Raw genomic sequence first — 56,635 nt, forward strand, 5'->3', positions numbered from 1 at the left:
GTCGCGATGCGGAGCAGCGCTCCTACAGCTGCTTTTTCCTGCCATAACAGGCGACTACCACCCTGTTGGAGTATCTTTAGATCACGACTGGAGGCCGCAGGCCTCCCGGCGGTGTTGCCAATGCCGGCGACCATCGCCAACGCCGTGGCCTCCGCCAAGGCGCCTGGCGGCGCCAGTCGCGATGCGGAGCGGCGCTCCTACAGCTGCTTTTTCCTGCCATAACAGGCGACTACCACCCTGTAGGAGAATCTTTAGATCACGACTGGAGGCCGCAGGCCTCCCGGCGGGGTTGCCAACGTTCGCGGCCATCACCGGCGTTTCAGCCTCCGCCAAGGCGCCTGGCGGCGCCAGTCGCGATGCGGAGCAGCGCTCCTACAGCTGCTTTTTCCTGCCATAACAGGCGACTACCACCCTGTTGGAGTATCTTTAGATCACGACTGGAGGCCGCAGGCCTCCCGGCGGTGTTGCCAACGTTCGCGGCCATCACCGGCGTTTCAGCCTCCGCCAAGGCGCCTATCGGCGCCAATCGCGATGGGAACCAGCGCTCCAACAATGATTCTTTCTACCGACAGTGCCACGTCGTTGTTGGAGTATCTTCAGATCACGACTGGAGGCCGCAGGCCTCCCGGCGGTGTTGCCCGTGCCAGCGACCATCGCCAACGCTGTGGCCTCCGCCAAGGCGCCTGGCGGCGCCAGTCGCGATGCGGAGCAGCGCTCCAACAATGATTCTTTCTACCGACGGTGCCACGCCATTTTGTAGGAGCATCTTCAGCTCACGACTGGAGGCCGCAGGCCTCCCGGCGGGGTTGCCAATGCCGGCGACCATCGCCAACGCCGTGGCCTCCGCCAAGGCGCCTGGCGGCGCCTGGCGGCGCCAGTCGCGATGCGGAGCAGCGCTCCTACAGCTGCTTTTTCCTGCCATAACAGGCGACTACCACCCTGTTGGAGTATCTTCAGATCACGACTGGAGGCCGCAGGCCTCCCGGCGGGGTTGCCAACGCCAACGATCACCGCCAACGCGCCGGCCTCCACCAGGCGCCTGCTGAGTCTTATGCGTCATCAGGAATGGATGAGGGCTCCGATAGACAAGCCTGATGGCAAGAGCGTATCAGCCCCGCTTGAACATCTCGTCGCCGACCTGATCGATATAGCGCTGGGCCTTGCTGACCATCAACTGATCACAGGCCTCGCGCCCGGGAACCATGTCGGAGCGCTCGAAGCGATGCTCAAGCATATCGCCGTCAGCGCCCGGCTTGCGGATCCAGCCGCTGACGCGGAACTGGCCACCCTGGTCGGCCGGCTCGGAAATGATCTGGTAGCCCTTGTACTCGACGGCCTCGGCAGCCGGTGCGTTTTTCGGGGTGTCATCACCGGAACCGAACAGGCCGGAGAACAGTTTCTTCAGCATGGGTCTCTCCTGCGCTCGCGAAGCATAGCCCCCCTCCTGCACGGAGGGAGACTCGCCAGGGATCAGTCCTGCTGGCGCCCCTTGCCGGCAGCAATACGCAGGCGCAGGGCGTTGAGCTTGATGAAGCCCTCGGCATCCTTCTGATCGTAGGCGCCGGCATCGTCCTCGAAGGTGGCGATGGATTCGTCGAACAGCGATTGCTCCGACTTGCGCCCGACCACGCTGGCGCTGCCCTTGTAGAGCTTGATGCGGACCACGCCGGAGACGTTCTTCTGGGTCTCGTCGATGGCGGCCTGGAGCATGCGCCGTTCCGGGCTCCACCAGTAGCCGTTGTAGATCACCTTGGCATACTTGGGCATCAGCTCATCCTTGAGGTGAGCTTCTTCGCGATCCAGGGTGATCGACTCAATGGCACGGTGGCCCTTGAGCATGATGGTGCCACCCGGCGTCTCGTAGCAGCCACGGGACTTCATGCCCACGTAGCGGTTCTCGACGATATCGAGACGGCCGATGCCGTTGGCGCCACCCAGTTTGTTGAGTGTCTCGAGCACTTCGTGGGGCTTCATCGCCTTGCCGTCGAGAGCGACGATGTCGCCCTTCTCGTAAGTCAGCTCGACGTAGGTGGGTGTATCCGGCGCAGCCTCGGGCGAAACGCTCCAGCGCCACATGTCCTCCTCGGCCTCGGCCCAGGGGTCCTCGAGGATGCCACCCTCATAGGAGATATGCAGCAGGTTGGCATCCATGGAGTAGGGCGACTTCTTTTTGCTCTTGGAGAAGTCGACCGGGATGTCGTGCTGCTCGCAGTAATTCATCAGTTTTTCACGGGACGTGAGATCCCACTCGCGCCAGGGAGCGATGACCTTGACACCGGGCTTGAGCGCGTAGGCGCCCAGCTCGAAACGCACCTGGTCGTTACCCTTGCCGGTGGCGCCATGGGAGATGGCGTCGGCGCCGGTCTCGTTGGCGATCTCGATCAGACGCCGGGCGATCAGTGGGCGAGCGATAGAGGTGCCCAGCAGGTACTCACCCTCGTAGATAGTGTTGGCTCGGAACATCGGGTAGACGTAGTCACGCACGAACTCCTCGCGCAGGTCCTCGATGTAGATCTCCTTGACGCCCAGGGCCTCAGCCTTGGTGCGTGCCGGCTCGACTTCCTCGCCCTGACCGATGTCGGCGGTAAAGGTCACGACCTCGCAGCTGTAGGTTTCCTGCAACCACTTGACGATGACGGATGTATCCAGGCCGCCGGAGTAGGCGAGCACGACCTTCTTGACATCGGACATTCGGGGCTCCTTTCTGGTAAGCGTCATAAGCAGTCAAGTATAGCGTGACAGCCGCCTGACGAATACCGGCGGCGGGACGTGCGGACGTCAAACTGCTAGACTTTCGCGGATTCGGTGGGGGGGTCTGGCCCCCGACTTCTCCCGAGCCAACCAATAAGGAACACGATGCTCACGATAAGGAGTGGTGCATGAGTGAAGCGATCGCCCGCGAACTGATGGCCCAGCGATTCCGGAGCTTCCTGCCCGTCGTCGTGGATATGGAAACCGGTGGCTTCAATGCCGAACGTGACGCAATCCTCGAGATCGCCGCGGTGACACTGACCATGGACCCGGAGGGCAACCTGATTCCAGATGCCACCTATGCGTATCACGTGCAACCCTTTACCGGCGCCAACGTGGAGCAGTCGGCACTCGATTTTACCGGCATCAAGCTCGATGATCCGCTGCGCCAGCGTATCGCGCTCAGTGAACCCGAAGCCTTGGGAGAAATCTTCAGGTCGGTGCGCAAGTCGATCAAGTCACTTGGCTGCACTCGAGCCGTTCTAGTGGGTCACAATGCCGCCTTCGATCACGGGTTTCTCAATTCTGCCGTCGCACGCTGCGGCATCAAGCGAAACCCGTTCCACCCCTTCTCGAGCTTCGATACCGCGACCCTGTCGGGTCTCGTCTACGGGCAAACGGTACTCGCCAGAGCATGTCGCGCCGCGGGCATCGCCTTCGATAACCAAGAAGCCCACTCGGCACGCTACGACACCGAGCGTACCGCCGAACTATTCTGCGCCATCGTCAATCGCTACAAGGATCTCGGCGGCTGGGCCCTGGCACAGCGGGAGCAGGGGCTAGAGGAGTTTTAGTTGCCCCAGTTCCCGCGTCGGGTAATCGAATGCAGAAGATCAGGCGTTATCGCCCTGCTCCTCCTGCGCGTTGGCACGTGCCGCCGCGGCCTTGATCAGGGTCTCCAACTCGCCGTTCTGGTGCATTTCACCGACGATGTCGCAACCGCCGACCAGTTCACCTTCGACCCACAACTGGGGGAAAGTCGGCCAACTGGCGTATTTCGGCAGTTCGCTGCGGATATCCGGATTGTCGAGGATATTGACGAAGGCAAAACGCTCGCCACAGGCCATCAGGGCCTGGACGGTCTGGGCAGAGAAGCCACACTGCGGCAACTGGGGGGTGCCCTTCATGTAGATCAGGATAGGGTTTTCGCTGATCTGGCGCTGTATGTTCTCGAGAGTGGTGCTCATGTGCACTCCTGTTGGGTCAATGGGACTGACGGCGCCGACGAATACCCGACAACGACGCTCAGCTTTTACTCATGGTCGTCATTCTACTGATGACGAGCGCATTGCGCATCCCCTGCGGGCTGGATAGGATGGGGGTTTTTTCGCGCGGAGAGATCGCCATGGCGACACGCCATTTCCTGACCCTGCTGGACCTGAGCCCGGAAGAGCTCCACTACCTGATCCAACGCGCCATCACGATCAAGAACCGCCTGCGTGCCCAGGGGCCGAGCTATTCGCCCTTCACCAACCACACAATGGCGATGATTTTCGAGAAGTCATCGACGCGCACTCGCGTCTCCTTCGAGACTGCCATGGCTCAGTTCGGCGGACATGCGCTGTTTCTCTCTCCGCGCGATACCCAGCTTGGCCGGGGCGAGCCGATCGAGGATACCGCAAGGGTTCTGGCCGAGATGGTCGACATCGTCATGATTCGCACTTTTTCGCATGCCGGCCTCGAGACATATGCCGCCGCCAGTTCGATACCAGTGATCAATGCGCTCTCCGACGACTACCATCCATGCCAGCTGCTTGCCGACGTAATGACCTGGACCGAACTACGCGGCAGTGTCAAGGGGCGCACCGCCGTTTGGGTCGGTGATGGCAACAATATGTGCCACTCCTGGATAAACGCCGCACGGCAATTCGATTTTCAGCTGCGCATCTGCTGCCCCGAGGGCTATGAACCACGCCAGGACATTCTCGATGCCGCCGGCGATCGCGTCATGATTCTCCACGACCCGCAGCAGGCCGTAACCGGTGCCGACCTCGTCACCACTGACGTCTGGGCCTCCATGGGTCAGGAAGAGGAACAGGCCAAGCGCGAAGCGGCTTTCGCCGGTTATCAAGTCAGCGAGGCCCTGCTCGACCGCGCCAGGCCCGACGCGCTTTTCCTTCACTGCCTGCCGGCACACCGGGGTGAGGAGATCAGCAAGACACTGCTCGATGATGCCCGCAGCGTGGTGTGGCAGGAAGCCGGCAACCGCCTGCATGCCCAGAAGGCCTTGATCGAGTTCCTGCTGCTCGGACAAGTGGATTACTGAGCGACTACCACCGCCGGGACTCACCTCTCGGTGGTGCAGGGCGACTCCTTCAGCATCTCAGCCAATTGGCACAGTGGCAGGGGACGACTGAACAGGTAGCCCTGGAAAGCGTGACAACCCTGCCGGACCAGCCAGTCACGGTGCGCCTGGGTCTCCACACCTTCTGCAATGACGTCCAGACCCAGATTACGCCCCAGGTCAATGATGGAAGCACAAATTACCGTATTCGCCCTATCCTCGAACAGCGTCTGCACGAAAGACTTGTCGATCTTCAACTGATCGAGGGGCAAGCGGTTGAGATAACTGAGCGAAGAGTAACCCGTACCGAAGTCGTCGAGTGAAAAGCGCACGCCCAGCGCCTTGATGCGCTGCATGGCGTCACGCACAGCATCCGGTTTCTCCATGAAGAGATTTTCGGTCAGCTCAAGCTTGAGCCGCTCGGGGCAGGCACCGGTTGCCGCGAGTATCGCTTCAAGCCGCGAGACGAAATCCGGCTGCTGGAACTGCAGCGGGCTGATATTGACGGCCATGCTCAAGCCGACCTTCCCCGGCTCGTCAGCCCACGCGGCAAGCTGATAACAGGCCGTCTCCAGCACCCAATCACCAATCGAAACGATAAGATCGCTTTCCTCGGCGATGGGAATGAATTCGCACGGTGAAACCATACCGAATTCCGGGTGATGCCAACGCAGTAGTGCCTCGACGCCTGTCACCCTACCTTGCTGTTCGACCTGGATCTGATAGTAGAGCTGCAACTCTTCACGCCGTTGCGCCTGGCGCAATTCGTTTTCCATCATCGCACACCGAGCTGCCACCGCCTGCATGGTGGGATCGAAAAAGCGCCAGGTGTTGCGACCCGCCTGCTTGGCCTGATACATCGCCATTTCGGCCTGCTGCAGGCACTCTTCGGCATTTTCGGCACCGTCCAACAGCAAGGTTATGCCGATACTACCTGACAGCTGATGTCGGCGCCCATTCAGCGTAAAGGGTTCGGCAAGCAAGGTGAGAAGCTTGGTGGCCAGCCGTTCCACACGCTGGGAGGTGGCCTCGATCGAACTTCCCAGCCCTTCGGCCAGAATCACGAATTCATCACCTCCCAGCCGCGCCACCAAGTCCGATTCACTACTGACTTCGCCGATGCGGCTGGCCATGAGTCTTAGCAATTCATCGCCCGCCTGGTGGCCGAGACTATCGTTGATGTGTTTGAAACCATCCAGGTCAATGAACAGCAGGGCGTCACGCTGTTGTTGGCTCGCGCTGACTGTCATGTTGCAGCTCACTCGGTCGAGCAGCATGCGTCGGTTGGGCAGACCAGTCAGTGGGTCGAAGAATGCCAGGCGATGAACTTCCTGCTCGGCTGCACGATGCAACGAGATGTCGCTCAACGTCGCCACGTAGTGACTGGGCTGGCCAGAGTCGTTTTTGACGGCACTGATGGTGACCCACTGAGGATAGGTTTCGCCATTCTTGCGGCGATTCCAAACTTCGCCATGCCAGCTACCGTTCTTATGGATGCTGTCCCACATCTGGCGGTAGAAATCGGCGTCGTGGCGTCCCGAATTGAGGATGCGCGGATTCTCGCCCAGCACCTCATCGGCGCTGTAACCAGTGATGCGTTCGAAGGTGGCATTCACCTTGCGGATGGCACCGCTGGCGTCGGTAATGAACATGCCCATGTGCGTATCGAAGACCAGTGCTGCGATATCAAGCTCCGCCTGGAGTGACTCATTGAGCCGCTGCAAAACCTGCCTCTTCTGGCGCAGCTCTCGGAGGGTATGGGCCAAGAGCAGCCCCAATAGCCCAGCGATCATCCATCCGAGCATAAGTAGTAGAGCCTCCTCTCGCTTGGCCTAGCCCTTGTGCAGCAAAAGTTCAACGCGGCGGTTGGCGGCGCGACCCTCGGCGGTTTCATTGCTTTTCAGCGGGCGCGTCTCGGCGTATCCCACTGCACGCAACCTCTCGGTCGACACATCCAGTTCGGAAAGGTAACGCAACACGGCAATGGCTCGCGCAGAAGAGAGCTCCCAGTTGGAAGGGAATTGGGCCGTGGCGATGGGAATACTGTCGGTGTGCCCTTCCACCGAGACATCCCCCTCGAAGTTTCCGAGGATATCACGCAGGCGACTCAACACCTCGCGACCCTGTCCGGTAAGGGAGGCCTGGCCGCTGTCGAACAGAAGGTTGTCATCGATACGCAGGGTGATGCCTTGCTGTCCCTGGTCCACACTCACCCCTTCGATGTCGAGCCCGGAGAAGCGCGGCTGTAAACCATCGTGACGCGGCCGGAGCCCCGACGAAGCCACCATATTGGCCGCAGCCACTGCCTGGGGCGAGATAAACGACGCGGATTCCCCGCCATGACGAGCACCTTGGGAAGCCAGGCCGTTGCCGGACAGCGAGAGCAGCAGCACGAACAGCGTGATAAGCAGCGTGAGTACATCGAGATAGCTCATCAGCCAGCTATCGCCGTCGCCATCAACCGCCATGGGGGTAAGCATGTCTCGCAAATTCCGATCAAGCATTCTGCCCCTTCCCTTCTGACGACCCCTTGCCCGCCGCAGGCGTGCGCTGTTTCACGTTATCGCGAATCTCGTCATGGTAGTTGGCGACGAAGGAGTTGAGGGTTTCCTCGATGAAGGAAGGCAAACGCCGCTTGGTGATCAGCGAGATTCCTTCGAGCACCATGTTCATGGCGATGAGACGCTCCTCGGTGCGTCGCTCGAGCTTCACCGCAATGGGCTTGAAGATGAGGTTGGCCAGCAGGATGCCGTAGAAGGTCGTCAGCAGCGCTACTGCCATGCGCGGTCCGATAACGTGAAGGTCACCGGCTTCCATGACTTCCAGCATGTTGACTAGCCCCACCAGCGTACCGATCATGCCGAAGGCCGGTGCATAAGTGGCCATGGTGCGAAATATCTGCGCCTCGGCATGCTCACGGGCCTTGAGGCGAGCGATGCGCCAGCGCAGGAGGTCGAAGATCTCGTCCTCCTTGGTATTGGCGATCACCAGCTGTATGCCGGTGCGCAGGAAAGGATTGCGTGCCGTCTCCAGGGCCTCCTCGACGGCCCGGACATCGCCCTTGAGCCACAGCCGCGAGATATCGACCAGTTCCTTGATATCGTCTCGGGTATAGGTATTTTCGCGGCGAAACACCAGCCCGACCAGGCGTACGACCCTGAGGACCTCTTTCAGCGGATAGCTGATGAACGTGGCCGCCATGGTGCCAGCCAATACGATGGCAAGCCCAGGCAAATTCATGAAGCTCTGCGGCGACTCGGCCGTAAAAAACAGCACGCTGACCAGCAGAATGATACTGGCGAACATGCCGATGATCGTTGAAGGGTTCATGCAGGCTCCTGGTAGGGGCATCGAGTCTAGGACATCAATCGGCAGACAGTGTCAAAACTTGAGGTACACCTGACAAGAAGCCGACAAGGAGGAATCCTGGACTTCCTATGCCAACCCCAACCTGGCGCGTCTAGCCAACGTCCTGAAGTCTGGCCTTTACGCCTTGTTACAGGCAATCTAGCGAGATACCAGGAGTCTCGATCAGGCGAATACGCGCAACGCATCGAATCATGAATATTTTCTGAGTGCGGTGTCGCTCAGCAGGGAGCCCAGCAGCATGCCAGAGCAAGCCAATTTGTATCCTTGTACCATCGCCCTTCATCCGATTCACGACGCGGACCACGCCCATGTGGCGGACCGCCTGGTCTATCGGTCAAGCGGCGTGTCCGAAACCGACGACATCATGGTCGCCACTGCCAGGGCACTGACTAGCGCAGTCTACGAGCTCGGCGATTGCGGCCTGCTCGGCGAACGTACGTTATTCATCGACCTGCCGATGGTGTGGCTCGACCATCCCGAACTCCTTCCCACGCCGGCCTCCCGACTGGCCATCGGCATCGCCGACATGCCGGAGGTCGACGACGGGTTGCTGGCTCGCCTGGACGACATCCGAGAGCGTGGCTATCGCATCATCCTCCCCGCCAACCTGCTCAAGTCGCATCTCGAGGCAATACTACCCAGAACCGACATCATCCGGATGACCGCACCCGATGAACTCGATGCCGAAATCCTCGAACGGCTACCCGCCCACGATATCAAGCTGCTGGTGGAGAATATCGAGCAGCGAGAAGAACTCGAGCGCTATCGCGAGATCGGCTGCAGCTACTATAACGGGCGCTACCTGGCAAACCCCAGCTTCATCGCCTCCCCACTGCGGGGACGACACGGCAATCGAGCCGCCCAGATACGCCTGATTCGCGCACTTTACGAAGACGACAGCGACGTTGATCGTCTCCAGGAACTTGTGGTGCAGATCCCCCACCTGCATGTGGCCGTGCTGCGCCGCGCGAATTCGGTCTATTACAACCGTAGCGGCAGCGAAATCGACCTGCGCCGGGCGATGCAGGTGCTCGGCCTGATCGAATTGCGCCGCCTGATCCTCACCCTCACGCTGGGGAGCCTGCAGCCGTCGTCCAGAATCATACTGCGCATGGCCCTAATCCGCGCCTTCATGTGCCGTAATCTGTCGGTTCCCTTCGCCGGCCTGGACACCGAGGATGCTTTCACCACCGGATTGTTCTCGATGATGGATGCCCTACTCGAGGAAGACCGCGACACCCTGTTCGCGAAGTTGCCCCTCAACCCACTCATTATTCGTGCCGTGAAGGATCGCTCCGGCCCCCTTGGTGCCGTGCTGACGCTCTGCGAGAATCATGAGCGTCAGATCGAGGACTCGATCAACGGTATGCCCGCGGACCGGCTGCAACGCTGCTACATGTCGGCCCTGGCCAGTGCCCGCGCCCTGATGAACAATCTTTGAGACGATGCCTTGAGGATCAACTGACAGGCTATTCTTGCTGTTCGGTCAGCCGGCTGCGAAGCCGGCTGACCGCCTGACTGTGGAGCTGACAGACCCGGGACTCGGTCACCCCCATCACCACACCGATCTCCTTGAGGTTCAGCTCTTCCTGGTAGTAGAGCGCCATCAACAGTTTTTCCCGTTCCGGCAATGCCTCGATTCCCTCTACAAGCTGCTGCCGCTTCTGCTCATCGATCAGTTGCTTGTAAGGTATGTCAGCAGCGGCGTCTGCGACGCCGGGCTCAATGCCCTCCACGAGTAGTGCCTCGAACGGCAGCAAATGGCCGCTGTTGGTATCGTTCAGCAACTGGCGATACGTCACCAGGTCCATGTCCAGTTCGGCAGCTATTTCCGTCTCCTCGGCTGGCCGGCCAAGGTGCTGTTCGAGCCGTCTGACGGTCTCATCGACCGCCCGGGCATTGCGCCGTACGCTGCGCGGCAGCCAGTCACGGCTACGCAGTTCATCGAGCATGGCGCCACGTATGCGCTGACTGGCAAAGGTGGCAAAACTGGCACCCTGCGAGGAGTCGAAACGTCCCATGGCTTCGAGAAGTCCGACCGTACCGGCCTGAATCAAGTCGTCCAGCTCGATGCTTGCCGGAAGACGCACCTGCAGGGAGAGCGCCAGACGTCGCACCAGCGGATAATGTTCCGCCAGCATGTCCCCCTGGTCGATCTTGCCTCGTGCTGTGTACATACTCATGCTCTCGTGGCTGCCAGCCCAATTCAAAGGGTTCTGATTCGCTCGACGGGTCTCGTTGGATTCAAGGTCGATCCATGATGGTTCACGATGACCTGAAGCCCCCGCAGTGTCATGGCACGCTGCTGGCGATCCTGCAGGGCAAACTGGAAGTAAAGCACCGAGTCCGCCGCTATGCCGGTCAATGCCTCGGTATAGCCGCGCGGCCCTGACAGAGCCACACAGCCCCCGGTGTGGCATAGCCAGGCATTAACCTCGCTCCCTGCCGGGGGCTGGAATTGCCAGCTGACCCGCCCCATCACTTGCCCCTGCGCCAGTTCTGCCGTGGGCGGCATCATGTCTGCAGACTGAACCGGGCGGTCCGGCATGACCACTTGCACCGGCGGCGCAGTGGCCACCCAACTGCCGGATGCCTGTGCCAGAGTGGCAAGGAGAGCAACCCCCAGTCCTGTCAGCAAGCTCTTCCACGATAGGAGTCGCCTCATCTCGCCAACACCAGTAGTTCGATTCCCAGGTAGCTCGCCGCAGCATGGCGAAGGTTGCTCAGTAGCCCCTGTCGCCCCACGCTCGGCGGATGCACCAGGACCAACCGCTGCGGCCCTCCCCGCTCGGCCACCTGCTTGAGCACCCGATAGGCACGACGGAAAGCCTCCGGATCGGCATCCACCCATAGCGCCCATCGCGCCTGTTCGCTTGCCAGTACCGGCAGGTGCGGACTGCCGACAGGCAGTGCTACTACACGCCAGGCATGGGGGTTGCCGACCCACCCGCGACCCTGGTCGGCCCAGTATTCGAAGAGCTCGGTCACCCTGCCGGTGTGGCGTGATCCGTTGCCGGGAAGTCCCAAAACCATCAATGTTGTCTCATCTGATGGACGGCGTGCTGGACGCACCTCCATCGCCGCACTGCCAACGGAAGGCCGTTCCGGACGGCCAGGGGCAGATTGAGCAACAGACGACGGCATTCCGTCCATCGTCACCAGCATCTCGGCGACATGATCAGGGCACGTCTCCTGGGGCGGCCTTGGGGCTGTAGTCGCCCATTTGCGCAGCCCGGCAGCCTGATCCATACCCATCTAGCCCGCCTCCCTTTCACCAAGACCCAGATGCCGAATGGCATCACGTACCATGAACAATTGAACCAGCGATTCCAGCAGTGCCACGTCGCGGCGACGCTGCCGTCCTCCGGCCAGACCCAGCATCTCGGCTCGCAGATCCATGGCCGCCTCGTCGTCGGCCAGGTCCAGATGCGCCGCTACCGTAGCCAATCCGCTTGCCATCAAAAGGCGCATGTCGGGCCGTACCTCGCCCAGTTCCGCAGGCGCCAGTCGCTGCCAGGCTCGCCGGGTCAGCTGAGGTAGAGCATCTCCCTGCAGTTGCGCCAGCAGCAACGCTTGCAGGTCGTGCCCCAGCCGTGCCGGCGATATCCAGTAGCGCTTCGCCTGGACGCGACCGCTTTCCGCATCCCGTACCTCGCCAAGCCAGGCTCGCGCCGAAATCGTCTGGGTCACGCTTTTGCCGGCCTTCAGGGTCACCGTCACCGGCAGGCTTGAGAGGATCATGCGCCCTGGCGCCCCACGGAAGCGACAGCTCACGTCCCCCAACGGCTCGGCCGACTCGCCCAGCGCCGACAACGGCTGACGTTCGCCGACATGTTCGACACGCTGGCTGCCACGCACCTGGCTGCACCAGGTCAGAGCCTGTTGCTCGAGCCAGCCTGCGGCCTCGCCATCGGGCAGGCCGGTGAACAGGTGCACGCTAACCGAGTGACGGTGAAGCGCCTCTTCCAACCGCGCTTGCTGCCCAGGGACCTGACGGTGCTGCAGCAGCGGTAATGCCAACCAGACACCCTCCGGGTCGAGGGCGACGTCCGGCATCGACCAATGCTCACCCTTGACGCGACGGCGCTCGCCCCACAGCATGCCGATCGCCTGTCCATCAGTCGGGTAGGTTGCCAGGAGCGCTTCCAACCGCCGCTGCTGAACGGACTCCGGCAAGCCAAGCAGGTCCCACACCGCCTCCAGTTGCCCGAACCCGGCCAACCGTTGTCGCAGGTTCTGCAGCGTGCTGGAGAGCCTGCGCCCCTGCCCCAGCAGGCTCTGGGAGCGAGACGCTGATTCCGTTGCCCCCTGGCGAGCCGTCGATGCCGGCAAAGCGACTCGGGACTCCAGCGCCTGTTCGACCAGGGCCGGCACGTCGGCCACCGACATATCCTCCGGTACACGCTGCCCATGGGAGACGAACAGCAGGCGCAGGCCATGGCGCATGACAATATCCAGTACCGGCGCCAGGCGGCCGGCCTCATCCTGCTTGGTGATGATGCAGTCGCCGAGTTCGGCGCCCGCCGCCTGGGCCGCCTGGCGATAACGCATGACAACCTCTTCCAGTGTCTCGGGCTGGCTGGCGGCATTGAGCAGCAGTACCAGCTTCACCGGAGCGTCACCGCCACGCAGATGAGCCACCTGTTCGATGACCCGATGGTCACGCTGGCTCATGCCTACCGTATCGATGATCACCCAGGACTTGCCGCGCATGCGTGCAAGCAGATCGGAGACCGGCTGATCGGCATTCAGCGCATACATGGGGACATCGAGCAGGCGTGAATAGATACGCAATTGTTCATGGGCACCGATACGAAAACTGTCGGTGGTCACCAAGGCAACCGGGCGAGTACCATGGCGCATCACATAGCGCGCGGTCAGCTTGGCCGTGGTGGTGGTCTTGCCGATTCCCGTCGGACCGACCAAGGCTACGATGCCGGCACGATCCAGGAACGCGGCCTCGTCGTCGAGCCCCTCCAGACGCTTCACCAATTGGCGATGCAACCAGCTCATGGCGCGATCATCCACGCCATGACCGGCCAGCTCTTCCGGCAATGCCGAAACCACCTCGCCGGCCAGCTCCCAACCGAACCCCGCTTCCCGCAATATCTGCAACAGCTGTTCGCGAAGGCCGGTGGCCACTTCCTGCGGCCCCTGCTCGCGGGACAGCAGTGCACGCATGTCGCGCATCTCATCGAGCAGCTTTGTGCTCATGGCCTCGAAGGCACTAGCGGCAGCCGGCTGCGCAGCGGAAGCCGGTGACGCCGCAGCCGGTGCGCGCTCACGGCTTTCGGGAGCATCGCTACCTCCGGGAGCTGCCGACTCGGCCATGGCCAGAATTTCGACGCCATCGTCGACCCGCCGGTTGGCCAGAATGAGGGCCTCGTCGCCTAACGCCTCGCGTACCTGGCGCATGGCATCGCGGCTGTTGACGGCTGTAAAACGCATGACACTCATCGCTTATCGACCTCCCAGCAGCGTCGTGACGCGCAGTGTCCTATCATCGGGAATCTCCGCCTGTGACATGACCACGAGATGACGCAACCTGCGGCGCAGGAAACGGGAGAGTAACGGGCGCAGGCTGTGTTGAACCACCATGACGGGTGGCTCTCCGCTCGCTTCATGCTGGGTCAATGCCTGTTCAGCCTGACTCATCAATGTCTCGGCCAGTCCCGGCTCCAGGGCGCCGTTGCCGTTCATTGCCTGCATCAGTACCTGCTCCAGCTGTGCCTCCAGACCAATCACATTGAGTGTATCCTGGCCAGGGAACCACTGCTGGGTGATCGACCTGCCCAGGGCGATTCGCACCAGGGCTGTCAGTTCATTGGCATCCTGCTGCTGGGGGGCATACTCCGCCAGCGTATCGAGTATGGTACGCATGTCGCGAATCGATACATCCTCTTCCAGCAGGTTTTGCAGGATGCGCTGCAGCGTAGTCAGGTTGATCGCCTTGGGCACCACATCCTCGACCAGGGACTTCTGCTCCTCGCCCAGCTTGTCGAGCAGCTTCTGAACTTCCTGGCGTCCCAGCATCTCGGCAGCGTGACGATGCAGGACGTGATTGAGATGCGTCGCCACCACGGTGCCCGCATCCACTACCGTATACCCATAGACCTGAGCATGCTCACGTTGACTGGAGTCGATCCAGACCGCGGGCAAGCCGAATGCCGGATCCTCAGTGGGTGTCCCTTGCAGTTGTCCTGTCACCTGACCGGGGTCGATGGCCAGCCACTGCCCCGGGAACGCCTCGGCACGGCCTATCTCGGCACCTTTGAGGGTGATCAAATAGGTGTTGGCACCCAGCTCCAGGTTGTCGCGGATATGCACCACCGCCGGCAGGAATCCAACCTCCTGTGCAAACTTCTTGCGCACACTCTTGATGCGACCCAACAGTTCACCCGCCTGACGTTGATCGACCAGCGGGATCAACCTGTGCCCCACTTCGAGCCCCAGGGTATCGACGAGTTGCACGTCGTCCCAGCTTGCCTCAGGGGCCTCAGGCGGCGGTGGCGGCTCGGCACTGATCTCCTGCTCGACCAGGCGCTGCTCCGCCTGACGGGTCAGCATCCAGGCCAGGCCGGCCAACAGGCCGGTAAAGAGCAGGAAGACCATGTTGGGCATGCCCGGGACCATGCCCAGCAGGCCCATCACCACGGCGGCCAGAATCAGCACCTGGGGATTGACGAACAGCTGGCTGATCATCTGCTGGCCCACGTCCTCCTCGGTGTTGACCCGGGAGACGGTAACGCCGGCAGCAGTGGAAATCACCAGCGCAGGAATCTGTGCCACCAAGCCGTCACCGATGGTCATCAGCGTATAGGTCCTGGCCGCATCGCCGAAGCCCATGTCGTGCTGAAGCATGCCGATCAGCAGCCCGCCGATGATGTTGACCACCATGATCACCAGGCCGGCCATGGCGTCGCCGCGCACGAACTTGCTGGCACCATCCATGGAGCCGTAGAAGTCCGCCTCCTGAGCGACCTCGCCACGCCGCTTGCGAGCATCCTCTTCGCCGATCAGCCCCGCGTTGAGGTCGGCATCGATGGCCATCTGCTTGCCCGGCATCGCGTCGAGCATGAAGCGGGCACCCACCTCGGCGATACGGCCGGCGCCCTTGGTAATGACCATGAAGTTGATGATCACCAGAATCAGGAATACCACCAGGCCGACGGCGAAGTTGCCCCCTACCAGGAAAGTGCCGAAGGCCTCGATCACCTTGCCGGCCGAATCGCCACCCTGGTGTCCCTCCATCAGGATGACGCGGGTAGAGGCCACGTTGAGCGATAGTCGCAGTAGGGTGGTGAACAGCAGCACCGCCGGAAAGGCGGCAAAATCCAGCGGCTTCTGGGTAAACATGCTGACCAGCAGAACCATGATCGCCAGCGCAATATTGAAGGTGAACAGCATGTCCAGCGCAAAGGGCGGCAGCGGCAGGATCATCATGGCCAGGATCATGAGGATCAGGATCGGGCCGGCCAGCAGTTTCATGCGGACGTCGCCCATCCAGTCGCGACGTCCGATGAAATGGCTAAGCGACTTCATCGGCGCCACCCAGTGGGTGCATTGTGCTGTAGTGCATTTCGATCTGCCTCGTCGGCGTCACCGGGCACGGCCAGCGCAGGTGGAATGGGCAGATCCTCGGGCGTTGGCGGCACGTCCCCTCCCTCGTGTGACACATGCTTGAGACGGAAGGCCCAGGCCAGCACCTCCGCCACGGCGGTATACAGGTCCAGCGGAATTTCCCGGTCGAGATCCACGTGATGATACAGGGCTCGCGCCAGCGGTGGCGCCGCGAGCAGCGGCACCCCGGCTTCCTGCCCCACTTCCCGGATACGTGCAGCCACCATGTCGGCCCCCTTGGCCACCACTCGCGGGGCACCCATCTGCTTCTCGTCATACTGCAACGCCACCGCATAGTGTGTGGGGTTGGTGATGATGACGTCCGCCTCGGGCACCTTGCTCATCATCCGACCTCGTGCCATCGCCTGCTGCTGGGAGCGAATTCGCGCCTTGACGTGAGGGTCGCCCTCGCTCTCCTTGTGCTCACGCTTGACCTCTTCCTTGGACATGCGCAGCTTCTTGGCATGGCTCCACAACTGATAGGGCACGTCGATCAGGATGACCACCAGCAGCGTCAATACCATCAAGCCGCACGCCTGTGCGGCCATCATCAGGGCACGTGCCAGGGCCTGGGTCGTGGGCTGGTCCAGCAGCGAGAGGTACTCGCCGCGATTGAAATATAGGTATGCCATGCCTACTCCGCCGATCAGCGTCGACTTGGCGATAGCCTTGAATAGCTCGACCAGGGCCTGCACGCCGAACATCCGTTTCAAGCCCTTGAACAGGTTCAGCTTCGATAGTTGAGGCTTGAGCGACTTGGCCGAGATCAACCAACCTCCCAGCATGGCCGGTGCCACCAGGGCAACCAGCATCAGCAACAGGAACAGCGGCAGCATGGTCCACAGCGTACGCTGCCCAAGGTTCAACACATTGACCAGCATGGGTCCCGTCTCGAAGGCCTGCTGCCGCTCGAAGAGGAAAGCCTGCTCCATCACCAGCCCCAACTGGTCATAGAGCATGGCACCCATGGACCACATCCCAATTACGCCGGCAAGCAGCAGCATGAACGTGGTCAGTTCGCGGGATCGGGCAACCTGCCCCTCCTCACGCGACTTCTCGAGTCGTCGAGGCGTGGCCTCTTCCGTCTTTTCCTGATCACTGCTCTGGTCGGCCATGGCATCCGGACATTCGTGTGCACGCTGACCATTGTGGGGGGTTCAGGGGAGAGGTAATACGCCAAAAAGCGCCGATGATCGTAGCCTTATCGACCATGACCCTCGGCGCAAAAGCGTAATCGGTAGCAATGTAGGCGGGAGGAGGCGCCAGGCTCCTAAAACCCCAGTTGGTCAAGCAGGTCGTCGACCTGGTCCTGATCGGTGACGATATCGGCCGCGGGCTTGATCTGAGGACCGTTCAGCAGGCTTTGCTCACGCTTGCGATCCGATTCCCATTGATCATTGGCCTTCTGCCGCATGGTTTCCCGGTCCATGTTCTCGGGAACGGCGTCGATGAGCACCTGAACAAGTTGATGCTCGATCTCGCGAATCACATCCATCATCTTCTTGATGACCTGGCCCGTCAGGTCCTGGAAATCCTGGGCCATCATGATCTCGAGCAGCTCTTTCTGGGTCGCCTGGGTCTTGTCCGGCACATCGGCCAGGTAGGAACGGGTCTCGTTGACCAGCTCACGCGCCTCGTCGAGTTCCTTGGGTTCGGCGAACCATGCTGCCCAGCGCTTGTCCAGCGACTCGGCACCATCGCTGAGCGAGTCCTGCAATGGCTGCGCCCTGTCGATGGCGTTCAACGACCGCTCGGCGGCCTGTTCGGTCATGGTCGCCACATAACTGAGGCGGTCCCGGGCATCGGGTATGGCTTCCGCAGCCTTCTCGATCTCCTTGTCCAAGCCCAGTTCACGCATGCTCTCTCTCAGCATGCGCGTCAGTTGGCCGATACGCTGCACAAGTTCATCACCGGCAGCACTGGACGGCGGCACCCCACCGGGCTGCTCGTTTGCGCTCATGTTGTCGTCTCCTTCGCCAGGGGCCAGCCCCAAGCAATCACTTGCCCATTTTCTCGAATATCTTGTTGAGTTTTTCTTCCAGGGTTGCGGCCGTGAACGGCTTGACCACATAGCCACTGGCACCTGCCTGGGCAGCAGCGATGATGTTTTCCTTCCTGGCTTCGGCGGTGACCATCAAGACAGGCAGCGTCTTGAGACCGTCATCGGCACGAATCTGCTTGAGCATCTCCAGGCCGTCGAGATTGGGCATGTTCCAGTCCGAGACCACGAACTCGAATTCCCCGGATCGGAGCTTGGTCAATGCATCCTGGCCGTCCTCGGCCTCCTCGACATTGGTATACCCCAGTTCCTTGAGCAGGCTCCGAACGATCCGGCGCATGGTCGGGAAGTCATCGACCACCAGAAAGCTCATGTTCTTGTCAGCCATCAGGATTCCTCGTAAATATCATGCACTAGTTGACTGACGGCAACCCTTTCCACCGTCGTACTTCAGAACTCTTCCCACTCGCCCTCGGACACCGGCTCGTTGCGACTCTTGCGTTGTGGCTTGGGGTCCACTTCGGCAACTTGGCGCTGCGCAGGCTGGGCCAGTGCCTGCACTCGGGTGCGGGTCACCATGTCGGCACGGCTCTGGTGTGTATCGGCGGTGGCGTTTCCCGTTGTTTGCTGCGAGACGTTCAGCGCGTCACCGGCACCGGCCAGACGGAACACCGCTACGGCCTGCTCCAGCCGGTTGGCTTGCTCTTCCAGCGAGGAGGCCGCTACCGTGGCCTGTTGCACCAGCGAAGCGTTCTGCTGGGTGACCTGGTCCATCTGGCCAACAGCCTGACTGACCTGCTCTATGCCGTCGCTCTGCTCCTGGGACGCCGCGGAAATCTCATCCATGATATCGGTGACGCGACGAACCGCTGCCACCACTTCATCCATGGTCTCACCGGCCTGTTTAGCCAGGGTCGATCCCTCTTTCACCTGGGTCACGGAGCCCTCGATCAGCGATTTGATCTCCTTGGCTGCGGTGGCGCTGCGGCTGGCCAGGTTGCGAACCTCGCCGGCCACCACCGCGAAGCCACGCCCGTGCTCGCCAGCACGCGCCGCTTCCACCGAAGCGTTGAGCGCCAGAATATTGGTCTGGAAGGCGATGCCGTCGATCATGCCGGTGATGTCGCTGATCTTCTGCGAGCTCGTGGATATGTCGCCCATGGTCTTGACCACCCTCTCGACCACCTCGCCGCCGCGCTCAGCCTTGGCTGACGTGTCAAGCGCCAGTCCGCTGGCCTGACGTGCGTTGTCGGCGTTTTGGCGCACGGTAGCCGTCAACTCCTCCATGCTCGAGGCCGTTTCCTCCAGCGACGCCGCCTGCTGCTCGGTACGCGAGGAGAGATCGGCATTGCCGCCGGCGATCTCCTTGGTACCGACATGGATCGATTCGCTGCTGGTGCGCACGTCACCAACGATGCGTATCAGGTTGGCCTGCATATCGCGCATGGCAGCGAACAGCTTGCTGATCTCGTTGCTCCCCTCCGCCCGGATCGGTTGCGTGAGATCCGCCTTGGCAATGCGGTGCAGGGTTTCGACGGCAGCATCCAGCGGCCGAAAGAGCTGCCAGCGCAATCCCACATAAGTGGCCGCCACCGCCACGGCAACGCCCAGCAGCAGCAAGATGCCCACCCACGCCAAGCGCTGCGCCTGCGTGTTGAAGTCAGCCATCAAACGATCAGCGTGGTCGAAGCCATATTCCACGAAGCGCGTGAGACTCTCGTCGAGCGCGGCGTTGGCACCCATCATTTCACCGCGCAGGCGATTGGCGCCGGACATATCAGCAGAAGCCAGCACCGCACGCAATTCCTGAGCTAGATCCATGACGGCATCGAAATCGTCATCCAGGGTCTGGGCTAGTGCTTCTTCCTGGCCAGTCTTGGGGGTATCCACAAAGCGATGGAAGTACTCATCGGCCAGCTGCAATTGGTCACTGGCAGCCTCCAGGTGGCGTTCGGCCATAGTGCCCCGTTCCATCAGAAGCATGTTGGCGGCGATCTCGAGATCGACTCGGGCGCGGTTGAGCAGCGCATCGGCGCGGCTGATCTCGTTGAGCTGTGCGGCACTGATCTGATCCAGCGTGTTCAGGGCGCGGCTGGCATTGCGCTCGGCCATCACCCCCATGCTGCCGATCACCAGGACAGTGGCCATAAAGCAGGCCAGCACCGCGACAAGAGCCGTGTGGATGCGGATATTGCGGAGTGTACGTCGCATGCAAAATCTCCTGCGTATTACGAAAAAAAGCTTGACCAGAATCAGACGCGCTGGCTGCGGCCAGAGGCTGCCACCAGTGCCATCAGACGTTCGGGGATGTCGTCGAGGGCCATGACTTCATCGACACCGCCCAGGGCGATCGCCTCTCGCGGCATGCCGAAGACCACACAACTCGCCTCATCCTGGGCCAGCGTGGGCGAACCGGCCCGACGCATCTCCAGCAGCCCCACGGCACCATCCTTGCCCATGCCGGTGAGAATCACCCCGATGGCGTTTCGCCCGGCCTGTGTGGAGGCGGAATGGAAAAGTACATCTACCGAGGGGCGGTGGCGATTGACCGGCGGCCCATCGTCGAGCCGGGCCACGTAGTTGGCGCCACTGCGCACCAGTTTCAGGTGGGCATCGCCCGGGGCAATGTAGGCATGCCCCGGCAGCACACGCTCACCATCCGTGGCTTCCTTGACCGATATCTGGCACAAGCGATCGAGCCGCTCGGCAAAGGAGCGGGTGAAGCCACCCGGCATGTGCTGGGTGATCAGGATCGCCGGGCTATTGGCCGGCAGCGGCTCGAGCACGGAGCGGATCGCCTCCGTACCGCCGGTGGAGGCACCGATGATGATCAGCTTTTCGCTCGAGACCAGCGGTGCCTTCAAGGTCGCCCGCGGCACTGCCTGGCTCTGCCGTGCCTGACGTGGACGCGACTTGGCCGCGGCCCGAATCTTTTCGGCGATGTCGTTGGCATAATCCATCATGCCATTGCGTATACCCAGTGCCGGCTTGGCCACGAAATCGACCGCACCCAGCTCCAGTGCCCGAAGCGTGACCTCGGACCCTGCCTGTGTCAGCGACGACACCATCAACACCGGCATGGGCCTCAGGCGCATCAACCGCTCGAGGAAGTCGAGACCGTCCATACGCGGCATTTCGACATCGAGCGTCAGCACATCGGGGTTATGTCGCTTGATGAGATCACGCGCTACCAATGGGTCCGGCGCTACGGCCACGACTTCCATATCCGGCTGGGAGTTGATGATCTCGCTCAGCAGGTCGCGAATCAGCGCCGAGTCATCGACACACAGCACCCGTATCGTGGCTGCACTCAAGACAGACCTCCTTGATGGAAAGGGCCGCTCGACGCGACCCAAGACGAATGACATATAGCTCTAGCATCGGCCTGGAGGGCCAAAACTTTAGCGCCAAATCGACAAGAGATGGCAGGCGGATAGCGGCAAGCATGCTCAGCGCTGATTTGCCAATGTGTAGACAGTCTGCCCCCTTAGTCGAAACACCTTGCTAATGTAGGAAAAATTTTCGGAGTGGCCGGCAAACAGCAACCCGTTGGGCTTGAGCAGCGGGGCAAAGTGCTCGAGAATCCGCGCCTGCGTTTCCTTGTCGAAGTAGATCATCACGTTGCGACAGAAGATCGCATCGAAGGGACCCTTGATCGGCCACTGCGGTGCCAGCAGGTTCATCGACTTGTACTCCACAAGCGACGAGACTTCGGGCCGAATCCTGGCGAATCCCTCGTGTTGCCCCTTGCCCTTCTGGAAGAAACGCTTCACGCGAGCCTCATCGAGCTTGCGCACCTGCTCGAGGGGATAGACCCCCGCCCGGGCGCGCGCCAGGGCTTCGGTATCGATGTCGGTTGCCACCACCCGTGCATCGGCCGCCTTCGAGCCCAGGCTCTCGATCAGCGTCATGGCCAGCGAATAGGGCTCCTCACCAGATGACGCCGCAGCGCTCCAGACTCTCACCGGCCCGCTGACCTGGCGGACGTGCTCGGCCAGCAGCGGAAAATGGTGCATCTCACGAAAGAAAGCCGTGAGATTGGTGGTCAACGCGTTGGTGAACGCCTCCCACTCCCGCGCATCGGGCTGGCGAGCCAGCCTTGCCAGATAATCGCTGAAGCGGGTCAAGCCGTGGAGACGCAGGCGCTTGGCCAATCGACTGTAGACCATCTCGCGCTTGTGCTCGGCCAACACGATGCCCGCACGCTGGTAGATCAGCTTGCGAATCTGGTCGAAATCCTCGTCGGTCAGGATCAGATCACGCTCCAACTGACCCAGTCCGGACCACTGGCCCGAATCGGCACCGGCACCTGAGTCTGTTGTCATCAAAACGTTTCCCACTCTTCATCCACGGATGACACTGGCTTGTCTTGCTTCGCCGGTGTCGGCTTCACCGGCCGGGGATCCTGCTGCGCAGACGGCATGGCGGGCCTGAGACTGGGCTCGCGGGCGGCCGTCTGCGCCGACTTCTTGGGCTCGACCTGCTCAGGACCCGCCCCACGCAAACGGAACACCCGAATGGCCTGGGCCAACTGCTCCGCCTGTTGTTGCAGGTCGCTGGCCGCGCGCGCACTCTGCTGCACACGCTCGGCATTCTGTTGGGTGACCTGGTCCATTTCGGTGATGGCCTGGTTGATCTGGCCGATGCCGCTGCTCTGCTCCTCGGAGGCGGCAGTAATCTCGCCCATGATGCCCTTGACCCGCTGCGAAGCCGCCACCACGTCCACCATGGCGCTCTCGGCTTTCTGCACCAGAGCCGCACCCTCCTTGATCTCGCTGGATGAACCGTCGATCAGTTGGCGAATCTCTTTGGCGGCGTCCGAACTGCGCCCCGCCAGGTTGCGCACCTCGCCGGCCACCACGGCAAAGCCGCGACCCTGCTCACCGGCCCGGGCCGCCTCCACCGAGGCATTCAGGGCGAGGATATTGGTCTGAAAGGCGATACCGTCGATGACGTTGATGATGTCGGTCATCTTGTTGGAGCTGGCGGTGATGCGCTCCATGGTAGCGACCACTTCATGCATCCGCTTACCGGTCTCGTCGACCTGGGCGGCATTCTCGGTGGCCAGGCCGCTGGCCTGGCGGGCATTGTCGGTATTCTGCACTACCGTGGCGGTCATCTCCTCCATGCTGGAAGCGGTCTGCTGCAGTGAGGCGGCCTGTTGTTCGGTACGCGAGGAAAGATCATCGTTACCCTTGGCGATCTCCTGAGCCGAGGGCGTGACCACCTGGATACCGCTACTCAGATCACCAACGATGCCGAGCAAGCTCTTGCGCATGTTGTTCAGGGCGTCCAGCAATCGGCCGACCTCGTCCCGGCGTCGTGCCGGCGCTTTCGCCGTGAGATTGCCAGCCGTAACCTGCAGAGCGAACGATGTCGCCTCGCGTAGTGGCCGAGTCACCGAGCGCAGTGTCCACACCCCAAGCAGCATCAGCAGTGCCAGCCCCACGATCATCAGCGCCCCCTGGGCCAGCAGCATCTGCTGCTGAACTGACTGTGCATCGTTGACCGCTGCCCGGGCCAACCGCCGCTCGCCCGCCACCAGAGTGTCAATCGTGGATGCGACCTCGTCGGCGCTTGCCAGCAATGCCTCTAAGCCATTGTTGAGGGCAAACAGCGCTTCGTAGGCCTCTTCACCACCTAGCGACTCGGCCATTACCAGCAACTGTTGCTGAATGAAGGTGTCGAGTTGCTCCCCGAAGGCCCGGGCCTCGGCAACTCGATTGCCCTCACGCGAGGCGTAATCGGACCACAAGGCGCGCAGCCGCTCAGCCGAATCGAAAAGTGCCGCGGACTGCGCATGTCGCTCCCCCACGATGCTCATGCTGGCCCGAGAAGCGAGTTGGCGGGGCAACTCGGTGGCAAGCCGCCTGATTCGCTGTAGATCCTCAACATTATCGAGCCCATTGTCATTGAGCTGGGCCATGCGCGCCCCCGACTCCTGCAGGCCAAGCCGCCCCATGCCGATACTGACCACCAGCAGCATCAGCGACACGGCGACCATGAGGATGATGCGCGCCTGCATGGTGCGGCTGCTGTCCTTCATCCGCGACAAGGCACCTACCAGACCGCGCCGGCACAGCTGGCCGCGGTCCAACCGCCACTTTCCACCCCGACCTTCACGTATCTCGGCATAGGCCTGCTCAGCCACTTCGATTGCTTCGCGACCGGCCTTGACCCGCACCGATGCATAGCCCACCACCTCGCCTTGATCGAGGATGGGTGTTACCCGGGCATTGACCCAGTAATGGTCGCCGTTCTTGCGGCGGTTCTTGACCAACCCCTGCCAGCTCTCTCCCGCCTTTAACGTCTCCCAAAGATTGGCGAAGGCCGCCTGGGGCATGTCGGGATGACGCACAATGTTATGCGCGGCCCCGAGCAGTTCCTCCTGGGTGAAGCCACATATCGCCACAAATACCTGATTGGCATAAGTGATCCGTCCCTTGAGGTCAGTACGTGAGATCAGGACGTCACTATCCTGGACCGGATACTCCTGCTGGGTTACGGGCTGGTTGTCACGCATGATGATATTCTCTTGACCGTTCAGGTTCATCGGGGCGGCGGCACGATGATGCCGCCCCACCGGAAAGGGAACTTCAACCTCAGAACGAGGCCCACTCCTCTTCACCTTGCCGCGACGCGTTCGATGTTGACGGCTTGTGCCGGTCTCCCGGCATGGGGTCGCGTGGTGCCGGGGCCCCAAGTGCCTTGCGGGCAACCGACTTCAATGCGTCTGCGTCGTCTGCTTGCTGTCCTGCCAGGCGGAAGTGGACCACCGCCTGGCGCAGGCTGGCGGCCTCGGCTTCGAGCTGCGTGGCCGCGGTGGCGGCCTGCTGCACCAGGGTGGCATTCTGCTGGGTCACCTGGTCCATCTGGGTGACGGCCTGGTTAACCTGCCCGATCCCGTTGCTCTGTTCCTGAGAGGCCGAGGCGATCTCGTCCATGATGTCGCTGACGCGCTGTACCGCAGCGACAATTTCGGTCATGGTCTGGCCCGCCGTATCGACCCGCCGGGTGCCGACATCCACCCGTTTCAGCGACGCCTCGATGAGTTGGCGGATCTCGCCGGCGGCGTTGCCGCTGCGTCCCGCCAGGTTGCGCACCTCTTGCGCCACCACGGCGAAGCCACGCCCGTGCTCACCTGCGCGCGCCGCCTCCACCGAGGCATTGAGTGCCAAAATATTGGTCTGGAAGGCGATATTGTCGATCACCTCGATGATGTCCGACATCTTGTGCGAACTTTCATTGATATCGTGCATGGTGGTCACCACCTCGCCCACCACGGTGCCCCCCTGCTTGGCCGTACGTGTCGCCTCGGCGGCCAGCTGGCTGGCCTGACGAGCGTTGTCGGCATTGTGCTCGACGGTCGAAGCCAGCTCTTCCATGCTCGACGCGGTCTCGGCGAGCGAGGCGGCCTGCTGCTCGGTGCGTGAAGAAAGATCGCTGTTGCCCTGGGCAATTTCCTGGGCACCGTGATAGATACCCTCGCTGCTGCTACGCACCGTGTCTACCGTGCCGGAAAACCCTTCCTGCACGTCTGCCAGAGCATTGTAAAGTCGGCCTATTTCGTTGTTGCCGCGCCGCTCCACGCTCTGGGTGAGGTCACCCTCGACGAGCCGTTCGAAGTAACCCACCAATCGATCCAGCGGCTGCAGAACGTTGACAGTGATGCCCCAGACCACACCGCCTGCGGTCATGAGCGTGCCTAACAATACGGCCCAGATGACGAAACGCATCCAACCGGCGGTGAACTCGAAGGTGCGCAACTGCAGCGCCCCGTCGGCACCGGCATGGGGAGCGATCTCGGCCACCGCATTCACCGCCCGCCCGAGGGCGGACAGTCCCAGGGCACTGAGTATCACTACTGCTCCGATGAAGAAAAACAGCACCAACCCCCAACTCAGACGCATGGTCATGTTTTCAAATCGCTTCACGACACTTCCTCGCTTCTAGCCAGGCGTCAGCCTGCCCGGTTGTGAATAATAAGACTTAGCGTGTGGCCAACTGCCCTTGGTGTCCTACTCCGTGGTCTGCTCGACCAGGGCCATTTCGTCACTGGTGAGTAACTTGTCGATGTCGACAATCACCAGCATGCGATCATCGAGACTACCCAACCCGCTGAGGAAATCCGACGACAGGGTGACGCCGAACTCGGGTGCCGGCTTGATCTGGTCGGGCGTGAGCATCATCACATCGGAAACGCCATCCACCACGATACCCACCACTCGGTCTTCGACGTTGACCACGATCACCACGGTCTGTCCGCCATACTCAACCTTGTCGAGATGAAACTTGATGCGCAGGTCGACGATGGGCACGATAACCCCACGCAGGTTGGTCACGCCCTTGATGAAGTCGGGCGCATTGGCAATCCGCGTGACATTCTCGTAGCCGCGGATCTCCTGCACCTTGAGGATATCGACCGCGTACTCCTCCTCGCCAAGCGAGAACACCAGGAATTCACGGTTGTGGGCTTCAGCGGCAGTCAGGGCCGCCTCATTCGTCGAGTTCATGAGGAAGTCTCCAGCTCTTTGTCGGATAAGGCTTCAAGAGATTGGTAGGTACGTTCGGAACGGCGCACCTCCTTCTTGGCACGGCTGAGGCGATGCAGGCCGGTGATATCCAGGATCAAGGCCACGCTGCCATCGCCCAGGATGGTGGCCGCCGATACACCCGGCACCTTGCGATAGTTGGTTTCCAGGTTCTTGACGACCACCTGCTGCTGGCCGACCAGGTCGTCAACCAGCAAGGCGTAGCGACGCCCTTCGCCCTGAACGATGACCGCAATGGACTCGGCCAGCTTGGTCTTGGCGCCGGGCACATCCAGGGCTTCATGGACCGCCACCACCGGCAGATACTCGTCGCGCACCTTGAGCACGACGTCATCCCCCGCCATGGCATACAGGTCATCCTTGGCCGGCTGCAGCGATTCGAGTACCGCCGTGAGTGGAAGGATAAACATCTCATTGCCCACCTTGATGGACATGCCATCAAGGATCGCCAGCGTCAACGGCAACACGATACGAATCCGCGTCCCTTCGCCGGGCTTCGACATGATCTCGACATGGCCGCCCATACCCTGGATGTTGCGCTTGACCACGTCCATGCCGACACCACGGCCGGAAACGTCGGTGACCACCTTGGCGGTGGAGAAGCCCGGTGCGAATATCAGTTGCCAGACATCGTCGTCACTCATGGTGTCGGAGACGGGCAAACCGTTCTCACGCGCCTTGGCCAGCAGCCGGTCGCGGTTCAGACCCGCGCCGTCATCGACCACCTCGATGAGGATATTTCCGCCCTGATGCTGTGCTGAAAGGGTAAGACGCCCGACACGGGGCTTGCCGGCGGCCACGCGTTCCTCCGGCATCTCGATGCCATGGTCGAGGCTGTTGCGCACCAGGTGTGTCAGCGGGTCGATGATTCGTTCGGTCAGACTTTTATCCAGTTCAGTGGACTCGCCCTCGGTGACCAGCTCGATCTCCTTGCCAAGCTTGCCAGCAGTTTCACGGACCACCCGCGGGAAACGACTGAACACGAAATCCATGGGGATCATGCGGATCGACATTACCGACTCCTGCAGGTCCCGGGCATTGCGTTGCAGCAGACTCATGCCGTTGAGCAGGGCGCTGTCGGCAACGGCATCCATATCGCTCACTGTCTGGTCGAGCATCGACTGGGTGATGATCAGCTCGCCCACCAGATTGATTATCTGGTCGACCTTGTCGACGGAAACGCGAATGGAAGCACTCTCTGGCCCCTTGGCCTTGGGCTTGGCGCCGACAGGCTTTGCCACCGACTTCTCGACTGGCTTCTCGTGCGGTTCGGGTGTTTCTACAGCCTTGGCGATAGACGCAGGCGCAGCCGTCGCTGCTGCTGCCTTGTCTACCGCTGCAGGGGCCCCAGCCTCACCTGCCATGCTGATCTGCAGCTGATCGGCGTCGATGATGAAGCACATCACTGCCTCGATATCATCATTGCTTTCGCTGGAGGCAAGCAACACCTCATAGCGCTGTTCGTCGCCCTGGTGCGAGATCACCTCACCCAACTGTCCCAGCTCTTCAACCAACAGTTGGCGATCCTTCTCACCCACGTTCAACAACGTCACGATGCGCTGCCCGTCATCGGCGTTCATATCCGCTTCAGGCGCACTGGCCGGGGCGGGCTCGGGTGCGGGCTTGGCTTTCGCCGTCTGTTGCACGGAACCACCACCGCCCAGGTCTTGCCCGATCTCATCGAGGGCCAGTTGCTGGAGGGTCTGGCAAATACGTTCAAAGGCTTCCTGATCGGGCTCGTCGCCATTGCGGTAGGCGTCTAGCTGATCGCTGAGCATGTCCTTGGTTTCCAGAAAAATATCGACGATATCCCGGCGCAGGGCGAGCTCCCCCTTGCGGGTATGATCGAGCAGGTTCTCGAACAGGTGGGTCGTTTTCTGCAACGCATCGAAACCGAAGGTCCCCGCCCCGCCCTTGATTGAATGAGCGGCCCGGAAGATAGCGTTGAGCTCCTCGGTATCCGGCTCGTCCACGTCAAGCTCCAGGAGGTAGCGTTCCATGTCGGCCAACAGCTCTTCGGCTTCCTCGAAAAAAGTGTCATAGAAATCCGTGATATCCATGCGCGTCCCCACCTGATGTCAGAATATGTTCCTAGCTCCGTTCACTCCGGATTGAGCGAACGACGCAGGCTTTCCGTAAATTGTTCCACTGGCGCCAGTTCCACCTCGCCTTCCAACCGCGAGCTCATGGGACTGGGCACACCTGGGCCGTTGAGGGTGCTGGGCCGACGAATGTACGTAGCCACCTCGGGCAGCAGAACCAGCAGTTCGATCCGGCGATTGTCAGCGTTGAACGGATCGGTTTCCGGCAACGGTACACGGTCGGCGAAGCCGGAAACCCGCAACAACTTGTCCGAATCGAAGCCGCCGGCCACCAGTTCACGACGCGAGGCATTGGCCCGGTCGCTGGACAGCTCCCAGTTGCTGTAGCCGCGGTAGCCACCGGCAAAGGGAAGGCCGTCGGTATGCCCCCCAATGCTCAGGTGGTTGGGCAACTCGTTCAGCAGCGGCGCAATGGTGTGCAGCAGGTTTCGCATGTAAGGCTCTACACGGTCGCTGCCGATGTTGAACATCGGCCGCTGTTCGGTATCCAGCAATTGGATCCGCAGCCCTTCGGGGGTGAGATCGAAGCGCATTTGCTGGCGCAGTTCGCGAAGCTCAGGGTCCAGCTCGATCACCGCCTCGATACGACGCTGCAGGTCCATGAAGAAGCGACGCTGCTGATCGCTGGGCCGGGTCTGACTGCGGGTATCGACCCGCGCCTGCTCACCATCACTGTGTACCGGGTCGGGCCCGCCTCCCGGAATGACCCGGGTGCTGCCCGAGCGATCACCGCCACTGATGGCCGTAGTCAAGGGCGTACTGAAGTAGTCCGCCACTCCCTGACGCTCCTCTTCGCTGGCCACCGAGAGGATCCACATCACCAGGAATAGCGCCATCAAGGCCGTCATGAAGTCAGCGAGTGCAATCTTCCAACTGCCGCCATGATGACCATGGACCACTTTCTTGCGCCGAATGATGATCGGGCGCTTGTCGCCGGTAGCACTCATTCGCCGACTGCACCCGCCTTGGCGTTACGGACATACTCCTCCAGCTCAGAGAAGCCAGGGCGCTCGGCGGTATGTAGCGCCTTGCGGCCAAACTCCACGGCCAGCTGCGGCGCATAGCCATGCAGGCTGGCCAGCAGCGTGATGCGAATGCACTGCAGCATCTTCTCGGCTTCCTTGATCTGTCGCTCGATACTGCTGGCGACTGGATTGATGAAGCCGTAACCCATCAGGATGCCGAGGAAGGTACCGACCAGGGCGTGGGCGATCATCTCACCCATCTGCTCCGGTCCCGCATCGGCATAGGTCAGCGCCTTGACCACGCCCATGACCGCCGCAACGATGCCGAATGCCGGCATGGCGTCACCCACCTTGGCAATGGCATCAGCGGGAATATGCGCTTCCTGCTCGAAGGTCTCGATCTCATGGAGCATCAGCTCATCGATCTCCATGGGGTCCATGCCGCCACTGACCATCAGGCGCAGATAGTCGGTAAGGAAATCCATGATCATCGGATCTGCCAGGACCCTGGGATGCTCCTGGAACAGGGCACTCTCCTTGGGGTTGTCGATATCCCGTTCGATGCCGAGCATGCCCTCGCGGCGGATCTTGCCCAGCAGCTTGAATTGCACCGCGAGCAGTTCCATGTACATCGCTTTGTTGTACTTGCGGGTTCGCTTGAGCTTGGGAAAGATCTTGAAGGTGGCCTTGATCGCCTTACCATTGTTCGCCGCGATGAAAGCGCCCACACCCGCCCCGCCGATCATCAGCAGTTCGGTCGGCTGGTAGAGCGGACCGAGGAAACCTCCGGCGAGCACATAGCCGCCGAAGACGCAGAGTATGACGACCAGATAGCCAATCAAAATCAGCACAACCGATATCCTTAATAGGAACGCGACTCGTCGATATTCCAGTTTATCGGCCAAGCCTGCCTGGACTTAAGGCCGATGCCGCAAAAAGCATAAGAAAAAACGCGAAAAACAACGCCGCCCCGGCACAGGGCCGGGGCGGCGAAGGGGTCCGGCCAAAGCCGGATGGCGCTAGAAATCTGCCTGCCCCAGCAGCGCTCGGTCAGTTGGCGCACCGCGCAGCGGGCAACTCGACCACCTCGGAAGCCAGCTGTGCCGCCTCTCTTTCGCGACGCTTGCGCGTCTTGCCCGCGCGAGAGGGGGGCATGCAGATACCGCAGACGTAATCATGGTCCGGCGAGTGGGCATGTGCCACAAAGTTTCCGTTGCATTGGGTGCAGGCCGACAGTTGCAACAGATCGCTCTCGAAGAATCGCACCAGGGTCCAGGCACGGGTCAGGCCCAGCACCGGCTCGACCTGATCGATGCTCACCTGCTCGCTGTAGAGCCGATAGGCGGTGACGAAGGCTTGCATTCGCTCACACCGCTGATCTTCTCGCAGGCTGCGGAAAATATTATAGAACAGCGAGGCGTGCACGTTCGGCAGCCAGGTGATGAACCAGTCGGTGGAGAAAGGCAGCATCCCCTTGGGGGGCGACATGCCACGCACTTCTTTGAACAGTCGTATCAGACGCGCACGACTCAAGTCGGTCTCGGTCTCCAGCACCTGCAGGCGCGCACCCAGCTCGATCAGTTCGATGGCTAGCTGCACCTGCTGCATTTCCGTGATGAGGCTCTTCTGCTGTGTCATGCCTCTCCCCCCCGCGCAATGGATGCGGTCCCACGCCCTGCCATCAGCAGCGAAGCATGAAACTGCGACAATCCATTGTCACGGGGGTTAGCGACGACTTGACGCAACTGCTCGGCGCCATCAAGCCCGAAATGGCACAGCAATTGGTTGGTACGGGCCAACCGAGCCAGTTGGGCGGCACCCAGCGACAGCAGCAGGTGCGCGGTTTCGTCATCGAGTTTCAAGCGAAACATCGCGGCGGGCCGGTCATCGTTGAGCAGACGCTGTGCCAGCAACAGATAGGCAAGGTTGATTTCCTGAATGTCATCCAGGTGATTCGTGGTCATCATATCGGTTCCCTGCACGCGATTACGCGTGTCCTTATATTTTTTTATACGTTCTCTCACGAGCGCAGCGACTGCCGATGAAGCGCATCAGCAAAAGCCGGAACAGCACCCATAAGGACGTGCTTTTCTACGGAACCCATTGTGAGGTTTTGAAACTGCGTTGCCAACCAGCCAAAAGCACTGCACTACCACTGCCTGTGATCAAGAAAATCATCCCAAGGTTAATTTTGGTAATGAATTTGTCGTAAGGCAAATAAAGGGCGCATTAAGAGATTGACAAACGACAAGGAAAATATTTCTTGTAACACTAAATAACTTTTCTTTACATATTTTATCTTTCTTGCTGCGCGTCAGAGAGCTCATAGACCCACACCAGCAGCTCGGCTATGGCCTGGTAGAGCATCGGCGGAATCCGCTCATCGAGGTCCAGGCCCATCAGCAGCGACACAAGCTCCGGGGCATCATGCACGTAGACCCCCTGACGCTTAGCCTCGGCCAGAATACGATCGGCCATGTCACCGTAGCCTTTCGCCAGGACCCGAGGCGCATCATCGCCATCACGGTAGGCCAGGGCAATTGCCTGGCGACGTTTCTCAGGGCCCGGCTCCGTCATCGGAGACCTCCTCGTGCACTAGCCGGGTAGCGATGAGCACCTTCGTCAAGCCGGCGGCTCTCAACCGCTCCTCGAGCTTGGCGACGCCTCCCTGCAGAGTGGCCAATATGGCATCGTCGTGTACCTTCAACTCCAGCCTGACATCGCTGTCTCGCAGCCACATCGCTACGCGGATGTCACCAAGGCTAGGCACCCTGAGCTGGAGCTCGGAGTGCCAGGTTTCCGGCTGCGCATCACTGTCATCGCCACCCTCTTCCTCTTCACCGTGTCGCCTGGCGCCGGCAGGCAGCTGCACCATCAACGCCATGAAAATGCCCGACCAGACATCTCCCTCCCAGCGCAGCATCGGTGTCACCAGCATTTCCAACTGGTGTCGCACCACACCCTGGAGGCTCTCATGTACCGCCTCGCCACCTGCCGGCCGCAGCCGAGCCTGGCTATCGCCCGCCTCACGCCCGGCGATAGCCTCGGCGCCGGCGAGTTGCCCCAGAGCGGCGGCGCCACGCCCGGTGGTGGCCGTGTCGCGCAGTGGCGAAGCCGTGTTTTGCATGGCGTCACTAGCCCCTGGGACTCCCCCTGCCCCGCCAGGTAGTGCGCCGGTAGCAGCATACGTGCCGGCCTGGGCTGCCTGGCCTTGAGCAGGCCCGCTACCGGCAGCCAGCGATGGTGACAGCGTGCCGGGCACAGCGGCGAACAGGGTCCCCGGAGCTGTCGGTCCGGTGGCAGCTCGAGCATCCGGGGCCGTTGCAGCGGGAGCCGTGGACGCCGGTGAAAAGCGCAGGGTTCGCCACATCTGTGGCTCACGCTCCAACTGCTGGCGGGTGACTTCACCACGATACCAGCGCGACAGATGGGATTCGTAGAACAGCCCGCTGTCGCGCACACCGGCCTGCAGCCGGCTCGCCAGCGTCGTCGCACTCGGCGCCTCGTCCAGCGCCATCAACGGCGAAGGGCTGCTGAGCACCGATGGTGGCGCCGGATAGCGTACCAATAAATCGGCAATGGTTCGTGCAGAAGGGCTGAAGTGGGTCTGGATGGAAGCAGGCGGGCGGGCGGCATCTGCCTGGCCGGGAGGCGCCTCACCTCGCTGTTGCGGCGAGGAGGCACCGGGCAACGGTGTCGTGGCGGGGCGGCGCCCCTCCAGCCGCGAATCGCTGTGTAACGCTCGGGGGCCCTCTCCCGGGTCGACGGCGCGAACCGGCTCGTTCAGGTCACGAAGCGGCGCCGTATCGACACGCTTACCCAACACCTGATGGAGCAGCGTATCCAGTAGTGGCGTGATGCCACTCACGAGATTCCCTGGCCGAAGTCATCGGAGGCGCTAGCCACTGACGAGGCCTGCCTGCCATAGCTGCGATGCAGCTCACGCTTTCGGCGCGTGCTGCCCATCAGTTGGCCCAGCTCATCGCGGCGCATCATCAGTTGCTCGCGAATCGCCATGTCATCGGCCAGGATCGACTCAAGCAACTCGGCCTTGCGCTCCGCATCGCTGTCACTCAGCGGCGCTTCGGCATCGAGCCGCCTAAGCCGTTCCGCCAGTTGCAGATAGTCGGTTTGCCGCTTGATCAACGTCTCCCACTCGCCGCTGCGTGCCAGCTCTAGCATTACCGCCACCTGCTTTTGCAACTGAGCGTAGCCGGCGATCACCGCTTCTGGACCACCGGCATTCGTCTTCATCATGTCAGCCCTGCGCCCCGTTGTTGCCGATTTCGCGCCACGCCGAGGCGATGTCCTCAAGCAACTGCTCGGCCTGGTCGAGACTCTCCTGATCGTTATGCAGGTTCGCCGCCAGCAGCAGCCGGGCGGTATAGTCATACAACGACCCGAGGCGCTCGGCGATCTCGCCGCCCTTCTCGGTATCCAGCGCCGCCAGGAGGCCATTGTTGACGATATCCAGCGCCTTGGAGATGGCCTTGCCCTTCTCCGCGATATTACCGGCCTGCATGTGGATGCGGGCGGCGCGCACGGCCCCCTGGGCGCCGTCGAACAGCATCACGATCAACTGATGCGGGCTTGCCGACATCACGCCGCTCTCCACGCCGACCCGGGCATAGGCCCCGGCCCCGCGGCCATAGGCGGCAGCTCCTCGTATGGTACTCATGGCAGTCATTCTCCTGTCGTGGTCGACTGTCGTGATATGAGACCGGCCGGGCAAAAACACCCTGACTCCGTCAGCCGATTATTTCTTGCGCCCCAACTGAGCGTTCATCATGTCGAACTGCTGGAACAGATAGTCACTGGTCTGGTTCATGGTGGCGATCATGCTGTCCAGTTGGCCGAACTGGATCCGATAGCGGTCGATGGTTTTCTCGATGCTGCGCTCCATGCGCTCGAAGCGGTCGGCCAAACTGCTGAGGCGCGACTCAAGACCGCGCTTGGCGTTGTTCAGCAGACCTCGATCGCCGAGCATTTGATCCAGCGACTGGTTGAGCTTGCCGGCCATGCCGCCGGCCTTGTCCTGGCCGGCGAAGAAAGCTGACAGCGCCCCGGGCTGATTGGCGACGATGTCGCTCAGGCGATCCTCATCGAGCTTGAGGGTGCCGTCACGCTGCAGCTTGATACCGAGATCCGACAGCATGCGCAGCTCGCCTTCGCCCACACCGCCGTTCAGCACGCTGCGCATCCGGTTTTCTACGGTGCGCAGCGTGCTGTCACCCAGCAGTTCGCCCGCATCCCCGGTGTCGGCATTGAATTTCGTCAATCCGCTGATTGTGCCGCGCATGTCGTTGTAGGCCTTGACGAAACCGCTGACGGCCTCACGAATCGCCAGAGTGTTTCGCTCCACAACGACGGTGACAGAAGACCCTTCGGCAGTCGTTTCGGTAAGGTCTAGCGTCACCCCCTGGATGGCGCCCTTCACCTGGTTGGATTGACTGACGATATCAATACCGTTGACCTTCAGCTGAGCATCCTGGGCGGTGACAACAGGCTCTACGGCGAAGGCCAGCTTGCCGGCCAGGTCGCCTTCGATGCTGTCGATCTCTACCGCTGACTCCGTACCGGTCTTGTCGGAGGTGATCACGAGCCGGTACGGCTCACCGCTGCCGTCATTGACAATAGATGCCGTCACGCCGGACTTGCTTTCATTGATTGCATTACGGATGTCATTCAATGAGCTTTTTCCCGGCTCAAGGATAATGCTCAAAGGCTCGCCATTGCCGAGTTTCAACGAAATCGTACCCGCCCCTAACTGCTCCTCCCGGTCAGCCACTCCGACTGAAGCGATGCTCTGGGCACGCGCCAGCTGCGTGACGGCAACATCAAAGCGTCCGGGCTGGGCATCGGCGCCAGCTGCCGCCTTCACGCCGCTCCCCGTCACACTACTGCCCACGCTCTGGAAGAACTTGGCATCATTGAGCTTGGTTGCCGCGCTCTGGAAGGTCGCCAGGACGCCCTGCAGCTTGCCATAGGCCGAGATCCTGGCCTGATGGCTTTTCTGCTGCAGCTTGATCGGCTCGAGCTTGCCACGCTCAGCGACATTGAGCTGATCCAGAAGTCCGTTCAGGTCGAGCCCTGACCCGATACCCAGTGACGTGATTGTGGTCATGATGGTTCCTTTGTCATCCCGGCTATTCTGCCAGGCCCGGCGCCAGGGGTTCTGGCGAAAAGCCCGCAACCTTGGGGTTATTTCCCTTCATCGGCAAAACGGCCGACAACTTTAATGGTAGGCCAAACCGTCAATGGCATGTCGCGCCTGACACCCGGCGGCTACGCCATGTTCAGGTCGAGATGGGGATTTCTTCGATGGGCTCGCCCAGCCGGGCTATCACATTGCCGCGCAACACCTCGCCGAGCGCCTCGCCCGGAGGCTCCAAGGCGTCGGTGAGCTGTACCTGGAACGGCTTGCCCTGCTGGTCGAGCCGCTGAATCCATGCCATATCGCCATTGGCAAAGCGCACCAGCGAACCGATCGGCCGCAAGCCGAAACACTGGATATAGCGCTTAACCCAGCGCGGATCGAACTGACTGGGATGGCTGAGCAAGTGCCGATACACGGCATCGATGCGCCAGGCCGGGCGGTCGGGACGGTCGCGACGCATGGCGTCGACCACGTCCACGACCGCGCTCATGCGGGAGAGCTCCTGTAATCGGTCGCCACCATGCCCGGCCGGGTAACCGCTGCCGTCAAGGCGCTCGTTGATCCCTTCCACCACCGCCTTGACCACGCCTGCGGAGAGCCATTGGCAACCGGCCAAGGCTCTCATCAGTAACGGCACATGCATCTGCAGTTGGGCGTAGCCGCCCGCATCGAGTGAGGCGGCCGACAGCAAGTCGCAGGACACCAGCCCTTTTCCCAGGTCATGCACCATGGCGCTGGACGCCAGGGCCTTACGTACATCACGCGCCAGCGTACTGCCATTCACAAGGGCCACAATGTGCACGGCCACGGCGAGCCCATGGCGGACCAGCAAAGGCTCACGGCCAAGACAGCGGGTCGCGAACAGCAGCGCCTCCATGTCCTCATCGGCCAGCATCAACAACATGTCGGCATGCCGGGAAAGCTGGACCGAGTCGATACCACCCCCTTGCTGCAACTCCAGCAACTGGGCGTCCAAGTAACCGGCCACCCGCGTCAGGCGACGCGCCATGGGGGTGGGATAGCTCAGCAGGTTGCGCCGACCCACCCGTACCGAGGCGGCCGCTTGCCCCTGGAAGAGCATGGAGGGTCGGCGTCCGACATCCGCCTCTTCCGCATGGCGCAACGACTCGCGTTCGATCTCGTGCACGAAAAACCACAGCTTGCGTTCCTGCTCGGCATTGCAGCCTTCGAATCGAAAGCCGACACGCATCGTCTGACGGTCACTATCGGCGACGGTATGACAGGCAGTTGCCTTGACCACGAAACGTGTGCCGTTGGGAAAACAGAGTTCGATCTCGATTGGTGCCGCCGAAGAGAGCAGCGTCGCGGCAGAGGCCGGCAACTCGAGTTGGCACCCCTGCTGGGAAAGATCCTTGAGGTCGCCCTGAACGGTCGCCCCGGCTTCGCCGCGCAGGATGGCTCCCACCTCCATGCCCAGCCGAAGCCGAGCCCGAAACGCCTCGCGGCGCTGCATCTCCTCAAGATAGAGAGGGTATTCGCAGTGGAAGACCACCCTGCCGTCGACGATTTCGCTATCCACCGTCTTGAGCAACGGTGTGCGCACGATCTTGCCCTGAATCTGGCCCAACAGGCGAAAGCCCAGCCCCCGCTTGAGTTCACCGCCGATCTCACGCACTGCAGTGATATCCATAACCAGCGATTTCGCCGGAACCTGCTCCATCAGCACCACCGGAAGTGGTGTACTCTCGGGCTGGTCGAGCAGCAGCGATGCTCCACCCGGCTGGATCAACGCATCCAGCAGTGATTCGATGTCGGCCGGATTGCCGACTCGAACAAAGTCTTCTTGTGCCTGCGCCATCCTTGCCTCTTATGCATGGTAAAGAGCCTCACCTCGCAGGACGTGCATTCGGAAATGTCATGCTGCAAGCCAACGAAGTGCGCCAGCACGCCTGTCGGATCGCGCACCGGCGCCAGGTAGAGGTTGTTCCAGAAAAGCGAACCATCCTTGCAACAGTTGCATAGAGCGACGTCCAACTCCGTGCATCCGGCCAGGGCATGACGAACCGGTCAATGGCATCGGGGTCGGCTTCACAGCTTCTTCGCCCCCTGTCCGCGAATGACGCCTGATAGCAGGTCTATCGGCAGCGAGGCAAAACTCTTGAGGCCCCGTTGCAACCAGCCTTTCGAAGGTTGGGAAGCCGGCGTACCAATCGAGAGGGCCGATCGTCAAGCGCGGATCATCCATAACGCGGGAGAAACGCTGGAGATACGCTGGAGAAAGGGAAGAGACGCCCGCGTCAGCTCGGCGGAGGCTCAGATGCCATGACGCAGTTTCGCCCGGCATGCTTGGCGCGATAGAGCGCGTCATCGGCGCGCCTGAGCGCATCCTGGGCAGGCTCGTCCTGCCTCAGTTGGGTCACGCCGATGCTGGTTGTCAGCGGAATGCGCTGCTGCTCACAGTCGAGAAATTCGAAGGATTCAACGGCAAAGCGGATCCGCTCTGCAATTTCCATCGCTCCCGCATGGTCGCTGCCAAGCAGCAGCACCACAAACTCCTCACCACCATAGCGCGCCGTACAGTCGTGCTTGCGCGTCTGCCTGACCAAAACATCGGCGAACTGACTTAACACGCCGTCACCTACGGAGTGCCCGAAGGTATCGTTGATCTGCTTGAACTCGTCCAGGTCCAGCATCAGCAGCGAGCAGGGCACGCTGCCGGCACAATCCAGCCTCTCGGTGTCGCGCTGCCAGGCCTGGATCTTGTCCAGATGCACCTCCAGGGCACCGCGGTTGAACAAGCCCGTCAACGGGTCATGAGTGGCCTGACGATAAAGCCGCAGCAGCAGACTGAGCTGGAAATGGTTGGCCGCCATGGACACCGCCAGAAGACTGGAAAGCAGCCAGAACGCCTCCACACCACGCCCGGTCAGCCAACTGCCGTCGACTATCTGGGAAAATACCAGCAGTGCCAGCAGGGCGATGCCGGCGAACAGCGATTCAAGAAGCGTGAAGGGGAAAACGCTGAGAGACGCAACCAGCAGGAAAGGAATGAAGCTGTAACCCACCAAATTATGTAACTCATTCGAGGGCAACATGACCAGCACCAGGGTATAAAACGCTGCGGGCAGCGCCAGCAGCATGCTGGCACAGAAGCGGATGCGGCGGATTCTCTCCTGGCTGAACAGGGCCAGCAGCAGCACCACCACCAGGCTCAACATAAGCACGACTCGTCCTACCAACGTGTACCTTAGCAACGTCGCGGGCAACACCAGAGCGTCCACCACTATCCACAGCGGTGAAAGCACGGCAAAGATGATACCCAGCGCCAACACGCGGCTGCGCAGGTAGCGAGCATGGGCGAAGGCAAAGTCGCGGGAGTGATGGCGGCTACTGAAGGTATCGCGCAGCGAACTAAAACCGACGAAGAGCTCATGCCCCGCCTCGGGCGGCTCGGCCAGCAGATCGAGCTGGCGGGCACGTCGATCGCTGTTCCGCGTTTCCTTCAGTTTGCTGAAGATCATCGAATGACCTCTGGTTAGCAGGCCTTTCACCACGAGCAGCCCATGCGGCACGAACTGTGCCCAAGTAATTTGAAATGTAACAGCACCGGAAGTCGGGGAACGTCAAAAGACTGACGCAGGTCAACATAAATTAGGCGATCCGCTCTATCGCAACGAACCGCCCCGTATCGGAAAAGGTCAGCCTGAAGCGGCCATGTACCCCATCCTGGGTTACCACCCGGCGCAGTGCCTCGGCGGGAAAGACGACGCATCGACCGTCCAGGCTGTGAGCCATTACCTGCCCCACCCTGCCCTCGTAATGGGCCAGGCAAGCATCACGGGAAAGTTCGATCACCACGTCGATGGTGGGCATGGTTCGTCAGGTTACCGTCACCGAAAAAGTCACCAACACTCTATCCTATTCGCGCCGACGTTACGGAAACTCTCCTTGCAGGCGTCCACTGTCATTGGCCCCGAGGCCTTCCCTACCTGCAGGGTCACCGATGATCAAATAAGCTATAAGAGTTATCCTTTGCTGTCAGCAAGAGGACTTCTGCATCGCCACCAGCCGCTCGTGCAGCATCTTGGCCTTCTCGATGGCCTGCGCCTCGCCGTCATCCAGCGTCAACACCGGACCTTCACCGGTAGCGGCACCGCTCTCCTCGCTTTCCCGCATCGCCTGCATATCTTGCGAATATCGCGTGAGCAGATGCTTGATGTTCAGGCGAATGGCAAACAACTCGAGCTCCATCGTATCCCGCTGGTCACGGCGCCGCGCCTGCTCCAGCGGCTCCTCCGTCGCCTTCACTATCGCCAGCAGGGTATTGTCGATCATCACCTCCGCCGCCTTCAGCTTCGGCAGGATGTTGTAGACCACTTCATGCAAGGTAATCCGTTGCCGTTCATTCATTCTCCCTCCTCTGTCATTGGCCCTGCCGTTGGAAGATCGAGCATCGCCAGCGTATAGGTACGCTGGTCGTTAACGGCCTTGGCATAGATATCAAGGAGCCGCTGGTAATCTGCCGGCATCTGCTCGTCCATGCCGGCCTCTTCGAAACGAACCAGCGTGGCGCGAGTCTCGACGATCAGGTTTTCCAAATCACCGAGGACTTGTTCATATTCATCCATCGTCATGGCCGGCTACTAATAAAAAACAGGCGCCACAAGGGCGCCTGGAGGGTCTTGAAGGGTGGAGCAAAGCCTGCCCCACCCGATCAAGTGCCAGATTAACCCAGCAGAGACAGCACGTTCTGCGGGACCTGGTTGGCCTGTGCCAGAACGGAAGTACCAGCCTGCTGCAGGATCTGCGCGCGGGTCATGTTGGCCACTTCCACCGCATAGTCGGCATCTTCGATGCGCGAACGAGCGGCAGCGAGGTTGGTCTCGTTGGTGCTCAGGTTGTTGATGGCATCCTCGAAACGGTTCTGAACAGCACCTAGTTCGGAGCGCAGGCTATCGACCTGATTCAGCGCTGCGTCAAGAGCAGCCATCGGATTTTCGGTGGCGAGAACCTCCGGCTCAGTGGTAAGAGCGTCGTTTTCTAAGTAAACCGTATCAGTATCAGAGGTCACAGCACCTTCTGTATCAACGGCGTACGCTACGGTATCGATTGAGGCAGTGAAGGCTCCATCTGCACCATCCGGATCATCGATAATCGCACGAAGTGCGTCTTCTGTGATTTCATTCCCTGCAGTGTCACCATCAGCCAACCAGCCGTCAGCGTTCAACGTATATTCGACTGTTGCGACGGTGACAGTGTCACCAACCGCAGTTGCAGCAAACAAATCATCGGCAGTAGCCTCCGGAGCGCTTACTACACTGAAGCCATCCAACTCCAGAGTTCCACGATTCATGGCGGACAAGTTGACATCAATAGTCTGCCCATCCTGAGAGCCTACTTGGATGGTCAGTGTCTCAGCGTTTTCAGACAACACTCGGGTGCCGTTGAAATCAGTCTCTGCAGAAATACGGTCAATCTCGTCCAAACGCTGATTCACTTCATCCTGAATGGACTGAAGATCGTTTGCGGAGTTAGTACCATTAGCTGCCTGAACGCTCAACTCACGAATACGCTGCAGGTTGTCGTTAACCTGATTCAGACCACCTTCCGCAGTCTGGGCGACGGAGATACCATCGTTGGCATTACGCTGGGCCTGTGCCAGACCATTGATCTGGGCGGTCATGCGGTTGGCGATGGCCTGACCGGCGGCATCATCCTTGGCGCTGGCAGACAGCAATTCTGCAAGCATCTGATTCAAAAGCATCAATAATGATACTAATAGTATCTTACTAGTGCTTTCTACTCATTTTCTACCGATACGACCGATAATGTCCTCACCATAAACTCATGGAATTATCATAAGTTACTGATTCAAAACGGCATTATCTGAGATAGGCGTTCTACTGGCTTTCTTCGCCTGGTGGCAGCTTGGCTTTCAGCTGTGCCAAGGCATCTTTAGCTTTCTGAGCCTTCTTGCCCTGTCGGGTATGGACCCCTACTCCTTGCTGAGTGCGGTCCTGACGGCGCTTCCCCTGGTCAGCTAACTGCTCCATCAAGGATTCAAGGGCTTGCGGTTCAAACTCGATATGAACGCTATCCGAGTAGAGGGTGTCGACCTTAACTCCTATCTCTCTTAGCTTTTTCAATATGCTGGAGTAGGAGTCCAGCCGCATGGCGACCTCCATCGTCTCTGCACGGGCTATAGTCGGCTTCGATACCCCGACAAGCGATGCGAACTCAGCCTGGTTGAGTCCTATGGCTCCGCGTACAGCACGCAGCGCTACGGCAATCTTGAGGTGGGCGTCGGTGTCATCGCTCAAAGCCAAGGCTCCAGTGATACTAGCAGTATCTTAAGTATAGACAGGTTATCTGCATCGTGATACTGTTAGCATCACGAGGTGACAACCATGCCAAAAATTAAACTCACACAACCCTTTGTAGCAACTGCTTCCTGCCCTACAGGCAAGCAGAAGGTCGATTATTTTGACACAGAAGTGTCAGGGCTGCTGCTGAAGGTGATGCCCACTGGCAAGCGATCCTACTATCTGCGGTTCAAAGATTCTCACAGCCGATCTTGTGAGCGTTCTATGGGCCTGGATGCCAGGGTAGTGAGCCTCAGTGAGGCGCGCCAGCAGGCAAAGCACCACCTAGCCGAGCTGATGCTGGGCCGTGACCCCTTCGCTGCCAAGCAGACGAGGCGTGAAACCCCCACGCTCAATGAGTTCATCATCACCACCTACCTGCCTCACATCAAGGTGAGGAAGAGGAGTTGGAAGGTCGATGAGACAGCTTTCCGGCTCCACATCCAGCCGACACTAGGGAAGCTGTACATGGATGAAATCAATATACAAGATGTGAACAACCTTGTGAATGCTCATGCCAAGACGTTTAAGCCAGCCAGCACGAACAGGATGCTCAATGTGCTCCATCGACTTTTCGTGTGTGCCATGGATTGGCAAGTTCCTGGTGTCACTGAGAACCCCGCTGCCAAAGTAACAAAGCTGAAGGAAAACAACCAGCGAGACAGGTATCTCACCAAAGAGGAGTTGAGGGCATTGTGGTCGGAGATGGATGCATCAGAGTCCACTTATATCACTTCAGCTATCAAGTTCCTCATATTGACCGGTGCAAGAAAGTCAGAAGCGGTGAATGCCACCTGGAATGACATAAATTTTCATAAGTGTCAGTGGACGATTCGCGAGAACAAGTCCGGAAAGACTCGTCATGTTCCACTCTCTGATCTTGCCATTGATACACTGAGACAGGTGGAAAGAATTCCTGGGTGTGATTACATCTTCCCTAACCCGAAGACGCTCATGCCTTACAACAACCTGTTCCACACATGGAAGAATATTCGTGAGGCAGCCGGGATTCCTGATATGCGAATCCACGATCTGCGTCACTCCTATGCTAGCTTTATGGTGAACAAAGATGTTTCCATCTATGTTGTCTCAAAAATCTTAGGACATTCCAATGTGGTGACGACGAAACGGTATGCTCACCTGGACAATAAGAATCTAGTGAAGTCAGCTAACACAGCAGGAGATTATATCAAGGATGCTACTGCCATTCCTGTCGAGTTGAATCAAATGGGCATTGAGGATGATCAGGAAGAAGCCCTACTGATTGGGGAAATTGCCTGAGGTAGTTTCAGGCTTTCTCCCCGTGAGACTGCATTGATCCCATGGAATGGTGTGTTCTAGGTTGTGTTTCATCTGCTTGGTCATGTACCTGACACACTCAGAAACATCTAGCACCTTCTTGATCCACTCATCAGATGAGGATGCCAACGCTGGATTGCCTGCTGAGGAGCTGGATTGCAACCAGCATTGGATAACAGCATCACGGATGCGAAAGCTATTTCTCTTCTCTTCATTCAGGATGTAAGGCGTGGGGTTTTGAATCATCATATGAACATGAAGAGAGTTATCCATGGCGCATTTCTCTATCACAGGTAAGGCAACCACTCTCTTGTTAGATCTACGACCAAAGGCCTCGGCACTTAGTTTATTGAGGAATTTCTCAATAGCACTATTCACTTTGATTTCATCATACATTGAATACTTGAAAGTTAGAGTGACAAAGAAGTCCCAGTCATATTGAGCCAACCAATACTTGATTTCTGTGATAGCCTGATGCTTTCTTTTCTCTTGATTAGTGAGTATAATGCCATCAGCTTTTGCTTTGCTGAGAATGCTTTTGTACATGGTGAATTTCCTTTTGTGAATAGAGAAAAAACAGAGAATTTATTTTCTCCTGGTTTTCTTTTCTATGTAATATTTTAATACATCAGAATACTCATTCTTTATTGATAATAGGATAAACAAGACACCCTTTATGGCACCTGCAGCACTTCCAATTATCAGGACATCCACGGATCGCAAATCGCCTAAAGCGTTAGATGCTGTGGCTGTCAGGGTATATTTATGCACCTGAGCGCCAGGGCTTCACCATATGTCTCAGAACAGACGCCGCATCAAGCGGAGCCAACCCAAGACAACCGACGAAGGGCGCTATCAGCTGGTCGCCAAGGTTGATCAATATCGGGAGGTTTACCCAGATACCCCCCTGGATGACACCTGCCACAGCTGTGGAGTCTCCCCGAGCAATTACCGGCGATGGAAGGCCATGCTTGACGATCACCCTGAATATCACGAACAGGGCATCATCCCTGCACAAAGCCAGCGACCAAAGCACCTTGCGAGGCAAACCAGCGACACCACTAAGCAGCGAGTGGTAGAGGAAGCCAGCAAGACACACCACACATCTGCCAGCAGCATTACCGCTCAGCTCAAGAGTGATGGCATCCCTATCGGCAAAGGGAAGGTAATTGAGATTCTGGAGGAAGCAGGGCTGTACGGCACCATCTATAAGACGAATGCAACAGGTGAATACAAACAGCGGAGAGGGCTATTCAGACTCTGCGAGAAGCGCCAGCAAGGCGCATAGGCGAGAGATAAAACGTCGGAGCTAGGGTAAACCGACCAAAAAGCTCAACGAGCCTTACAGGCCAAAACAAAGGCGCCATGATGACCATTCAGATACGCGAGACCATTTATTATCAGGGCGAAAAGCTGGATATTGTCGGCTACCCTCCCCTGCCGAAGAAAGATCCCAGAGTGATATACATAGAGGGTCGTAGGGTTGACTCCATCCTTGATCTTACTAATACCACCATGTGCTGGCGCCGGTACATTGGCACCTGGAGAATTGAGGATAAAAAGCTGTACCTCTGCCACCTGGAGGGCTGGTATCAAATGACGACTTCTGAGCCAATACTGGCTGAGTGGTTTAGTGGCATCCTGACCCTGGACACCTACCAAGACAATAAAGCCGTCAACCTTTTTGAGGTGGAGATAACCAAAGGCTATGTGGTGAGCGAAAAGCGTCTACAGCAGCCATAGGAGAGACGATCTCCAGTGAGACAGGTGATGAGCTAGCATTGGTATAGAAAGTCGCTTAGGGTGCCTTGCAGCGCCGTTCAGCCCAGCATCGCCCGCGTATGCTCACGCTGCTTCTTTACAGCGTCATCCACAATGTTCAGCAGCTTCTCGTAATCCTCGGGCATCTCTTCCTGCATGCCGGTGGCGTCGAAGCGGTCGATGGTGCGCTGGGTATCCTCGATGACGGCTTGCAGCTCATCGATCACGCGCTGGTGGTCGTCGGGTGTCATGGTCACCTCGTTTGCAGCTGGTGGGCACGGACATACAGGCGCTTGGCGCGTTCAATGGCCATGGCTTCAGCGTCGTCCATGATGAGGATCGGACTGCTGAAGAACTGATCTCCCCGGTTTGCCGCCTCCAGCTGATCTTCATAGCGCTTGAGCAGGTGTTCAAGGTTAAGGCGAATCATGGTCATTTCCAACGCGAACTCGTCCTGCAGTACGGTGAGCCGATGACTCTCCTCCTCATCGTCGCAGGTCGCGATACGCTTCTTGAGGGTGGAGTCGATCAGGCTTCGTGTGGCACGTAGCTTGGGCAAGACATCGCGCATCAGCTCGCGGGCATCGATCTGGTTCATGGCGGTTAGCCGTATTCCTCAACCCGAAAGTAAAGAAACCGGCTCCACAAGGGAGCCGGTTCTGTGTGATCCCTTCAAGGAAGGACCAAGGGGAAGAAAAGTGTCCTCCCCCAAGGATCAATCTTAGCCCAGCAGAGACAGCACGTTCTGCGGAACCTGGTTGGCCTGGGCCAGCACGGAGGTACCGGCTTGCTGCAAAATCTGGCTACGGGTCATGTTGGCCACTTCAACCGCATAGTCGGCATCTTCGATGCGCGAACGAGCAGCGGTCAGGTTGGTCTCGTTGGTCTGCAGGTTCGTAATAGCAGACTCAAAACGGTTTTGGACAGCACCCAACTCGGAACGAAGACTGTCAACATTACTCAAAGCTTTGTCAAGAGCTGCAAGGGGGCCTTCCGTAGCGACTTTTGTGGCATCGTCGGTGAGATGAGTAACAGCTTCAGCATCATCTGCAACTGTCACTGTTAGCACAGCTGGATTGGCGCCGTCAGCATCAACAGCAGAAAGAGTAGCGGCGTAAAACTTGGTTTCTTCGCCAGCAGTTTCACTTTTTACAAACATATTGCCGTCAGAGTCTTTTACCAAAGTATTGGTATCAGCTCCGTCAGCGGGCGAGCCGGCCACGTCATAGGTTACAGTATCCGCAGCGAATTCCTTATCGCCATCCGCAGTACTTGGAGCAGTTGCAAATGAGTACTCCTCACCACCAACAGTAAGGGTGCTACCATCTGTAGTAGCGACATCTTCTGCTAGAACCTTGTTGACATTAAAATCAGCTAAACCAAGCGTGACGGAGTTAGTTGCAGAAAAATTAATATTAATGCTCTGACCATCTTTTGCGCCTACCTGAATCGTCATGGATTCAGCGCCGTCTGCCAGCACATTAGTTCCGTTAAAGTCAGTTTCGCGAGAAATGCGATCGATTTCTTCTAAACGTTGGCCGATTTCATCCTGAATCGAGTTCAAATCATCTTGAGAGTTGGTGCCGTTCTGAGCTTGTACAGTCAGCTCGCGTACACGTTGAAGGTTGTCGTTAACCTGGTTGAGGCCACCCTCAGCCGTCTGCGCCGCAGAAATACCGTCATTGGCGTTACGCTGCGCCTGACCCAGACCAGTGATCTGAGAAGACATGCGGTTGGCGATGGCCTGACCGGCCGCATCATCCTTGGCGCTGTTGATGCGCAGGCCGGATGAGAGACGCTCCATGGAGGTCTGCAGGGCGTTCTGGCTCTTCTGAAGATTGGACTGGCCAATCATGGAAGTAATGTTGGTATTGATCACGGACATGTGATGTTCCTTCCTGTCGTTGAGGGCTCCATTGGCGGGCCCGCTGATCTTGATCGTGCGTTCCTGTCTACCGGACCCGCCGCAACGGCGCCGTTGGCCGTTACCCTGATTAACGGCCGCTTTCGGAAGGACTTTAGGGAATGGGCGAAAAATTTTTCTTCGGATGTTGACAGACGAGCCGGCAAAAGCGCCTGCAGGCGGGGAGATCGGCGCTCTGCGCCACCGAGATGCCGTCATTGGCGTTGTGTGCCGCCTGATTGAGCCCGTTGATCTGGGCGGTCATGCGGTTGGCGATGGCCTGGCCGGCCGGATCGTCGCGGGCACTATTGATACGCAGGCCCGACGACAGGTGCTGCATAGCCATTCCTGATTACGACTCAGCAGGCGCCTGGTGGAGGCCGCAGGCCTCCCGGCGGTGTTGCCGGTATTCGCGACGACAACCAACCTTTCAGCCTCCGCCGAGGCGCCTATCGGCGCCAGTCGCGATGGGGACCAGCGCTCCAACAGCGGCTCTCTCCACCAACGTTGCCACGCCGCTGTCGGAACAGCTTCAGCTCACGACTGGAGGCCGCCGGCCTCCCGGCGGTGTTGCCGACGCCAATGATCACCGCCAACGCGGCGGCCTCCACCAAGTGTCGTCACGCTTGGCCTTCCCCTCAATTAAAGACATCACAATATCCTTTATAGTCCAATTCTTGCTATAATGGTTAGCATAATATCCATTGAAGAATTCATGCATGCGCCTCTCCCTTCTCACCGCCAGCGATGTCCAGCACGACCTGGCCAAGACCATTCGTCGTCGACGGCGCGAGCTGAAGCTTTCACGCGACGCCTTGGCCGAGCGCAGCGGGGTGCCGGCACCGACGATCAAGCGGTTCGAGACCACCGGGCAGATTTCGCTGCGCCAGTTCCTGCTGCTGTGGCAGAGCGTGGACCGGCTGGAGCGCGTGGCGGCGCTGGCAGTTCCGCAGCCGAGCACACCGCAGAGCATCGAAGAGGTGCTGCGCGATGACTGACTTCGTTCCCGTTCGGCAACTGGAGGTGCTGCGCCGTTTCAGCGACGGCCGGCAGACACGCGTCGGCCGGCTGGCACAGAATCGCCAGGGTGTGTTCTTCCAGTATGACGCAGCCTATTGCCGTGGGTTTCACAACCTGTCGCCGTTTCAGCTGCCATTCGACACGCGGTTGCATGCCGCACCGCCAACCCCTCACAAGGGACTTCATGGTCTGTTCGCCGACTCGCTGCCGGATGGCTGGGGGATGATGCTGATGGATCGCCTTTTTCGTCAGCACGGCATCTCGCCTCATGACCTTACGCCCATGGACCGCCTGGCTTTCGTTGGCGATCATGGCATGGGAGCCTTGAGCTATCGCCCGGTATCTGACCTGGTCGCTTCCAGTGAGCCCGCCCCCGGGAGCAGCCTGGGCGAGCTGGGAGAACAAGCCCGCCGGCTCTTCGAAGGCCAGACCGATACCGTACTCGCCTCCCTGGCCCAGGCCGGTAGTTCGGGTGGGGCCCGCCCCAAGGTACAGGTGTATCTTTCGCCAGGTGACAGCGAGCAGGCCAGCACCAGTCCACGCGAAGGGCTAGAGCCTTGGCTGGTCAAATTCACCTCGGGTACGCTGGCATTGGGGCATGAGGAGGGGCTGTGCGAGGCAGCCTACCTGACCCTTGCCCATCGTGCCGGCATCGATACGCCCGACTGGAAACTGATTACACCGCCCGAGGGCTCCCCGGCACTTGCCTGGCTGGCGCTGCGCCGCTTCGACTGCAGCGCGCAGGGGCGTTACCACATGAGCAGCGCCTGCGGGTTATTGGACGCCGATTTTCGCTTTCCATCATTGGATTACGAAGACTTGATCAAGGCCGGCCAGGTCCTCTGTGGCAGCCCTGCCGTCGGGAGAGCGCTGTTTCGTCGTGCCCTGCTCAATCTCTTCGCCTGCAACCAAGACGATCACAGCAAGAACTGGGCCTTTCTTCTCGATGACGAAGGCCAATGGCGCCTTGCTCCCGCCTTTGACCTCACCTTCAGCCCCAGTCCTTATGGTGAACACGCCACAGCGTTCAAGGGACACGGCAAGCAGCCGCCACTCAAGGCAGTACAGTTCCTGGCCGATCAGGCCGGCTTCACTCGCTGGAGCGAAGCAAGGCAGGCGATAGAAGACATCGTGACGGCGATAAGCGGCTGGGATGGCGTGGCGAAAACGCTTGGCGTCAGCATCCGAACACGCCGGGAAATACAGCGGCGGCTGAACGTCATTCAGAAGGAAAACCGCCCACTATGGGGCGGCTGAACGATCGGCTCGCGGGATCGCCCGAAAGGGCTAGCGCTTTAGGCTTGGGCGCTGCGCCGTTTCAGCGACGGCCGCCAGCTGTCTCCCCTGCATCAGGCCGCAGATTCCGCCATCAGGCTTTCATAAGGGATGTGCAGGCCATCATGTAGCCGCTTGATCATGCGAAGGCTGAGCTTGCGCTTGCGGTTGAGCACCTCGGAGACTCGCCCGCTCGAGCCGATGTAGGGTTCAAGATCGCGCTGTGTCAGCCCCTGCTGCTCCATGCGAAATTTGATCGCCTCGATGGGATCGGACGGCCCGATGGGGTAATGCGCATCTTCGTACTTCTCGATCAGGATAGAGAGCACTTCCAGCTCGTCCGCCTCCGGCGTACCGTCTTCAGCCCCCCATAGGGCTTCCATACGGACAAAAGCACGCTCGAGGTCCGCTTCGGTGTGAATAGGCTGTATGTTCATATCGTCGCTGCATCCACTTGATCGTACTGGGCATGAGTGCCAACGAAACGTATCCAGGCAATTTGCTGCGCATAGCGTATTGCTACGATAACCCGGTACTTGTTTCCTCCGACATTGAATACGACTCGACCACCCTTGAGGATACTGGCCGTGCGAATATCCGCTTTCAGCGCTTGCGGCGTTGCCCAGGATGCCCTCAGCATCATGTTGTACCACTCGGTGAGAGGCGTTTCGGCATCTGCGTGATTCTGCTGCCAAAACTGACGCAACGTCCTTTTTGCGATAACCCTCATGCAACCTCCCTTTTTGGGAGAAAATTTAGCACCTCCCATTATGGGAGTCAAGGGCAGTCAATGCTCAGGCGCCCCCCCCTCACTCCCGCCCAAGCTGGGCATTCATCATGTCGAACTGCTCGGTAAGATACGAGCTGGTCTGGTTCATCTGCGCAATCATGCTGTCGAGCTGGCCGAACTGGGTGCGGTAGCGCTCGATGGTGGTGTTGATACCTTGCTCCATGCGGCCATAACGGTCGACCAGGCTTTCGATGCGGTTCTCGGCACCTCTGATCGAGTTCTCGACCACCCCGTTGCTGCTCATCAGCTGCCCCAGGGTCTCGTTGAGCTGGTTTGCCATGCCGGGCGTTTCACCTTTACCGGCGAAGAATTCACCCAGCGCATCCATGTCTTCGCCGATCACCAGGTTGAGCCGGTCCTCGTCCAGCGCCAGGCTGCCATCGAGCTGCAGCGAGATACCCACATCCGCCAGCATGGCGAGCGCCCCCTCTTCGCCGCCGCCCTGGGCCACACCACCGGCCAGGTCGGCGCGCAGCCGCGACTCCACAGTTCGTAGGGCGCTGTCGCCTAGCAGCTCCCCGGCCTGCCCCGTTTCGCTGTCGAAGGCGGTCAGCTCGCCGGTGGTGCCCTTGAAGCTGTTGTAGGCCGTGACGAAGCCAGCCACCGCCTCACGCACCGCACGGGTGTCGCGCTCCACGTTGACGGTGCTGCTGCCCTCCTGCGTCAGGCGCAGGGTGACGTCCTGGATCGCGCCCTCTACCTGGTTGGAAGCGCTGATGATGGGGATGCCGTTGACCTCGAGGGAGGCATCCTGGCCGGCCTGGGCAATTTCTTGATCCGTCAATGCCACGTCAGGGGCCACAATATCCGCGAAACCCACAACCGTAATCGACGCTTGCTCGCCGGTCTCATCCGACATCAGTGCCAGGCGATAGCCCTCGCCGTCGTTGACCACGGAAGCGGTAACCGCCGCTTCGGGGTCGGCATTGATAGCGTCGCGGACATCCTCCAGCGTACTGCCGGCGGCAATGGTCACGCCGCGATTCAGCTCGTTATTGCCGAACTCGAGGGTCAACGTCTGTTCGCTGTCGGTCAGCTCGGTTTCCAGGGTGTCGACCCGCTGGGTGGCCAGGCTGCCCGCCGTGGCCAATGCGTTGATGGTGACATCGTAGCGCCCCGGGGAGGCGTCGGAGCCGGCGGCGGCCTGTAACGCCTCGCCGCTGACCTCGGCAGAGAGACTCTGAAAGAGGGAGGGATCGTCCAGGGCATTCACCGCAGCCTGGAAGCCAGAGAGTGCACCCTGCAATTCACCGTAGGCCGAGAGCTGCACCTGCTGCGACTCGATCTGTCGTTCGATGGGTTCGAGTTTGCCGCGTTCGGCGTCGTTGAGCTGGTCCAGTAGACCGTTGAGGTCCAGGCCGGAGCCAATGCCGAGGGAGGAGATGCTGGCCATGAGAAACTGCCTTGCGCCGATGAATTCGGGTGCCGCGCATGAATTCCTAGCACAGCACCTTCCTTATTCACTTCACATCGGCAACGGACAGAAAAACTTTAGAGAGTTTACGCTTTCTCGGAAACTTCCCACTGGCGGGAAACGAGGTAACTGCTTGCAAAGCGCTGGGCGGAAACGGGCCTTCCCGTGAGAAAACCCTGGATCAGATCCATGTTGTGGCGTAACAGCGCATTCTGCTGAGCCTCGGTCTCCACCCCGACGGCGACCACCCTAAGCCCCAATTCCCTTGCCAAGCCACAGACGGCCGCAACGATGGCCGCACTTCCACGCTGTTCGCCATCGAGCCGCTGAATGAAGCGGCGGTCAATCTTCAACGTGGTCACCGGCAGGTCCTCCAGGTAGCTCAGCGACGCGTAACTGGTGCCAAAATCGTCGATGGTGATTTCGCCGCCCAGGTCGCGCAACTGCTGCAGAATGGCGGCGGCCTGCAGCGGTTTTTCGAGCAGCGTGCTTTCAGACAGCTCGAAACCCACCAGGCCCGGCGGCAAGGCATGCTCGGCCAGGATAGCGGCGATCCTGCCGGGCAGGTCTTGCTGCCAGAATTGCCGGGGGGAAAGGTTGATGCTTACCGGCACTGGATTGGCAGACGCCTGGTGCCATTCGCTCAGCTGGGTGCAAACCATGCGCATCATGCGGTCACCCAGCGCCACGATAAGCCCGGCACGCTCGGCCAGCGGTATGACCTCGCCGGGGGGGATATTGCCCAGCACCGGGTGGTGCCAGCACATCAGGGCCTCGGCGCTGTGCAAGTGGCCACTCTCCCGTTCGAAGAGCGGTTGAAAGTGGACCTCCAGACCCTCGCCACTCTCGACGGCATAACGCAGCGCAGCCTCCAGTGCCCGCTGGCGGTCGTCCTGCATGTTCATTTCGGTGCGATAGAGCCGGTAGGAGTTGCGCCCTTCCTGCTTGGCTCGGTACATGGCCACGTCGGCATCGTGGATCAGAGCCTCGGCGCTGGCGGCATCGTCCGGATAAAGGCTGATCCCCAGGCTGCAGCCGATGTTGAGCTCGTGACCATCGATGACGCACGGCTCGCTCACCGCCTCGACCAACCGGCGGGCGACACGGGTCACCTCCTCGACTTCTTCCAGGTCAGGCAACAGGATCAGGAACTCGTCGCCGCCCAGTCGAGCCAACGTATCGTCTTCCCTTAGCCGGCTCTGCAGCCGGTCGGCAACCATGACCAGCAGTTCGTCGCCCACCGCATGGCCCAGGGTGTCGTTGATCTGCTTGAAATGGTCCAGGTCGACGAAGACCACCGCCAGCCGTGTCTGGTTGCGATGAGCATGGCGAATCGCCAATTGCAGCCGATCCTCCAGCAGACGCCGGTTGGGTAGCGCGGTCAGGGGATCATAGTAGGCCAGCTTGCGAATCTGTTCTTCATTTTCGCGGCTGCGGGTGATGTCGTTGAATAGTGCCGCGTAATGGGTCACTTCACCGCCCTCGCCGGTGATCGCCGTGATGGTCAGCAATTCGAGATAGAGTTCGCCATGCTTGCGCCGATTCCATATCTCGCCGCGCCAGAAGCCTTGACGTTGCAGCGCCTCCCACATCTGGTGGTAGAAGAGAGTGTCGTGGCGTCCCGACGCGAGTATCTGGGGGGTCTTGCCGATGGCTTCTTCGGCAGTGTATCCGGTCACGCGGGTGAAGGCAGGATTGACGAATTCGATGCGGTTGTTCGAGTCGGTGACGATGATGCCTTCGAGCGTGGATTCGATGACCCGCTCGGCCAGTTGCAGGTTTTCGCGGGAACTGGCGATGACACGGTCGCGCTGCTCCAGCGCATCACGAAGATCCTGCATATAGTACTGTTCGGCACCGGCCAGCATGTCGCGAAAGCCGATCAGGCCGATCACATTGTCGTCATCGTCCAGTACCGCCAGGTGGCGAACCCGCTGTTCCAGCAGCGTGTCCCGGGCCGTGATCAGGGCCTCGTTATGGTAGACAGTAAGCAGTGGCCGGCTGGCCAGCTCGGTGATCGGGGGGTTGCCCGGATAGTGCGCAACGAAGCGCACCATGTCGCGCTCGGTCAGGATACCCAGCCCCTGCTCGCTGCACTTCACCACGACGGCATCGCAGCTGGAATCGCACATGGAGCGGGCGGCCTCGGACAGCAACTGCGTACCCTGGAGCACCAGCGCTTGCTGACGCATGGCGGCGCGCACCTCGCGCAGACGCAGGTAGGGCTCGACACCCTGGTTCAGGGCGATGTCGGTCTGAGAGAGGATACCCCGCGGCTGGCCATCGCCATCGACCACGACGAAGTGGCGTCGCCCTTCGGTGCTGAAGCGCAGTGCGGCCTCGCTGATCGGCGTCTTGAGTGGCAAGCTTGCCACCGGCTGACTCATGATGTCGCCGATGGGGGTGCGCCCCGCCTCAGGATCGGCAAAATTGACCGCCAGGGCATCATGCTCGGTCCAGATGCCCTGCGCCTCCCCCCCCTTGGTCACCACGATCGAACTGCACTGACGTTCGGCCATGCGCTGAGCGGCAGTGCAGAGCAAGGTATCGGATTCGCAGGTCAGCAGACTGGTCTGCATGATGCATTCAACGGGAAGCTCGTGACTCATGACGCCTCTCTGAGGGGAAAAGGCTTGATACACCCTGATCTACAGGACGACAAGACAGGACTCAACAACAACCCTGTTTATTTCTCAGACCATTTTCAATGGTTTCGCATTACATGACTAGTTGCAATGATTGACCAGCCGTCAACGGGACAGCCTCACCGCAGCACATCGAATCTGTTTTCTTGGATCAAAATCACGCCATATCGATGTTTTCATGAAGAATAACAATAGCATCGCATATCTTCACCTGGTCAACCGGCCGGGCTCGAGCATAGTCGCGCAGGCTGTCACACTCGCCCTCCCAAGACCTCACGGAACGATCGGTAGCATTGTTGCTAAAGCTTTACCCGAACGTGCCGATAGGATGGATACATAGCTTTCAAGAAATTGCATGAAGGCTAGAAGCCGGCTCGATGGCTGGCTTCTGGAGATGCACCAACCATGAAGCGCGCCCTGGACAGGAAAACCGAGCCATGACACGCTTGAAGGTGGGGTGTTTGCGAAGGGCGCATACAAGGAAAAAAGGCCATGTCTTCACCGCTCACCGATGCCACCAACAGCTTGAGCACTTCGGCGCTGCACGATCTGACACCGCGACAGCGCAAGGAGACCGTTCTGGCTTCACTGCCCGCAGCGGGGACCATGCTGAACCAGGCCGAAAGCCACGGTCACTCGCCGGCCCAGGCGGACCTGATCGAACCAATTCAGCGTATCAATGAAGTTCTGCGTCAATATGGCGTGGAATTCGAGCTCAACGAGATACCGTCACGGGTGGTGACACGGATCGTGGATCGTGAGTCAGGTGACGTGCTGCGGCAGATTCCCGCCGAAGAGGTGCTGGCCATTGCCGCAAGGCTGGATGAGTTGCAGGGCAACCTGGTCAACCTGCGCGTCTAAGCCGAGGCGAGGCATTTTCATTCACACCTGCATGTTCATGACGTCACGGTAGGCAGAAACCAGCCGGTTCCTCACCTGCAGCCCCATCTGGAAGGCGACGCTTGCCTTCTGCATGTCGACCATGACGTCGTTGAGCTCCACATTGGGGTCGCCGGCCTGAAAGGCCATCGCCTTGGCGCTGGACGCTTGCTGCAGGCGGTTGATGCGCTGAATGGAGGATTGCAGCTCCCCGGCGAAGCCGCCCTGCCCCACCATGGTTGAGACCTGCTGCCCCTTGGCAGCCTGACCGCCGGCCTGTGTCGCCAGTGTCTGCATCTGGGCCAGTGCAGATTGAATAGCAGGTGAACTCATGGCTCGCGGCCCCCGTTCTGCTGGATCGAAAGTGACGTTCAACGAATGCCACCAAGACTATCAGATGCGATCACGCGACCATACTGGCAAATGGCATGCAAAACTCGGGCTTTTCCCGCCTTTGGACTCGACGAGGGTTCGCATAATAGCGTTCATCATAGTTGCGCCCGTAAGGGCAGCCAGAATGCGGTAGACGGATGCACGCAATGCCATCTTCTAGGAAAAGCTTTCGAGCGGCGAACGGCGCATCTCTCCGGAGGTGCACATGAGCAATGGCGCCGCTACGCCGGGCCGTCAGGAGGCCACGCCCAACCCGCCCCAGGGCGCGCTGTTTCAGCGCGTCCAGGCGCAGATGCGTGGCAACCCGCTGATCGCGATCCTGATTGGCGGTGCCGCCTCGATCGCTATCGTGGTGGTGCTGCTGATGTGGGCTCGGGAACCCGATTACCGTGTGCTCTACAGCAACCTCACTGAGGCCGATGGCGGTCGCATCATCAACGAGCTGGAGAGCCGCGGCGTGGCCTATCGCTTCAGCGAGGGCGGCACGGCGCTGCTGGTGCCCGGCGATGCGGTGCACGGCTTGCGCCTGCAGCTGGCCGAGCAGGGCCTGCCCCGGGGCGGCAACGTGGGCTTCGAGCTGATGGACAGCCAGGCCTTCGGCGTCAGCCAGTTTGCCGAACAGGTCAACTTCCAGCGTGGCCTCGAAGGCGAACTGTCACGCTCCATCGAATCGCTCGGCCCGGTATCCAGGGCCCGTGTCCACCTGGCCATGGCGCGCTCCTCGGTCTTCGTGCGGGACCAGGAGCCGGCGAAGGCCTCGGTCATCGTAACCCTGGAATCGGGCCGCGTGATCGGCGACGGCCAAGTCAGCGCCATCATCCATATGATATCCAGCAGCGTACCGGAGCTGGCCGCCGAAGACGTCACGGTGGTCGACCAGAATGGACGTCTGCTCTCCATGCCTGGCGCCAACCGCCGCGGTCTCGACGCGACCCAGCTCGACTACATCGCCGAGGTCGAGCGCTCCTTCCAGCAGCGCATCGAGAATATTCTGGCGCCGATTCTCGGCCAGCAGAGCGTACGTGCCCAGGTTGCCGCCCAGATCGATTTCTCGCGCCGCGAGGAGACCAACGAGCGCTTTGGCCAGAATCAGCCCCCCAACGAGGCGGCGGTACGCAGTCGCCAGTCGAGCGT

At 60.1% G+C, this 56,635-nt stretch carries 56 protein-coding genes and 1 pseudogene (1 of these 57 cut by a window edge); 10 read left to right on the plus strand and 47 right to left on the minus strand.

Going from position 1 to position 56,635, the window contains the following annotated elements; genetic code table 11:
- Positions 1-1,108: 1,108 nt before the first annotated feature.
- Positions 1,109-1,408, minus strand: a complete 300-nt coding sequence (locus DU490_RS11375; protein WP_114574409.1) for an HlyU family transcriptional regulator — start codon at positions 1,406-1,408, stop codon at positions 1,109-1,111.
- A 62-nt stretch (positions 1,409-1,470) separates the two neighbouring features.
- The gene (locus DU490_RS11380; RefSeq protein WP_114574410.1) at positions 1,471-2,691 is read right to left on the minus strand and encodes an argininosuccinate synthase; all 1,221 of its coding nucleotides are present in this window, start codon (positions 2,689-2,691) and stop codon (positions 1,471-1,473) included.
- A gap of 188 nt (positions 2,692-2,879) precedes the next feature.
- Here DU490_RS11380 and rnt point away from each other — a divergent pair, with 188 nt between their 5' ends.
- On the plus strand, positions 2,880-3,545 hold the full coding sequence (gene rnt / locus DU490_RS11385; RefSeq protein WP_114574411.1) for a ribonuclease T: 666 nt from the start codon (positions 2,880-2,882) through the stop codon (positions 3,543-3,545).
- 39 nt (positions 3,546-3,584) lie between these two features.
- Here rnt and grxD read toward each other — a convergent pair whose 3' ends face one another.
- Positions 3,585-3,938, minus strand: a complete 354-nt coding sequence (gene grxD, locus DU490_RS11390) for a Grx4 family monothiol glutaredoxin (RefSeq protein ID WP_114574412.1) — start codon at positions 3,936-3,938, stop codon at positions 3,585-3,587.
- Between the two features lie 158 nt (positions 3,939-4,096).
- Between grxD and argF the strand changes: the two genes are divergently transcribed.
- Positions 4,097-5,017 carry an ornithine carbamoyltransferase gene (gene argF / locus DU490_RS11395; RefSeq protein WP_114574413.1) on the plus strand — a complete coding sequence of 307 codons (921 nt, stop codon included), beginning with the start codon at positions 4,097-4,099 and terminating at the stop codon, positions 5,015-5,017.
- 20 nt (positions 5,018-5,037) lie between these two features.
- Here argF and DU490_RS11400 read toward each other — a convergent pair whose 3' ends face one another.
- Genes DU490_RS11400 through DU490_RS11410 form a run of 3 tightly spaced genes read right to left on the minus strand, consistent with a single transcriptional unit; the run spans position 5,038 to position 8,365 of the window.
- Entirely contained in the window at positions 5,038-6,840 is a 1,803-nt protein-coding gene (locus DU490_RS11400; RefSeq protein WP_114574414.1) for a bifunctional diguanylate cyclase/phosphodiesterase, read from the minus strand.
- A gap of 27 nt (positions 6,841-6,867) precedes the next feature.
- A complete protein-coding gene (locus DU490_RS11405; protein ID WP_114574415.1) occupies positions 6,868-7,539 on the minus strand; it encodes an OmpA family protein in 672 nt (223 codons plus the stop codon).
- The gene (locus DU490_RS11410; protein WP_114574416.1) at positions 7,532-8,365 is read right to left on the minus strand and encodes a motility protein A; all 834 of its coding nucleotides are present in this window, start codon (positions 8,363-8,365) and stop codon (positions 7,532-7,534) included. The genes DU490_RS11405 and DU490_RS11410 overlap by 8 nt, the downstream gene beginning before the upstream one ends.
- A 277-nt stretch (positions 8,366-8,642) precedes the next feature.
- Here DU490_RS11410 and DU490_RS11415 point away from each other — a divergent pair, with 277 nt between their 5' ends.
- Positions 8,643-9,845: an EAL and HDOD domain-containing protein gene (locus tag DU490_RS11415; RefSeq protein WP_114574417.1), complete on the plus strand. Its 1,203-nt coding sequence runs from the start codon at positions 8,643-8,645 to the stop codon at positions 9,843-9,845.
- A gap of 28 nt (positions 9,846-9,873) precedes the next feature.
- On the opposite strand, the gene DU490_RS11420 is transcribed toward DU490_RS11415, so the two are convergent.
- From DU490_RS11420 to DU490_RS11570, 31 genes are all read right to left on the minus strand, one after another.
- Entirely contained in the window at positions 9,874-10,581 is a 708-nt protein-coding gene (locus DU490_RS11420; RefSeq protein WP_114574418.1) for an RNA polymerase sigma factor FliA, read from the minus strand.
- Positions 10,582-10,610: 29 nt separating this feature from the next.
- Complete coding sequence (locus DU490_RS11425; protein WP_181870024.1) at positions 10,611-11,042, minus strand: flagellar protein FlhE; 432 nt, start codon at positions 11,040-11,042, stop codon at positions 10,611-10,613.
- Positions 11,043-11,065: 23 nt separating this feature from the next.
- The gene (locus tag DU490_RS11430) at positions 11,066-11,437 is read right to left on the minus strand and encodes a hypothetical protein (RefSeq protein ID WP_114574420.1); all 372 of its coding nucleotides are present in this window, start codon (positions 11,435-11,437) and stop codon (positions 11,066-11,068) included.
- Positions 11,438-11,659: 222 nt separating this feature from the next.
- Entirely contained in the window at positions 11,660-13,852 is a 2,193-nt protein-coding gene (gene flhF / locus DU490_RS11435) for a flagellar biosynthesis protein FlhF (RefSeq protein WP_114574473.1), read from the minus strand.
- A gap of 12 nt (positions 13,853-13,864) precedes the next feature.
- Positions 13,865-15,946, minus strand: a complete 2,082-nt coding sequence (gene flhA / locus DU490_RS11440; RefSeq protein ID WP_114574421.1) for a flagellar biosynthesis protein FlhA — start codon at positions 15,944-15,946, stop codon at positions 13,865-13,867.
- Entirely contained in the window at positions 15,943-17,139 is a 1,197-nt protein-coding gene (flhB, locus tag DU490_RS11445; RefSeq protein WP_114574422.1) for a flagellar biosynthesis protein FlhB, read from the minus strand. The genes flhA and flhB overlap by 4 nt, the downstream gene beginning before the upstream one ends.
- 155 nt (positions 17,140-17,294) lie before the next feature.
- Positions 17,295-17,984, minus strand: coding sequence for a protein phosphatase CheZ (cheZ, locus tag DU490_RS11450; protein ID WP_114574423.1), 690 nt, complete (start codon positions 17,982-17,984; stop codon positions 17,295-17,297).
- A gap of 37 nt (positions 17,985-18,021) precedes the next feature.
- Positions 18,022-18,411 carry a chemotaxis response regulator CheY gene (cheY, locus tag DU490_RS11455; protein WP_114574424.1) on the minus strand — a complete coding sequence of 130 codons (390 nt, stop codon included), beginning with the start codon at positions 18,409-18,411 and terminating at the stop codon, positions 18,022-18,024.
- Positions 18,412-18,473: 62 nt separating this feature from the next.
- Complete coding sequence (locus DU490_RS17590) at positions 18,474-20,234, minus strand: methyl-accepting chemotaxis protein (RefSeq protein ID WP_114574425.1); 1,761 nt, start codon at positions 20,232-20,234, stop codon at positions 18,474-18,476.
- A 41-nt stretch (positions 20,235-20,275) separates the two neighbouring features.
- Positions 20,276-21,337, minus strand: coding sequence for a chemotaxis response regulator protein-glutamate methylesterase (locus DU490_RS11465; RefSeq protein ID WP_114574426.1), 1,062 nt, complete (start codon positions 21,335-21,337; stop codon positions 20,276-20,278).
- Between the two features lie 135 nt (positions 21,338-21,472).
- Entirely contained in the window at positions 21,473-22,348 is an 876-nt protein-coding gene (locus tag DU490_RS11470; RefSeq protein WP_114574427.1) for a CheR family methyltransferase, read from the minus strand.
- On the minus strand, positions 22,348-24,546 hold the full coding sequence (locus DU490_RS11475; RefSeq protein ID WP_114574474.1) for a PAS domain-containing methyl-accepting chemotaxis protein: 2,199 nt from the start codon (positions 24,544-24,546) through the stop codon (positions 22,348-22,350). Before DU490_RS11475 ends, DU490_RS11470 begins: the two co-directional genes overlap by 1 nt.
- Positions 24,547-24,625: 79 nt before the next feature.
- Positions 24,626-25,957 carry a methyl-accepting chemotaxis protein gene (locus DU490_RS11480; RefSeq protein ID WP_258801640.1) on the minus strand — a complete coding sequence of 444 codons (1,332 nt, stop codon included), beginning with the start codon at positions 25,955-25,957 and terminating at the stop codon, positions 24,626-24,628.
- Between the two features lie 84 nt (positions 25,958-26,041).
- Positions 26,042-26,536: a chemotaxis protein CheW gene (locus DU490_RS11485; RefSeq protein ID WP_114574429.1), complete on the minus strand. Its 495-nt coding sequence runs from the start codon at positions 26,534-26,536 to the stop codon at positions 26,042-26,044.
- Positions 26,533-28,635 (minus strand): chemotaxis protein CheA, encoded by a 2,103-nt coding sequence (gene cheA, locus DU490_RS11490; RefSeq protein WP_114574430.1) that lies wholly within the window; start codon positions 28,633-28,635, stop codon positions 26,533-26,535. Before cheA ends, DU490_RS11485 begins: the two co-directional genes overlap by 4 nt.
- Before the next feature lie 41 nt (positions 28,636-28,676).
- The gene (motB, locus tag DU490_RS11495; RefSeq protein ID WP_114574431.1) at positions 28,677-29,624 is read right to left on the minus strand and encodes a flagellar motor protein MotB; all 948 of its coding nucleotides are present in this window, start codon (positions 29,622-29,624) and stop codon (positions 28,677-28,679) included.
- The gene (gene motA, locus DU490_RS11500) at positions 29,621-30,493 is read right to left on the minus strand and encodes a flagellar motor stator protein MotA (protein WP_114574432.1); all 873 of its coding nucleotides are present in this window, start codon (positions 30,491-30,493) and stop codon (positions 29,621-29,623) included. The genes motB and motA overlap by 4 nt, the downstream gene beginning before the upstream one ends.
- A gap of 199 nt (positions 30,494-30,692) precedes the next feature.
- A complete protein-coding gene (gene flhC, locus DU490_RS11505; RefSeq protein ID WP_114574433.1) occupies positions 30,693-31,280 on the minus strand; it encodes a flagellar transcriptional regulator FlhC in 588 nt (195 codons plus the stop codon).
- A complete protein-coding gene (gene flhD, locus DU490_RS11510) occupies positions 31,277-31,609 on the minus strand; it encodes a flagellar transcriptional regulator FlhD (protein WP_114574434.1) in 333 nt (110 codons plus the stop codon). Before flhD ends, flhC begins: the two co-directional genes overlap by 4 nt.
- 328 nt (positions 31,610-31,937) lie before the next feature.
- On the minus strand, positions 31,938-32,219 hold the full coding sequence (locus DU490_RS11515; RefSeq protein WP_114574435.1) for an EscU/YscU/HrcU family type III secretion system export apparatus switch protein: 282 nt from the start codon (positions 32,217-32,219) through the stop codon (positions 31,938-31,940).
- A complete protein-coding gene (locus tag DU490_RS11520) occupies positions 32,200-33,510 on the minus strand; it encodes a flagellar hook-length control protein FliK (protein ID WP_114574436.1) in 1,311 nt (436 codons plus the stop codon). The genes DU490_RS11515 and DU490_RS11520 overlap by 20 nt, the downstream gene beginning before the upstream one ends.
- Positions 33,507-33,899, minus strand: coding sequence for a flagellar protein FliT (locus DU490_RS11525; protein ID WP_114574437.1), 393 nt, complete (start codon positions 33,897-33,899; stop codon positions 33,507-33,509). Before DU490_RS11525 ends, DU490_RS11520 begins: the two co-directional genes overlap by 4 nt.
- 1 nt (position 33,900) lies before the next feature.
- Positions 33,901-34,320, minus strand: a complete 420-nt coding sequence (gene fliS / locus DU490_RS11530) for a flagellar export chaperone FliS (protein ID WP_114574438.1) — start codon at positions 34,318-34,320, stop codon at positions 33,901-33,903.
- A gap of 78 nt (positions 34,321-34,398) precedes the next feature.
- Positions 34,399-35,766 carry a flagellar filament capping protein FliD gene (gene fliD, locus DU490_RS11535; protein ID WP_114574439.1) on the minus strand — a complete coding sequence of 456 codons (1,368 nt, stop codon included), beginning with the start codon at positions 35,764-35,766 and terminating at the stop codon, positions 34,399-34,401.
- Positions 35,767-35,938: 172 nt separating this feature from the next.
- Entirely contained in the window at positions 35,939-37,618 is a 1,680-nt protein-coding gene (locus tag DU490_RS11540; RefSeq protein ID WP_114574440.1) for a PilZ domain-containing protein, read from the minus strand.
- A 439-nt stretch (positions 37,619-38,057) separates the two neighbouring features.
- Positions 38,058-39,281, minus strand: a complete 1,224-nt coding sequence (locus DU490_RS11545; protein ID WP_114574441.1) for a diguanylate cyclase — start codon at positions 39,279-39,281, stop codon at positions 38,058-38,060.
- Between the two features lie 130 nt (positions 39,282-39,411).
- Entirely contained in the window at positions 39,412-39,633 is a 222-nt protein-coding gene (locus DU490_RS11550; RefSeq protein WP_114574442.1) for a DUF2835 domain-containing protein, read from the minus strand.
- Positions 39,634-39,798: 165 nt separating this feature from the next.
- A complete protein-coding gene (locus DU490_RS11555; protein WP_114574443.1) occupies positions 39,799-40,170 on the minus strand; it encodes a hypothetical protein in 372 nt (123 codons plus the stop codon).
- The gene (locus DU490_RS11560; protein WP_114574444.1) at positions 40,167-40,394 is read right to left on the minus strand and encodes a hypothetical protein; all 228 of its coding nucleotides are present in this window, start codon (positions 40,392-40,394) and stop codon (positions 40,167-40,169) included. Before DU490_RS11560 ends, DU490_RS11555 begins: the two co-directional genes overlap by 4 nt.
- A 92-nt stretch (positions 40,395-40,486) precedes the next feature.
- Positions 40,487-41,524 carry a FliC/FljB family flagellin gene (locus DU490_RS11565; RefSeq protein ID WP_114574445.1) on the minus strand — a complete coding sequence of 346 codons (1,038 nt, stop codon included), beginning with the start codon at positions 41,522-41,524 and terminating at the stop codon, positions 40,487-40,489.
- A gap of 136 nt (positions 41,525-41,660) precedes the next feature.
- Entirely contained in the window at positions 41,661-42,080 is a 420-nt protein-coding gene (locus tag DU490_RS11570; RefSeq protein ID WP_114574446.1) for a helix-turn-helix domain-containing protein, read from the minus strand.
- 87 nt (positions 42,081-42,167) lie between these two features.
- Between DU490_RS11570 and DU490_RS11575 the strand changes: the two genes are divergently transcribed.
- On the plus strand, positions 42,168-43,403 hold the full coding sequence (locus DU490_RS11575; RefSeq protein WP_114574447.1) for a site-specific integrase: 1,236 nt from the start codon (positions 42,168-42,170) through the stop codon (positions 43,401-43,403).
- Here DU490_RS11575 and DU490_RS11580 read toward each other — a convergent pair.
- On the minus strand, positions 43,380-43,967 hold the full coding sequence (locus tag DU490_RS11580) for a hypothetical protein (protein ID WP_114574448.1): 588 nt from the start codon (positions 43,965-43,967) through the stop codon (positions 43,380-43,382). The two genes, DU490_RS11575 and DU490_RS11580, sit on opposite strands and share 24 nt — an antisense overlap.
- A 421-nt stretch (positions 43,968-44,388) precedes the next feature.
- On the opposite strand from DU490_RS11580, the gene DU490_RS11585 reads away from it, so the two are divergent.
- Positions 44,389-44,709 (plus strand): hypothetical protein, encoded by a 321-nt coding sequence (locus DU490_RS11585; protein WP_114574449.1) that lies wholly within the window; start codon positions 44,389-44,391, stop codon positions 44,707-44,709.
- Between the two features lie 80 nt (positions 44,710-44,789).
- On the plus strand, positions 44,790-45,164 hold the full coding sequence (locus tag DU490_RS11590; RefSeq protein ID WP_181870026.1) for a hypothetical protein: 375 nt from the start codon (positions 44,790-44,792) through the stop codon (positions 45,162-45,164).
- Positions 45,165-45,241: 77 nt separating this feature from the next.
- Here the strand turns inward: DU490_RS11590 and DU490_RS11595 are convergent, their stop codons facing one another.
- The 4 genes and pseudogenes from DU490_RS11595 to DU490_RS11610 all read right to left on the minus strand — a co-directional run.
- Entirely contained in the window at positions 45,242-45,433 is a 192-nt protein-coding gene (locus tag DU490_RS11595) for a hypothetical protein (RefSeq protein ID WP_114574451.1), read from the minus strand.
- 2 nt (positions 45,434-45,435) lie between these two features.
- Positions 45,436-45,780, minus strand: a complete 345-nt coding sequence (locus DU490_RS11600; protein WP_114574452.1) for a hypothetical protein — start codon at positions 45,778-45,780, stop codon at positions 45,436-45,438.
- Between the two features lie 123 nt (positions 45,781-45,903).
- Complete coding sequence (locus tag DU490_RS11605; RefSeq protein WP_114574453.1) at positions 45,904-47,067, minus strand: FliC/FljB family flagellin; 1,164 nt, start codon at positions 47,065-47,067, stop codon at positions 45,904-45,906.
- Between the two features lie 205 nt (positions 47,068-47,272).
- Positions 47,273-47,428 (minus strand): annotated as a pseudogene (locus DU490_RS11610) (flagellin FliC); the annotation flags it as partial.
- Between the two features lie 376 nt (positions 47,429-47,804).
- Here DU490_RS11610 and DU490_RS11615 point away from each other — a divergent pair.
- The gene (locus DU490_RS11615; RefSeq protein WP_114574454.1) at positions 47,805-48,083 is read left to right on the plus strand and encodes a helix-turn-helix transcriptional regulator; all 279 of its coding nucleotides are present in this window, start codon (positions 47,805-47,807) and stop codon (positions 48,081-48,083) included.
- Entirely contained in the window at positions 48,076-49,362 is a 1,287-nt protein-coding gene (locus DU490_RS11620) for a type II toxin-antitoxin system HipA family toxin (RefSeq protein ID WP_114574455.1), read from the plus strand. The genes DU490_RS11615 and DU490_RS11620 overlap by 8 nt, the downstream gene beginning before the upstream one ends.
- Before the next feature lie 92 nt (positions 49,363-49,454).
- On the opposite strand, the gene DU490_RS11625 is transcribed toward DU490_RS11620, so the two are convergent.
- The 4 genes from DU490_RS11625 to DU490_RS11640 form a co-directional block, all read right to left on the minus strand.
- Complete coding sequence (locus DU490_RS11625; RefSeq protein WP_114574456.1) at positions 49,455-49,817, minus strand: type II toxin-antitoxin system HigA family antitoxin; 363 nt, start codon at positions 49,815-49,817, stop codon at positions 49,455-49,457.
- Positions 49,814-50,110, minus strand: coding sequence for a type II toxin-antitoxin system HigB family toxin (locus DU490_RS11630; RefSeq protein ID WP_114574457.1), 297 nt, complete (start codon positions 50,108-50,110; stop codon positions 49,814-49,816). Before DU490_RS11630 ends, DU490_RS11625 begins: the two co-directional genes overlap by 4 nt.
- 79 nt (positions 50,111-50,189) lie before the next feature.
- A complete protein-coding gene (fliD, locus tag DU490_RS11635; protein ID WP_114574458.1) occupies positions 50,190-51,563 on the minus strand; it encodes a flagellar filament capping protein FliD in 1,374 nt (457 codons plus the stop codon).
- 107 nt (positions 51,564-51,670) lie between these two features.
- Positions 51,671-54,193 (minus strand): EAL domain-containing protein, encoded by a 2,523-nt coding sequence (locus DU490_RS11640; RefSeq protein ID WP_114574459.1) that lies wholly within the window; start codon positions 54,191-54,193, stop codon positions 51,671-51,673.
- A 528-nt stretch (positions 54,194-54,721) separates the two neighbouring features.
- On the opposite strand from DU490_RS11640, the gene DU490_RS11645 reads away from it, so the two are divergent.
- Entirely contained in the window at positions 54,722-55,090 is a 369-nt protein-coding gene (locus DU490_RS11645; protein ID WP_114574460.1) for a flagellar protein FlaG, read from the plus strand.
- 21 nt (positions 55,091-55,111) lie between these two features.
- Here the strand turns inward: DU490_RS11645 and fliE are convergent, their stop codons facing one another.
- Entirely contained in the window at positions 55,112-55,441 is a 330-nt protein-coding gene (gene fliE, locus DU490_RS11650) for a flagellar hook-basal body complex protein FliE (protein WP_114574461.1), read from the minus strand.
- A gap of 265 nt (positions 55,442-55,706) precedes the next feature.
- Between fliE and fliF the strand changes: the two genes are divergently transcribed.
- On the plus strand, positions 55,707-56,635 hold the 5' portion of the coding sequence (gene fliF, locus DU490_RS11655; RefSeq protein ID WP_114574462.1) for a flagellar basal-body MS-ring/collar protein FliF. It continues 802 nt past the right edge of the window; only the first 929 of its 1,731 coding nucleotides appear in the window; it begins with the start codon at positions 55,707-55,709; its stop codon lies off the right edge, out of view.

It is taken from the genome of Halomonas sp. DQ26W, assembly GCF_003339685.1.
Classification (GTDB): domain Bacteria; phylum Pseudomonadota; class Gammaproteobacteria; order Pseudomonadales; family Halomonadaceae; genus Halomonas.

What these genes read in the sequence shown, in the direction of transcription:
- DU490_RS11375 (WP_114574409.1), bottom strand. Translation starts at nt 1,408, where the DNA reads ATGCTGAAGAAACTGTTCTCCGGCCTGTTCGGTTCCGGTGATGACACC.
- DU490_RS11380 (WP_114574410.1), bottom strand. Translation starts at nt 2,691, where the DNA reads ATGTCCGATGTCAAGAAGGTCGTGCTCGCCTACTCCGGCGGCCTGGAT.
- rnt (WP_114574411.1), top strand. Translation starts at nt 2,880, where the DNA reads ATGAGTGAAGCGATCGCCCGCGAACTGATGGCCCAGCGATTCCGGAGC.
- grxD (WP_114574412.1), bottom strand. Translation starts at nt 3,938, where the DNA reads ATGAGCACCACTCTCGAGAACATACAGCGCCAGATCAGCGAAAACCCT.
- argF (WP_114574413.1), top strand. Translation starts at nt 4,097, where the DNA reads ATGGCGACACGCCATTTCCTGACCCTGCTGGACCTGAGCCCGGAAGAG.
- DU490_RS11400 (WP_114574414.1), bottom strand. Translation starts at nt 6,840, where the DNA reads ATGCTCGGATGGATGATCGCTGGGCTATTGGGGCTGCTCTTGGCCCAT.
- DU490_RS11405 (WP_114574415.1), bottom strand. Translation starts at nt 7,539, where the DNA reads ATGCTTGATCGGAATTTGCGAGACATGCTTACCCCCATGGCGGTTGAT.
- DU490_RS11410 (WP_114574416.1), bottom strand. Translation starts at nt 8,365, where the DNA reads ATGAACCCTTCAACGATCATCGGCATGTTCGCCAGTATCATTCTGCTG.
- DU490_RS11415 (WP_114574417.1), top strand. Translation starts at nt 8,643, where the DNA reads ATGCCAGAGCAAGCCAATTTGTATCCTTGTACCATCGCCCTTCATCCG.
- DU490_RS11420 (WP_114574418.1), bottom strand. Translation starts at nt 10,581, where the DNA reads ATGTACACAGCACGAGGCAAGATCGACCAGGGGGACATGCTGGCGGAA.
- DU490_RS11430 (WP_114574420.1), bottom strand. Translation starts at nt 11,437, where the DNA reads ATGGTTTTGGGACTTCCCGGCAACGGATCACGCCACACCGGCAGGGTG.
- flhF (WP_114574473.1), bottom strand. Translation starts at nt 13,852, where the DNA reads ATGCGTTTTACAGCCGTCAACAGCCGCGATGCCATGCGCCAGGTACGC.
- flhA (WP_114574421.1), bottom strand. Translation starts at nt 15,946, where the DNA reads ATGAAGTCGCTTAGCCATTTCATCGGACGTCGCGACTGGATGGGCGAC.
- flhB (WP_114574422.1), bottom strand. Translation starts at nt 17,139, where the DNA reads ATGGCCGACCAGAGCAGTGATCAGGAAAAGACGGAAGAGGCCACGCCT.
- cheZ (WP_114574423.1), bottom strand. Translation starts at nt 17,984, where the DNA reads ATGAGCGCAAACGAGCAGCCCGGTGGGGTGCCGCCGTCCAGTGCTGCC.
- cheY (WP_114574424.1), bottom strand. Translation starts at nt 18,411, where the DNA reads ATGGCTGACAAGAACATGAGCTTTCTGGTGGTCGATGACTTCCCGACC.
- DU490_RS17590 (WP_114574425.1), bottom strand. Translation starts at nt 20,234, where the DNA reads ATGCGACGTACACTCCGCAATATCCGCATCCACACGGCTCTTGTCGCG.
- DU490_RS11470 (WP_114574427.1), bottom strand. Translation starts at nt 22,348, where the DNA reads ATGACAACAGACTCAGGTGCCGGTGCCGATTCGGGCCAGTGGTCCGGA.
- DU490_RS11475 (WP_114574474.1), bottom strand. Translation starts at nt 24,546, where the DNA reads ATGCGTGACAACCAGCCCGTAACCCAGCAGGAGTATCCGGTCCAGGAT.
- DU490_RS11485 (WP_114574429.1), bottom strand. Translation starts at nt 26,536, where the DNA reads ATGAACTCGACGAATGAGGCGGCCCTGACTGCCGCTGAAGCCCACAAC.
- cheA (WP_114574430.1), bottom strand. Translation starts at nt 28,635, where the DNA reads ATGGATATCACGGATTTCTATGACACTTTTTTCGAGGAAGCCGAAGAG.
- motB (WP_114574431.1), bottom strand. Translation starts at nt 29,624, where the DNA reads ATGAGTGCTACCGGCGACAAGCGCCCGATCATCATTCGGCGCAAGAAA.
- flhC (WP_114574433.1), bottom strand. Translation starts at nt 31,280, where the DNA reads ATGACACAGCAGAAGAGCCTCATCACGGAAATGCAGCAGGTGCAGCTA.
- flhD (WP_114574434.1), bottom strand. Translation starts at nt 31,609, where the DNA reads ATGATGACCACGAATCACCTGGATGACATTCAGGAAATCAACCTTGCC.
- DU490_RS11515 (WP_114574435.1), bottom strand. Translation starts at nt 32,219, where the DNA reads ATGACGGAGCCGGGCCCTGAGAAACGTCGCCAGGCAATTGCCCTGGCC.
- DU490_RS11525 (WP_114574437.1), bottom strand. Translation starts at nt 33,899, where the DNA reads ATGATGAAGACGAATGCCGGTGGTCCAGAAGCGGTGATCGCCGGCTAC.
- fliS (WP_114574438.1), bottom strand. Translation starts at nt 34,320, where the DNA reads ATGAGTACCATACGAGGAGCTGCCGCCTATGGCCGCGGGGCCGGGGCC.
- fliD (WP_114574439.1), bottom strand. Translation starts at nt 35,766, where the DNA reads ATGACCACAATCACGTCACTGGGTATCGGGTCAGGGCTCGACCTGAAC.
- DU490_RS11540 (WP_114574440.1), bottom strand. Translation starts at nt 37,618, where the DNA reads ATGGCGCAGGCACAAGAAGACTTTGTTCGAGTCGGCAATCCGGCCGAC.
- DU490_RS11545 (WP_114574441.1), bottom strand. Translation starts at nt 39,281, where the DNA reads ATGATCTTCAGCAAACTGAAGGAAACGCGGAACAGCGATCGACGTGCC.
- DU490_RS11550 (WP_114574442.1), bottom strand. Translation starts at nt 39,633, where the DNA reads ATGCCCACCATCGACGTGGTGATCGAACTTTCCCGTGATGCTTGCCTG.
- DU490_RS11555 (WP_114574443.1), bottom strand. Translation starts at nt 40,170, where the DNA reads ATGAATGAACGGCAACGGATTACCTTGCATGAAGTGGTCTACAACATC.
- DU490_RS11560 (WP_114574444.1), bottom strand. Translation starts at nt 40,394, where the DNA reads ATGACGATGGATGAATATGAACAAGTCCTCGGTGATTTGGAAAACCTG.
- DU490_RS11565 (WP_114574445.1), bottom strand. Translation starts at nt 41,524, where the DNA reads ATGCTTTTGAATCAGATGCTTGCAGAATTGCTGTCTGCCAGCGCCAAG.
- DU490_RS11575 (WP_114574447.1), top strand. Translation starts at nt 42,168, where the DNA reads ATGCCAAAAATTAAACTCACACAACCCTTTGTAGCAACTGCTTCCTGC.
- DU490_RS11580 (WP_114574448.1), bottom strand. Translation starts at nt 43,967, where the DNA reads ATGTACAAAAGCATTCTCAGCAAAGCAAAAGCTGATGGCATTATACTC.
- DU490_RS11585 (WP_114574449.1), top strand. Translation starts at nt 44,389, where the DNA reads ATGCTTGACGATCACCCTGAATATCACGAACAGGGCATCATCCCTGCA.
- DU490_RS11590 (WP_181870026.1), top strand. Translation starts at nt 44,790, where the DNA reads ATGACCATTCAGATACGCGAGACCATTTATTATCAGGGCGAAAAGCTG.
- DU490_RS11595 (WP_114574451.1), bottom strand. Translation starts at nt 45,433, where the DNA reads ATGACACCCGACGACCACCAGCGCGTGATCGATGAGCTGCAAGCCGTC.
- DU490_RS11600 (WP_114574452.1), bottom strand. Translation starts at nt 45,780, where the DNA reads ATGAACCAGATCGATGCCCGCGAGCTGATGCGCGATGTCTTGCCCAAG.
- DU490_RS11605 (WP_114574453.1), bottom strand. Translation starts at nt 47,067, where the DNA reads ATGTCCGTGATCAATACCAACATTACTTCCATGATTGGCCAGTCCAAT.
- DU490_RS11615 (WP_114574454.1), top strand. Translation starts at nt 47,805, where the DNA reads ATGCGCCTCTCCCTTCTCACCGCCAGCGATGTCCAGCACGACCTGGCC.
- DU490_RS11620 (WP_114574455.1), top strand. Translation starts at nt 48,076, where the DNA reads ATGACTGACTTCGTTCCCGTTCGGCAACTGGAGGTGCTGCGCCGTTTC.
- DU490_RS11625 (WP_114574456.1), bottom strand. Translation starts at nt 49,817, where the DNA reads ATGAACATACAGCCTATTCACACCGAAGCGGACCTCGAGCGTGCTTTT.
- DU490_RS11630 (WP_114574457.1), bottom strand. Translation starts at nt 50,110, where the DNA reads ATGAGGGTTATCGCAAAAAGGACGTTGCGTCAGTTTTGGCAGCAGAAT.
- fliD (WP_114574458.1), bottom strand. Translation starts at nt 51,563, where the DNA reads ATGGCCAGCATCTCCTCCCTCGGCATTGGCTCCGGCCTGGACCTCAAC.
- DU490_RS11640 (WP_114574459.1), bottom strand. Translation starts at nt 54,193, where the DNA reads ATGAGTCACGAGCTTCCCGTTGAATGCATCATGCAGACCAGTCTGCTG.
- DU490_RS11645 (WP_114574460.1), top strand. Translation starts at nt 54,722, where the DNA reads ATGTCTTCACCGCTCACCGATGCCACCAACAGCTTGAGCACTTCGGCG.
- fliE (WP_114574461.1), bottom strand. Translation starts at nt 55,441, where the DNA reads ATGAGTTCACCTGCTATTCAATCTGCACTGGCCCAGATGCAGACACTG.